Annotated in this window: 42 protein-coding genes and 3 pseudogenes (1 of these 45 cut by a window edge); 18 read left to right on the top strand and 27 right to left on the bottom strand. The window is 73.0% G+C overall.

The window, feature by feature from the left end; translation table 11 throughout:
- A pseudogene (locus A4V12_RS21215) lies at positions 1-246 on the bottom strand (SRPBCC family protein); the annotation flags it as partial.
- A 52-nt stretch (positions 247-298) separates the two neighbouring features.
- Positions 299-1132, bottom strand: a complete 834-nt coding sequence (locus A4V12_RS21210) for a DeoR/GlpR family DNA-binding transcription regulator (RefSeq protein ID WP_064070904.1) — start codon at positions 1130-1132, stop codon at positions 299-301.
- Positions 1133-1466: 334 nt separating this feature from the next.
- Between A4V12_RS21210 and A4V12_RS21205 the strand changes: the two genes are divergently transcribed.
- Positions 1467-3935: a hypothetical protein gene (locus tag A4V12_RS21205; protein ID WP_079137202.1), complete on the top strand. Its 2469-nt coding sequence runs from the start codon at positions 1467-1469 to the stop codon at positions 3933-3935.
- Here A4V12_RS21205 and A4V12_RS21200 read toward each other — a convergent pair.
- The 5 genes from A4V12_RS21200 to A4V12_RS21180 all read right to left on the bottom strand — a co-directional run bounded on the left by A4V12_RS21200 (position 3905) and on the right by A4V12_RS21180 (position 10419).
- The gene (locus tag A4V12_RS21200; RefSeq protein ID WP_064070903.1) at positions 3905-6361 is read right to left on the bottom strand and encodes a right-handed parallel beta-helix repeat-containing protein; all 2457 of its coding nucleotides are present in this window, start codon (positions 6359-6361) and stop codon (positions 3905-3907) included. The genes A4V12_RS21205 and A4V12_RS21200 overlap by 31 nt on opposite strands.
- A 250-nt stretch (positions 6362-6611) precedes the next feature.
- Positions 6612-7223, bottom strand: coding sequence for an Rv1733c family protein (locus A4V12_RS21195; RefSeq protein WP_064070902.1), 612 nt, complete (start codon positions 7221-7223; stop codon positions 6612-6614).
- A gap of 68 nt (positions 7224-7291) precedes the next feature.
- Positions 7292-8140 (bottom strand): MOSC domain-containing protein, encoded by an 849-nt coding sequence (locus A4V12_RS21190; RefSeq protein WP_064070901.1) that lies wholly within the window; start codon positions 8138-8140, stop codon positions 7292-7294.
- Between the two features lie 108 nt (positions 8141-8248).
- Positions 8249-8728, bottom strand: a complete 480-nt coding sequence (locus A4V12_RS21185) for a DUF6643 family protein (RefSeq protein WP_064070900.1) — start codon at positions 8726-8728, stop codon at positions 8249-8251.
- Positions 8729-9120: 392 nt separating this feature from the next.
- A complete protein-coding gene (locus A4V12_RS21180; protein ID WP_064070899.1) occupies positions 9121-10419 on the bottom strand; it encodes a glycosyltransferase in 1299 nt (432 codons plus the stop codon).
- Between the two features lie 57 nt (positions 10420-10476).
- Here A4V12_RS21180 and A4V12_RS21175 point away from each other — a divergent pair, with 57 nt between their 5' ends.
- The 6 genes and pseudogenes from A4V12_RS21175 to A4V12_RS21150 all read left to right on the top strand — a co-directional run bounded on the left by A4V12_RS21175 (position 10477) and on the right by A4V12_RS21150 (position 17415).
- Positions 10477-11262, top strand: a complete 786-nt coding sequence (locus A4V12_RS21175; protein WP_064070898.1) for a glutamate racemase — start codon at positions 10477-10479, stop codon at positions 11260-11262.
- A 216-nt stretch (positions 11263-11478) separates the two neighbouring features.
- A pseudogene (locus A4V12_RS21170) lies at positions 11479-12012 on the top strand (hypothetical protein); the annotation flags it as partial.
- 496 nt (positions 12013-12508) lie between these two features.
- Positions 12509-14116: an apolipoprotein N-acyltransferase gene (gene lnt, locus A4V12_RS21165; protein ID WP_064070897.1), complete on the top strand. Its 1608-nt coding sequence runs from the start codon at positions 12509-12511 to the stop codon at positions 14114-14116.
- Positions 14117-14126: 10 nt separating this feature from the next.
- On the top strand, positions 14127-14603 hold the full coding sequence (locus A4V12_RS21160; protein WP_064070896.1) for an NUDIX hydrolase: 477 nt from the start codon (positions 14127-14129) through the stop codon (positions 14601-14603).
- A gap of 60 nt (positions 14604-14663) precedes the next feature.
- Positions 14664-15449 (top strand): 3-hydroxybutyrate dehydrogenase, encoded by a 786-nt coding sequence (locus A4V12_RS21155; RefSeq protein WP_064070895.1) that lies wholly within the window; start codon positions 14664-14666, stop codon positions 15447-15449.
- A 61-nt stretch (positions 15450-15510) separates the two neighbouring features.
- Entirely contained in the window at positions 15511-17415 is a 1905-nt protein-coding gene (locus tag A4V12_RS21150; RefSeq protein ID WP_064070991.1) for a helix-turn-helix domain-containing protein, read from the top strand.
- A gap of 52 nt (positions 17416-17467) precedes the next feature.
- On the opposite strand, the gene A4V12_RS21145 is transcribed toward A4V12_RS21150, so the two are convergent.
- The 3 genes from A4V12_RS21145 to A4V12_RS38975 form a co-directional block, all read right to left on the bottom strand.
- Entirely contained in the window at positions 17468-18823 is a 1356-nt protein-coding gene (locus A4V12_RS21145) for an MFS transporter (protein ID WP_064070894.1), read from the bottom strand.
- 688 nt (positions 18824-19511) lie between these two features.
- Entirely contained in the window at positions 19512-19946 is a 435-nt protein-coding gene (locus A4V12_RS38980) for a hypothetical protein (RefSeq protein WP_064070893.1), read from the bottom strand.
- Positions 19947-19948: 2 nt separating this feature from the next.
- Positions 19949-20194, bottom strand: coding sequence for a hypothetical protein (locus A4V12_RS38975; RefSeq protein WP_234372267.1), 246 nt, complete (start codon positions 20192-20194; stop codon positions 19949-19951).
- A 191-nt stretch (positions 20195-20385) separates the two neighbouring features.
- Here A4V12_RS38975 and A4V12_RS21130 point away from each other — a divergent pair, with 191 nt between their 5' ends.
- From A4V12_RS21130 to A4V12_RS21100, 7 genes are all read left to right on the top strand, one after another.
- Complete coding sequence (locus A4V12_RS21130) at positions 20386-21144, top strand: alpha/beta fold hydrolase (protein ID WP_199831336.1); 759 nt, start codon at positions 20386-20388, stop codon at positions 21142-21144.
- Positions 21145-21757: 613 nt separating this feature from the next.
- On the top strand, positions 21758-22114 hold the full coding sequence (locus A4V12_RS21125) for a hypothetical protein (RefSeq protein WP_064070990.1): 357 nt from the start codon (positions 21758-21760) through the stop codon (positions 22112-22114).
- A 442-nt stretch (positions 22115-22556) separates the two neighbouring features.
- Positions 22557-23327, top strand: a complete 771-nt coding sequence (locus A4V12_RS21120) for a hypothetical protein (RefSeq protein WP_234372266.1) — start codon at positions 22557-22559, stop codon at positions 23325-23327.
- 412 nt (positions 23328-23739) lie between these two features.
- On the top strand, positions 23740-24369 hold the full coding sequence (locus A4V12_RS21115) for a hypothetical protein (protein ID WP_159028906.1): 630 nt from the start codon (positions 23740-23742) through the stop codon (positions 24367-24369).
- Positions 24370-24494: 125 nt separating this feature from the next.
- Positions 24495-26414 carry an NAD-binding protein gene (locus A4V12_RS21110; RefSeq protein ID WP_064070889.1) on the top strand — a complete coding sequence of 640 codons (1920 nt, stop codon included), beginning with the start codon at positions 24495-24497 and terminating at the stop codon, positions 26412-26414.
- Positions 26415-26562: 148 nt separating this feature from the next.
- Positions 26563-27072, top strand: coding sequence for a hypothetical protein (locus A4V12_RS21105; RefSeq protein WP_064070888.1), 510 nt, complete (start codon positions 26563-26565; stop codon positions 27070-27072).
- Positions 27073-27149: 77 nt separating this feature from the next.
- Positions 27150-28580 carry a flotillin family protein gene (locus A4V12_RS21100; protein ID WP_064070887.1) on the top strand — a complete coding sequence of 477 codons (1431 nt, stop codon included), beginning with the start codon at positions 27150-27152 and terminating at the stop codon, positions 28578-28580.
- Positions 28581-28949: 369 nt separating this feature from the next.
- On the opposite strand, the gene A4V12_RS21095 is transcribed toward A4V12_RS21100, so the two are convergent.
- Complete coding sequence (locus tag A4V12_RS21095) at positions 28950-29417, bottom strand: MerR family transcriptional regulator (protein WP_079137223.1); 468 nt, start codon at positions 29415-29417, stop codon at positions 28950-28952.
- Between the two features lie 440 nt (positions 29418-29857).
- Between A4V12_RS21095 and A4V12_RS21090 the strand changes: the two genes are divergently transcribed.
- Positions 29858-31348 carry a SulP family inorganic anion transporter gene (locus A4V12_RS21090; protein ID WP_064070886.1) on the top strand — a complete coding sequence of 497 codons (1491 nt, stop codon included), beginning with the start codon at positions 29858-29860 and terminating at the stop codon, positions 31346-31348.
- A gap of 68 nt (positions 31349-31416) precedes the next feature.
- A pseudogene (locus A4V12_RS35395) lies at positions 31417-31574 on the top strand (IS5/IS1182 family transposase); the annotation flags it as partial.
- Positions 31575-31609: 35 nt separating this feature from the next.
- On the opposite strand, the gene A4V12_RS36975 reads toward A4V12_RS35395, so the two are convergent.
- A complete protein-coding gene (locus tag A4V12_RS36975) occupies positions 31610-31792 on the bottom strand; it encodes a hypothetical protein (protein WP_064070885.1) in 183 nt (60 codons plus the stop codon).
- 209 nt (positions 31793-32001) lie between these two features.
- On the opposite strand from A4V12_RS36975, the gene A4V12_RS21080 reads away from it, so the two are divergent.
- Both A4V12_RS21080 and A4V12_RS21075 read left to right on the top strand, forming a co-directional pair.
- Positions 32002-32253: a DUF6400 family protein gene (locus tag A4V12_RS21080; RefSeq protein ID WP_064070884.1), complete on the top strand. Its 252-nt coding sequence runs from the start codon at positions 32002-32004 to the stop codon at positions 32251-32253.
- Complete coding sequence (locus tag A4V12_RS21075; RefSeq protein WP_064070883.1) at positions 32237-32467, top strand: hypothetical protein; 231 nt, start codon at positions 32237-32239, stop codon at positions 32465-32467. The genes A4V12_RS21080 and A4V12_RS21075 overlap by 17 nt, the downstream gene beginning before the upstream one ends.
- Positions 32468-32551: 84 nt before the next feature.
- Here the strand turns inward: A4V12_RS21075 and hypE are convergent, their stop codons facing one another.
- The 15 genes from hypE to A4V12_RS21005 form a co-directional block, all read right to left on the bottom strand.
- A complete protein-coding gene (gene hypE, locus A4V12_RS21070) occupies positions 32552-33541 on the bottom strand; it encodes a hydrogenase expression/formation protein HypE (RefSeq protein WP_199831343.1) in 990 nt (329 codons plus the stop codon).
- A 70-nt stretch (positions 33542-33611) separates the two neighbouring features.
- Positions 33612-34772 (bottom strand): hydrogenase formation protein HypD, encoded by a 1161-nt coding sequence (gene hypD / locus A4V12_RS21065; protein WP_064070881.1) that lies wholly within the window; start codon positions 34770-34772, stop codon positions 33612-33614.
- Positions 34769-35095 (bottom strand): HypC/HybG/HupF family hydrogenase formation chaperone, encoded by a 327-nt coding sequence (locus A4V12_RS21060; RefSeq protein WP_064070880.1) that lies wholly within the window; start codon positions 35093-35095, stop codon positions 34769-34771. The genes hypD and A4V12_RS21060 overlap by 4 nt, the downstream gene beginning before the upstream one ends.
- A gap of 10 nt (positions 35096-35105) precedes the next feature.
- Positions 35106-37550, bottom strand: a complete 2445-nt coding sequence (gene hypF, locus A4V12_RS21055) for a carbamoyltransferase HypF (RefSeq protein WP_064070879.1) — start codon at positions 37548-37550, stop codon at positions 35106-35108.
- Entirely contained in the window at positions 37547-38242 is a 696-nt protein-coding gene (gene hypB, locus A4V12_RS21050) for a hydrogenase nickel incorporation protein HypB (RefSeq protein WP_064070878.1), read from the bottom strand. The genes hypF and hypB overlap by 4 nt, the downstream gene beginning before the upstream one ends.
- A 2-nt stretch (positions 38243-38244) precedes the next feature.
- Positions 38245-38646: a hydrogenase maturation nickel metallochaperone HypA gene (locus A4V12_RS21045; protein ID WP_064070877.1), complete on the bottom strand. Its 402-nt coding sequence runs from the start codon at positions 38644-38646 to the stop codon at positions 38245-38247.
- 141 nt (positions 38647-38787) lie between these two features.
- Entirely contained in the window at positions 38788-38907 is a 120-nt protein-coding gene (locus A4V12_RS39995; protein WP_423547134.1) for a DUF6893 family small protein, read from the bottom strand.
- Between the two features lie 44 nt (positions 38908-38951).
- The gene (locus tag A4V12_RS21040) at positions 38952-39479 is read right to left on the bottom strand and encodes a hydrogenase maturation protease (RefSeq protein ID WP_199831335.1); all 528 of its coding nucleotides are present in this window, start codon (positions 39477-39479) and stop codon (positions 38952-38954) included.
- Complete coding sequence (locus A4V12_RS21035; RefSeq protein ID WP_064070875.1) at positions 39479-40912, bottom strand: hypothetical protein; 1434 nt, start codon at positions 40910-40912, stop codon at positions 39479-39481. Before A4V12_RS21035 ends, A4V12_RS21040 begins: the two co-directional genes overlap by 1 nt.
- Positions 40909-41547 carry a DUF6084 family protein gene (locus A4V12_RS21030; RefSeq protein ID WP_064070874.1) on the bottom strand — a complete coding sequence of 213 codons (639 nt, stop codon included), beginning with the start codon at positions 41545-41547 and terminating at the stop codon, positions 40909-40911. Before A4V12_RS21030 ends, A4V12_RS21035 begins: the two co-directional genes overlap by 4 nt.
- A complete protein-coding gene (locus tag A4V12_RS21025; protein ID WP_064070989.1) occupies positions 41544-42203 on the bottom strand; it encodes a DUF5947 family protein in 660 nt (219 codons plus the stop codon). Before A4V12_RS21025 ends, A4V12_RS21030 begins: the two co-directional genes overlap by 4 nt.
- A gap of 194 nt (positions 42204-42397) precedes the next feature.
- Positions 42398-43012 carry a hypothetical protein gene (locus A4V12_RS21020; RefSeq protein WP_064070873.1) on the bottom strand — a complete coding sequence of 205 codons (615 nt, stop codon included), beginning with the start codon at positions 43010-43012 and terminating at the stop codon, positions 42398-42400.
- Positions 43009-44790 carry a nickel-dependent hydrogenase large subunit gene (locus A4V12_RS21015; protein WP_064070872.1) on the bottom strand — a complete coding sequence of 594 codons (1782 nt, stop codon included), beginning with the start codon at positions 44788-44790 and terminating at the stop codon, positions 43009-43011. The genes A4V12_RS21020 and A4V12_RS21015 overlap by 4 nt, the downstream gene beginning before the upstream one ends.
- Positions 44791-44870: 80 nt before the next feature.
- The gene (locus tag A4V12_RS21010) at positions 44871-45959 is read right to left on the bottom strand and encodes a hydrogenase expression protein HypE (RefSeq protein WP_064070871.1); all 1089 of its coding nucleotides are present in this window, start codon (positions 45957-45959) and stop codon (positions 44871-44873) included.
- A gap of 56 nt (positions 45960-46015) precedes the next feature.
- Positions 46016-46262, bottom strand: the 3' portion of a protein-coding gene (locus A4V12_RS21005) for a hydrogenase maturation protein (RefSeq protein WP_064070870.1). Its footprint extends 1478 nt past the window's final position; the window shows 247 of its 1725 coding nt (coding positions 1479-1725); the start codon falls outside the window, past its right edge — the gene reads right to left on this strand; its stop codon occupies positions 46016-46018.

The raw sequence follows: 46262 nt of genomic DNA, 5'->3' as shown, positions 1-46262 counted from the left end.
CGCGCTCCCGGCCCCGCCGGCCGGCTCCGGCGGCTCGCACCGGACGACCTCCATCGGGTCGTCGAACCCGACCGGCCCGATCCCCGTGCGCATCGTGAACCGGCTCCCGGTCCGCACCGGACCCCCGGTCATCGCCGTGGCGCGGGTCAGCGGCACCAGCGCCGCGTGGGCCGGCCAGTCGGTGAGCCGCCGCCAGGCGTCGGCGGCGGACAGCGGGGCACCACGGACGATCCGGAACTGAGCCATGGCCCCGATCGTAGACGCGCCCGCCGCGCCCGGAGCCCTGCCACGGCGACCGTCAGGCCGCGTCCTCCTCGCCCGCCACGACCAGTCCCGGCAGGTGCTCCGCCATCTCGGCACGGACCTCGTCCGACACTCCGCGGTCCGTCACGAGGGCCTCGATCTCGTCCAGCCGGCCGAAGGAACTCAGACCCACCGTGCCCCACTTCGTGTGGTCCGCCACGACCACCACGCGGCGCGCCGAGCGGATGAAGCGCCGGTTGGTCTCCGCCTCCGCGAGGTTCGGCGTGGACAGGCCCGCCTCCACCGAGATCCCGTGCACGCCCAGGAACAGCACGTCGAAGTGGAGCGAGCGGATCGCCTGGTCCGCCACCGGTCCCACCAGCGAGTCCGACGGCGTCCGCACGCCGCCCGTCAGCACCACGGTCGCCGCACCCGGGCGGGCGGCGCCGCCCGGGCCCCCCGCTCGCTGCGCCGTGTGGAAGACGTCGGCGACCCGCACCGAGTTGGTCACCACCGTCAGGTCCGGCACGTCCAAGAGGTGCTGGGCCAGCGCGTACGTCGTCGTGCCGCCCGACAGGGCGATGGCGCTGCCCGGCGCCGTCATCGCCGCCGCCGCCCGTGCGATGTCCTCCTTGGCGCCCTGCTCCAGCGACGACTTGGCCTCGAACCCCGGTTCGTGCGTGCTCGCCTCGACCAACGGCACCGCTCCGCCGTGCACCTTCTCGATGACGCCCTGCCGGGCCAGCGCGTCCAGGTCGCGGCGGACCGTCATGTCGGAGACGTTCAGCCGGCGGGTGAGCTCGTTGACCCGTGCCCCGCCGCGCCGCCTCACCTCGTCGAGGATCAAGGCGCGTCGCTGCTCCGCGAGGAGGTTCTGGTTGTCGCTCACCGCTGAGCCGGTCCTTCCCGTCGTCAACACCCCTGGCCAAGGGTCATCATCCTGCCATGGGCCCCGCTGCGACAGACCGGGGGAGATTCGGTGAGAACCCTGCCGCGGGCCGCCCCGCTGGACGATCCTTGTCCCGTGGGTCCCCGCGCAGCGCTCGCGCAGCCCGTTCCCGCTCGCCCCCCACCACGTCCCTCCCCGTCCGCACCAGCGTCCCTCCCACCCCGCACCACGTCCCTTCCCGCGCGCACCACGTCCGCCCCGTCCGTCCGCACCCGCGTCCGTCCCCGCCCCGCCGCGTACGTCCCCGCATCCGAACCCACCCTGGGAGGGTCCCGTGCCCCCTGCCACCCCGGAGCCCACGCGCCCCGGCGCCGCGCTGGAACTGCTGGTCCACGGCGTCGGCGGCACCACCCCGGAACTGATGCTCGACGATCCGCGGACCGTGCGGGTCACCGGTGACGAGACGGCCGCGATCCACCGGCGCACCGCGGACCTGCACGCCGAGGAGGAACCGGAGCGGTTCGCGGACGGGCAGCCGGTCCCCGAGGCGTACTGCTGGTGCAACCTCACCTCCGGCAACGGGTCCCGCGCCTTATGGCTGCTGCTCCTGCCGTTCATGGTGGTCAACCTCGCCCACTGGATGCGCCCGCCCGCCGAGCGGCACTCCGCCGCCGTCCGGCTGTACGGGGTCCTGGTGCGGCTCGTCGCCCTCAGCCTGACCGTGCTGCTCACGGCCGCCGCCTGCGAGGTGGCCCTCGACCTGACCGCCTGGCAGTGCGCCGGGTCCGCCCGCTGCGCGGAGGAGCGCTCCTGGCTCGGCTTCCTGTCCGCCGCCGAGGGCGGCTGGTGGTCGCAGCCCGGGCGCCGGCTGGCGCTCGCCGCCCTCGTCCCCGGCGCCCTGGTGGGGCTCCTGTGGTACCTGTCCCACCGCACCTGGAGCGCGTACGAGGCCCAGCGTCCGCCCCGGGGCGGGGCGGACGGCGACGGCACGCCCGACCGGCGGCTGCGGCCCGCGCTCGGCAGGCCCGGCTTCTGGTACGGCCGCCGCCTCGTCGCCCGGCTGCGCGCAGCGCACACCGCCGCCGGGTTCCTCACCGTGGCCGCGGCGGTCGGCGGCGCGGCGGCACGGCACGACCGGCAGGCGGCCGGCCCGGCCCGTGAGGCGCTCGGCTGGGCCCTGGAGGGCGCCCTGCTGCTCGGCGCCGTGGTGGTGACCTGGGTGGTGTGCCGCCGGGGCCGCAGCGAGAAGCGGCTCGACCACCGCATCGACCGCGCCGCCGTCAGCTGGCTCCCCGGCGCCTCCCTCGCCCTCCTCGGACTCGCCGTCCTCTACGCCGGCTGGTCCCGGCCCGGCTGGCGCTCCACGGGCACCCTCCCCGGCGACACCACGTTCAGCGTGATCACCCTGGTGCAAGGGGTGCTCGTCCTGTCCCTCGCCGGGGTGTCGCTGCGGCTGTACCGGCGCGCGCCCCACACCCGTACCGTCCTGCACGGACTCGGCGGCCCCGCCGTCGCGATGCTCGCCTGCGCGCTGGGCGGCGTCATGAGCGGTGGCGTCGCGCAGCGCGTCGCCGACTGGCTCGACGGCCCGGCCACGCCCGGCACGGGCCAGGACCCCATCGGACCGCCCGTCCTGCTCAGCTGGCAGGCCTCCGTCATCCCGGTCCTGCTGATCCTGCTGCTGCTCCCGGCCGGCGTCCTCGCCGTCCGGACCGCGCTCACGGCCCGCCGCCTCGCGCCCGTCGTCGAGGCCGAGTACGAGGGCGAGCGGCCCGACACCGTCCGTAGCCGGCGCATCGCGGGCGCACGCGCGCGTGCCGGCCTCACCGACCGGGCGCCCGTCATCGTCGGCACCGTCTCCGGCGCCACCCTCCTGCTGGGCGCCGGAGCCCTCGCCGGGGCGTGGGCGAGCGGAACCGTGCCCGGCAGGGCCTTCGCCGGCGGGCACCCGTTCGTGGAGAGCGCGGCCGAGGCGGCGCAGGCGCTCGGATCCTGGCTCATCGGCTTCGGGTTCATACTGTTCGTCACCTGGGGCCGCCGGGCCTACAAGGACGCCTCGGCCCGCCGGACCATCGGCATCCTCTGGGACGTCGGTACGTTCTGGCCGCGCGCCGCCCACCCCTTCGCCCCGCCCTGCTACGCCGAGCGGGCCGTGCCCGACCTCGCGTGGCGCATGTCGTCCTGGACGGGCCGCACGGGCGGGCGCCTCGTCATCTCGGGGCACTCGCAGGGCAGTGTGCTGGCCGCCGCCGCCGTCTGGCAGCTCCCGGCCGGAACCCGCCGCCGGGTCGCCCTGCTCACCTACGGCTCGCCCCTGGAGCGGCTGTACGGGCGCTGGTTCCCCGCCTACTTCGGCCCCGGTCCGCTGGGCGCCCTGCACCGGGAGCTGCATTGCTGGCGCAACCTGTGGCGCCGGACCGATCCGATAGGCGGCCCCGTGAACCTGCCGGCGGAGGGGGACAAGCCGGAGGTCGACCACCGGGCCCTGCGCGACCCGGTGGTGTACGGACGCACCCACCAGCACCCGCTGCCCGAACCGATCCTGGGACACGGCGACTACCAGGCCGACCCGGTGTTCGCCAAGGAGCGGGCCGTCCTGCTCGACCGGCTTCCCCCCGCCCTGCCGCTGCCCGCCCCGGGCGCCACCGCGGCTCCGCTGCCCGGCCAGCGCGGCGACGGAACTCCGCGCGGCGGTGGCCCCGGGACGGACGACGGGACCGGGACGGACGACGGGACCGGGGACGGCGCGGAGGCTCGGGGTGGCGACGGGGCTCAGGGCAGCTCGGGCAGGTCCTCCGGGTAGAGCAGGGTGAGGTCGTCGGTGCTCATCTCGCTGAGCCCGGCGACCCGGCCCGCGTGCCGCTCCACCATCGACTCGAACGTCCGGCGGGCCGTCCGGCCGTTGCCGAAAGCGGGCCCCTTGGGCAGCTCCGTGAAGTACTTCAGCAGCGCATCCGCCGTCCCCGCGGCGAGCCGGTACTCGTGCTCCTCGGCCTGCTGCTCGACGATCCGCAGCAGCTCGCCGGGCACGTAGTCGTTGAAGGTGATCGTCCGTGAGAACCGGCTGGCCACACCCGGGTTGACGGTGAGGAACCGCTCCATCTCGGCCGTGTACCCGGCGACGATCACCACGACCGCGTCCCGGTGGTCCTCCATCAGCTTGACCAGGGTGTCGATCGCCTCACGCCCGAAGTCCCGCCCCGAGTCCTCCGGGGACAGCGCGTACGCCTCGTCGATGAACAGCACCCCGCCGCGCGCCCGGTCGAACGCCTCCTGGGTGCGGATCGCGGTGGAGCCGATGTGCTCGCCGACCAGGTCCACGCGCGACACCTCGACCAGGTGGCCGCGTTCCAGTACGCCCAGTGACGCGAGGATCTCGCCGTAGAGGCGTGCGACGGTCGTCTTGCCGGTGCCGGGGGAGCCGGTGAAGACCAGGTGGCGGCGGACGGACGCGGCCTTGAGGCCGGCTTCCCGGCGCCGCCTGCCGACCTCGATCATGTTGGTGAGGGTGCGGACCTCGCGCTTGACGCTGTCCAGGCCCACCAGGGCGTCGAGTTCGCCCAGGACGTCCTCGGAGCTGCGTGACGACGGCGGGGCGGCCGGCTGTGCCGGCGCGACGGCCTGGGCGGGCACCTGGACCGCGGTCCCGGCCGGGGGCCCCACCGGGGCGCCGGCCCGGGGGTGCGGGGCCACCGCGCCGAGCAGTCCGCCGACCGACCGGGCGGCGGCGGGCGCCGCGGCCGCCGCGCCGGGGGCCGGGACGCCGCTCTCGTCGCCGGTGCAGTCCTCGACGACGGGCCCCTCCTCGCCGAACTCGTACCCGCCCCGCGCGCACCGCTCGGTCCGGCACCGCCGCAGCGTCGTGCGGCAGCCGTCCATGACGTGGAAGCCGTACCCGCCGCTGCCCGTCACCCGGCAGCCGTGGAACGTGCCGCGGCCCTCCGCCGACACGTAGAAGCCCGCCTCGGCGGGCGAGGTGACCGTGCACCGCTCGATGGCCGGATCGGCGCCCTTGGTGACGATCACACCGGTCTGCACCGCGTCGATGGTGCACTCGTTGAGGGTGCCACCGCTGCCGTGGTCACGGAACCACGCGCCGGTGGACGCCTCCCGGATCCGGCAGTCGTCGAGCTGGGCGGTGGCGCCGTCGCTGACCGACACGGCCGTGTTCCGCACCTGCGACAGGTCGCTGTCCACCACGTCGACACGCGACCCGCGGTCGAGGACGAACAGGGCGTCGGGCACGTCGTGGACGCGGCACGCGTCGAGCACGGCCGTGGCGCCGTCGCTGACCCAGACCGCCGGGTAGTCGCCCGTACTGTCGTGGATCTCGCACTGGTTGGCGTCCACGCGCGTGCCCGGGTCCCACACCGACAGTCCGTTGCGGCCGAACCGCCGTACCGTCGACCGGGTCAGCGTGAGCACGGATCTGGACCGCAGGTCGACCGCGTTCTCCGGGACGTCGTGGATGTCGCAGTCGGAGAGGGTCAGCACCGCGTCCGTGTCGAGGGTGATCCCGTCCGCCGTGGTGCGGTGCACGGACGAGTCGGTGAGGTGCGCGGCGGCCCTGGCGGCGATCCGGACGCCGCTGCCCTTGATCTCGTACACCTCGCAGCCGATCGCCTCCAGGCCGCTGCCCTCGCCCGTGACGGACAGCCCCGCGCCCGAGGCGTGGTGCACCCGGCACCGCTCCAGGCGCGGGTGCGCGCCACCGCTCACCGAGATGCCCGACTGGCCGGCCGAGACGACCTCGCACTCCTCGAACACGCCGCCCGCGCCGTCCAGGACGCCGATCCCGACGCCCGCCGGGTTGTCGACCGTGCAGCGCCGCACCGTGGGCCGTGCCGCGCCGCGCACCTCGATCCCGGCCGCCGACCGGGTCACGATGCGCAGATCGAGCAGTTCCGGGGTGCCGTCCTCGACCAGCAGCGCGGGCGCCGAGGTGTCCTGGCCCTCCACGTGCAGGTCCTGGACGGTCGCCGAGGCGCGCACGGTGAGCGGCACCCCGTCGGCGGGGGCGATCCGCACCGAGCCGACCGCGCCCTCCGAGCCCCGCAGGGTGACGGCCCGTTGGAGGACGAGGTTCTCCCGGTACGTGCCCGGGGAGATGGTCAGGACGTCACCGTCGCCGGCGGCCTCGAGGGCGGCGGCGAGGGAGGCGTACTCGCCCGTGCGGCGCCGCCACCGCGACGTGCCGGTGTGCGTCACCTGGACCGTGCCCTGTGCCATGGTGCTGCTCTGCCCCCACCTCGTGCGCCGCGCGTCTTTCCGGACGATCGCACCACCGTAGCGCGCGCGGGGGGAGGGGGTTGACCGGTCGGCGACCGTGCCGCCGCCGCCCGCACCGCTCCGGTCCCTCCCCGGCCGGCCGCCGGCTCGGCTCCGCTCCCGCCCCGGCAGGTCCGCGGATCCGGGCCTCCTCCCTGCCGGCGGCTCGGCCCCGGTGCCGCGCCGGCCGCCGTGTCACCCGCCGGACCGGTCAGCTGCCGGCCCCGGCCCTGCCCCAGTCCTGTCCGGCGCGGGCCCACGCGCGGTCCAGGCGCGCGTACCGCAGCTGCACCATCCGCCATACGACGATCCGCCTGACGCCCTCGACGAATCCGGCCGCCAGCAGTGCGGTGCCGATGCCGGCGAGCACGGCGTGGTCGCGCGCGTTCGCCTCCGTCAGGGGCGGGTCGACGGGCCGTCCCCGGTCGTCGGTCCAGACGCGGAAGGTGTCGCCCGGGGCGGTGTCGTGCCGTGCCGTGGTCAGCACGCCGGTACGGGGCGTGCCGTCGGGCCCCGTCCACCGGGCGGGCACCGGCCTGCGCAGCCGGTGCTCGGCGGTCGCCTCCGCGTCGCGCGCCGCCCTCGGCGCGGCGTCGTCGCCGTGGTCGAGGACCCGGGCGGTGACCGGGTGGTGGTGCTGCTGCTGCCACCGCGCGGTCTGCTGGAGCGAGGTGTGGGTGAGGGTGCCGGCGACGAGTCCGGTGACCGGAGCGGCGACGCAGATCAGGAGCAGGGCGACGAGCGCCACCCATGCCTCGGCGAGATCGGTGGTCCGGCGCAGGGGATTGTGCCGCCAGCGCCGGAGTCCGACGACCGCACGCACAGGCCCGCACCCCCTTTCGTGTCCGTCGGCGCGTGTGCCGTGCACCCGGGTTCCCGGAGAGGCAGGGCCTATGCGGGCGCCGGCGGACGGTCCTCGCCGAGTATCTCGACGGGGTCGCCGACCCGCAGGGTGCCGGTGCGTTCGGGGATCAGGTTCTGACCGAAGATCATTTTCTGGCCGATGAGGCGGTGCCGGGCCAGGGTGCGCAGGGGCTCCTTGCCTCGGCGCGCGGTCCGCTGGTCGTTGGTCGTCACGACGCAGCGGGCGCACGGCTTGACGACACGGAAGGTGACCTCGCCGATGGCGAGGCGGGTCCAGCGGTCCTCGTCCCAGGGGGCGGTGCCGCCGACGACGACGGTGGGCCGGAAGCGGTCCATGGGCAGGGGGCCCTCGTCGGGGTGGTCGCCGCGTGCGATGAGGGAGTTGAGGGCGTCCAGCGACGCCAGGGTCGTGACGAGCACCGGGTAGCCGTCGGCGAAGTTGACGGTCTCTCCGGGCCGCGCGTACTTCGGATCGACGGGCCTGCGGCGGGCCGGGTCGTCGAGGTGCACCAGCCGTACGCCGTCGCCGAGGTAGGCCGTGAACCAGTCGTCGGCGGCCGCTCCGGCCGGGACCGCCTCGACCTTCTTGGCGAAGATCTCCGCCGTGACGGTGGCCGACGGCTCCGGTACGGCGACGGTGAGCGGCTCCATGCCCGGCGCGGACAACCGCACCCCGCCGTCCCGCGCGGGTTCGGCGTGGGCCAACGCCAGCCGGGCGTGCTGGCGTTGGGTGACGACCGTGCCGGTGACGTCGATGAGCATCCAGCGGCGGTCCCCGGCGAGCCCCCAGGGCTCGACCGCCGCTTCGACGGGTGACGGTCCGCCGAGCGACTTGACCGGACGGACATGAAGCGAGTGCAGGGCAGGAGTCGGCATGGCCTCATCCTGCCAGCACGTATGACATCCCTCGGGCGCCGGACCGGAACCGGTCCGGGCCCGGCTCCCGGGCCCTTGCGGGCCGGGTCGGTACCCGGCTCGGCCGGGTCAGTACCCCCCGCCCTGATACGGGCGGTTGTACGGGTCGTCGTACGGGGACGGCGCGGGCGTCGGGACGGGCCGCGGCGCCGCCGGGCGCATCGCCTCGTACCCGGCCGGGACCGGCCGCGCCTGCTGCTGGGGCTGCGGCCCCGGGTAGCCGTAGCCGCCGCGGGGAGCGGTCGGCTGCTGCGGGATGTACGGCGCCGGCATGTGCTGCAGCGGGGCGGGCTGCGGCGCTGCCTGCTGGGGATAGCCGTACGAACCGCCGCCGTAGGACGGCATGGGCTGGGAGGGTGCCGCCGGGAGGGCGGGAAGAGCCGCGGGGAGCGCCGGCATGTAGGAGTGGCCGGTGTCGTAGGCGGCGGGCACTCGGATCGGTGCGATCTGAGGCGTGCCCCGTTCCGCGACGAGGGAGTCGTAGATCGGGGTGTCCGGGAACGACGGCGCGTTGTAGTAAGCGCCGCCGTAGGAACGGGGGGAGGTCATGGCACATAAGTTAAGCCCACGATGTGCTGGTTGGGGAGGCCGATAAGCAGGTTGTTTTACGCGGCGTGAGTGGCGGTGGATCGCCAATACGAGCGAACCCGGGAAAATCGGTCACCGTCCGTGTAAAGACCAGGCTGATGGGGGGTTACCGGCAGGTCGGTCGAGCGTGTCGAGAGGCGCCGAGAGGCGTCGCCAAGGTGGCCCATACATAAATCCGCGCATGATCGCGGCGACGGGTCTCCTCATGTCCATGCTTAAAATGGATCATTGTTCCGCCGTGCGCGCGGGGTCTTCACATCTCATCAACATCGAATTGAGCCGGCGTTACTCCGTGTGCCGGGAAAAACGCGCTGCGCCGCCGCCGCTTTTCCGGCGCCCCGGCCGACGGTCCGTCACCTCTCGGGCGCCACACGGGGACGCGGGTAGGTGCGGCCCTTCCAGGCGGCCCCGCGGCCCTGGTGGTGCCGCACGGCCGAATCCACCGTCATGCACAGGTACAAGGACGCCGTGAACGGCAGCACGAACGCCTGCCACAGCGACTGCCGGTAGTAGCGCAGCATCGGGACGTACGTCCCCGCCATCACCGCCCACGCCGCCGCCCCCAGCGCGCCCGCCGCCACGTCCCCCGCGAACAGCCCGGCGTACAGCGCGGCGGGCGGCGCCAGGTACACCACCCCCAGCGCCGCCACCGTCCCCACCAGAAGCAGCGGGTTGTGCCACAACTGGGCGTACGCGCTGCGCGACACCATCCGCCACAGGTCCGCCAGCCGCGGATACGGGCGGATGCTGTCCACCCGGTCGGCCAGCCCCAGCCAGATCCGCCCGCCCGCCCGCTGGACCGCCCGGGCCAGCGACACGTCGTCGATGACGGCCTGGCGGATCGCCTCCGGGACGCGCGCCCGGCCGGCCGCCTCCGTCCGCAGCAGCACGCACCCGCCCGCGGCGGCGGCCGTCCGGGCCCCCGCCCTGTTCACCCGGCGGAACGGGTAGAGCTGCGCGAAGAAGTAGACGAACGCGGGGACGACGACCTGCTCCCAGCCCGTCACCACCCGCAGGCGCGCCATCTGCGACACCAGGTCGAGGCCGTTGGCGGTGGCCGCGGCCACCAGCTCCCGCAGGCTGTCCGGCTCGTGGGCGATGTCCGCGTCGGTCAGCAGCAGGTAGTCCGGGCCTCCGGCCCCCGCCCCGCCCTTCGACCCTTCCCCGCCTTCCCTGGCTTCTCCGTCCCTCTCCCCGTCTCCCTTCCTCCGCTTCTCCGCCTCGCTTCCGCCGTCCCCCCACGGACCCGCCCCGGCGCCACGCGTGCGTGCCAGCCCGATCCCGTGCCGCAGCGCCCACAGCTTCCCCGTCCACCCGGGCTCGGGCGCGCCGGGCGACACCACCGTCAGCGGCGGCCCCCCGTACCGCACCGCCAGGGCGCGCGCCACGTCCCCCGTACCGTCCTCGCTGCCGTCGTCGACCAGGATGATCTCCATCGGCCCCGGATAGTCCTGCGCGAGGAGCGACGGCAGGCTCAGCGGCAGCACCTCCGCCTCGTCCCGGGCCGGCACCACCACGGCGACCGACGGCCAGCGGGCCGGGGCCGACCGGCGCGGCAGGCGCTGATCCGTGCGCCAGAAGAAGCCCTGCCCCAGCAGCAGCCACAGCCACGAGAGGAGCGAAGCCAGGGCGATCCACGCAATGGTGCTCATTCGCCGCAGTCTGCCCCACAACGGCGGGAGCGCAAGGGTCTCGGCTAGGGTGACCGGGTGAAGATCGCGCTCATGGACTCCGGAATCGGCCTGTTGGCGGCGGCCGCCGCGGTGCGTCGGCTGCGGCCGGACGCGGCTCTCGTCCTCTCCTCGGACCCCGACGGCATGCCCTGGGGCCCCCGGACGACCGACGACCTCACCACGCGCGCCCTGGCCGTCGCCCGGGTGGCCGCCGCGCACCGTCCGGACGCGCTGATCGTCGCGTGCAACACCGCCTCCGTCCACACGCTCCCGGCCCTCCGCGCCGAGCTGGAACCGGCCGTCCCGGTCATCGGGACCGTCCCCGCGATCAAGCCGGCCGCGGCCGGCGGCGGGCCCGTCGCCATCTGGGCCACCCCCGCCACCACCGGCAGCCCCTACCAGCGCGGGCTGATCCGTGACTTCGCGGGCTCGGTCGACGTCACAGAGGTGCCCTGCCCCGGCCTCGCCGACGCCGTCCAGCACGCCGACGAGGACGCCGTCGACAGGGCCGTCGCCGCGGCCGCCGCGCTCACCCCCGCCGACGTGCGGGCCGTCGTGCTCGGCTGCACCCACTACGAACTGGTCGCCGAGCGCATCCTGGCGGCCGTACAGCGGCCCGGCCGTCCGCCCGTGCGGCTGTACGGCTCCGCCGACGCCGTCGCCGCCCAGGCGCTGCGCCGCACCGGCGTCCCCGCCGACCCGGCCGCGCCGCCCAGCACCGACCTGACGGTGATCCTCAGCGGTCGCGAGGCGGCGCTTCCCACCGCCGCCCTGACCTACGCCGAGGGACGCCTCCTCGCCGCGGCGGCGGCCACCCGCTGAACCCCGCGGGCGCCCCAGGCGCGCCCCGGGCGGCTGCCGCCCGTGTACGGAGCGGCCCGGCGCGGGCGCCTGAGCGCGGCGCCGAGACGGAGCACTGACGGGCGGCCTCCGCGTACCGGCCCCCGCGTACCGGCTTCCGCGTACCGGCTTCCGCGTTCCGGCTTTCGCGTTCCGGCCGACGGGCCGTGGTCGCGGAACGTGAGTACGCTGCTACTCATGGATCACCCCCGGGACGAGCCGCTGCCCCCGGACCCGGTGCCGGACGTCTGGACCGGGCGGGCCACCAACCGCGTCCAGTGGGCGCTCGCCGCCACCGGGGCGGCGTGTGTGGCCCTCGGGATCGAACTGGCCGTCGACCTGTCGTGGACCTCGGGAACCGCCGCCCTGCTGATGGCGGTGATCGGCTGCGTCGCGGCGGGGCTGCTGGTGCTCTTCGGGACGCTGGCCTTCGTCCACGTCGAGATCACCGTGGACCGGCACGCCCTGGAGGTCCGCTGCGGCCACATGGGCGTGCCGCGCCGCCGGATCCCGCTCGACACCGTGGTGGGCGCGGAATTCGCCCCCTGGGTCACCCCGCGCCAATGGGGCGGCTGGGGCTACCGCTGGCTGCCGGAGAAGGGTACGGCGGTCGTCGTGCGCCGGGGCGAGGGCGTGGTCCTCACCCTGGGCGACGGGCGCAGCTTCACGGTCACCGTGGACGACGCGGAGACCGCCGTCCGGGTCATCCGCCACCGCATGCGGCTGCGCGCCCGCCGGGACGCCGGCGCCCCCGGAGGGTGGCCCGCCCCCGACGGTGTGGCCCCCGGCCCGCCCGGACCCGAGGACCCCGGCGCGAACGACGCCCCGGTCCCGGGCCCCCCACCGGGCACCGGCCCCCGCGCCTGACCCGGGCGGGCCCCTGTGGCGGGCCCCCTGCACCGAGCGCCCTCGTCGGCGCCCACAGCCCCCGTCGGCTCCCGACCTCTCCCGCCCCCGACACCCCCGCTCTCGGCACACCCGGCCCCCGACACCCCCGCCCCCGGCACCCCCCGGCCCTCGACAGCCCCCGCTCCCGGCGATCCGCCTCCGCCCCTCCGCCCCTCCGCCCCTCCGACGATTCCGTTTTCGACCGCCCTCGTCTCCGCCCGCCGCCCTCACCGGGCCCGGGGACCCGCGCCGGGCAGCCGGGCGTGCCGGCACCCGCGGGCTCCGGGTGCCGGCCGCCCGCGCTGGGGTACGCACAGGTGGTCGCCGTAGACTCCGCCACGTGAGCACCACCATGACCACCGCCGACGTCCCCAGCCCCGCCCCCGCCCCCGCCTCCGCACGGCGGCGGGCCCGGCTGCCGGGGTGGGTGGCACGGCCGGGGGCCGCGGTGCTCTCCGGGGCCCTGCTGTTCCTGAGCTTCCCGCCCCGCCCCCTGTGGTGGCTCGCCGTGCCGGCCCTCGCCCTCCTCGGATGGGCCCTGCGGGGCCGGCGCCTCCGGGCGGGTTTCGGGCTCGGCTACCTGGCGGGGCTCGGGTTCCTGCTGCCGCTGCTGGTGTGGACCGGCGAGGAGGTCGGGGCGGGGCCGTGGCTGGCGCTCGTCGCCGCCGAGTCACTGTTCGTCGCGGGAGCCTGCCTGCTCGTCGCGGCCGTGTCGCGGCTGCCCGCGTGGCCGGTGTTCGCCGCCGCCGCGTGGATCGTGGGCGAGGCGGTGCGCGCGCGGGTGCCCTTCGGCGGGTTCCCCTGGGGCAAGATCGCCTTCGGGCAGGCGGACGGTGTGTTCCTGCCCCTCGCGGCCGTGGGCGGCACGCCCCTGCTCGGGTTCGCGGTCGCCCTGTGCGGCTTCGGGCTGTACGAGGCGGTACGCGTCCTCCGCGCCCACCGGGCGACGGGCGTCCTGCCGCGCGGCCCCCTCGCCGCCGCGGCCCTCTCCGTCCTCGTGCCCGTGGCCGCCGCGTCGGCCGCCCAGCCCCTGGTCTCCGACGCCGCGGAGGACGGCACCGCGACCGTCGCCGCCATCCAGGGCAACGTGCCCCGGCTGGGCCTGGACTTCAACGACCAGCGCCGTGCCGTGCTCGACAACCACGCGCGCCGTACCGAGCAGCTCGCCACGGACGTCGCGGCCGGCAGGACGCCGAAGCCGGACTTCGTGCTGTGGCCGGAGAACTCCTCCGACCTCGACCCCTACCGCAACGACGACGCCCGGCTCGTCATCGACGACGCGGTCAGGGCCATCGGCGTACCGACCGTCATCGGGGCCGTGATCACCCCCGAGACCGGCAACCTGCGCAACACCCTGATGCAGTGGGACCCGGAGGCCGGCCCCGTCGCCACCTACGACAAGCGGCACGTGCAGCCGTTCGGCGAGTACATCCCGATGCGGTCCGTCGTGCGGATCTTCAACAAGAACGTGGACCGGGTCAGCCGCGACTTCGGCCCCGGCTCCAAGGTCGGCGTGTTCGACCTCGCCGGCACGAAGGTGGGTCTCGCCACCTGCTACGAGGCCGCCTTCGACTGGGCGGTGCGCGACACCGTGACGCACGGCGCCCGGCTCATCTCCGTACCCAGCAACAACGCCACCTTCGGGCGCAGCGAGATGACCTATCAGCAGCTCGCCATGTCGCGGGTCCGGGCCGTCGAGCACAGCCGCGCCGTGGTCGTGCCGGTGACCAGCGGGGTCAGCGCCATCATCCGCCCGGACGGCACCGTCGTGCGGGAGTCGCGGATGTTCACCCCGGACGCCCTGGTGGCCGAGGTGCCGCTGCGGTCCTCCCTGACGCCCGCGACCCGCATGGGCACCCTGCCCGAGGCCGTGCTGGCCGCCCTCGCGGCCGCGGGCCTGGGCTGGACGGTGACCGCTGCCGTACGCCGCCGGAGGTCCACCCCGTAGGGTCGGGAGCATGGCGACTCCTGATTTCATCCGGGCCGTCCGCGCCACCGCCGGCCACCAGCTGCTGTTCCTGCCGGGGGTCACCGCCGTCGTCCTCGACGACGCGGAGCGGGTGCTGCTGGCCAGACGCGTCGACAACGGCAGGTGGTCGCTGATCGGCGGGATCCCGGAACCGGGAGAGCAGCCGGCCGTGACCGCCGTGCGGGAGGTGTACGAGGAGACCGCCGTGGAGTGCGTCGTCGAGCGCGTGGTCCTCGTGGAGACGCTGCCGGCGATCACCTACCCCAACGGTGACCGGTGCCAGTTCATGGACACCTGCTTCCGCTGCCGGGCCGTGGGCGGGGACGCGCGGGTCAACGACGACGAGTCGCTGGAAGTGGGTTGGTTCCCGCTCGACGCGCTGCCGCCGCTGCGGGCGGGGGAGCTGTTCAGGATCAAGCAGGCCCTCACCGACGGCCCCACATGGTTCTCCACCACGGCTGACTAGACCGAAGTGTGGGTGCGGACCACATCGGTGGTGCCGCACGAGCTTCATAGGGTGCCAGGCATGACCGCACCCCACACCGTCACCCCTCTCGACCTCGGCGGCCGCACCGCGCTCGTCACCGGCGCGGCCGGTGGCATCGGCCGCGCCTGCGCGCTGCGCCTCGCGGCCGCCGGAGCGAAGGTCAGGGCCGTCGACCGGGACGCCCCGGGCCTGGAGGCCCTGGTCGCGGCCGCGCCCGCCGCGGCCGGCGCGGTCGAACCCCACGTCCTGGACCTGACGGACCTCGACGCCGCGGAGGACCTGGCGGCGGGCACCGACGTCCTCGTCAACAACGCCGGGCTCCAACTCGTCCGGCCCATCGAGGACTTCCCCCCGGACGTCTTCCACACCGTTCTCACCGTGATGCTCGAAGCCCCCTTCCGGCTGATCAGGGGCGCGTTGCCGCACATGTACGCGCAGGGGTGGGGCCGTGTCGTCAACATCTCCTCCGTCCACGGCCTGCGCGCCTCCCCCTACAAGTCCGCCTATGTGGCCGCCAAACACGGCCTGGAGGGCCTCTCCAAGACCGCCGCCCTGGAAGGCGCCCCGCACGGCGTCACCTCCAACTGCGTCAACCCCGGCTACGTACGGACGCCGCTGGTGGAGGCACAGATCGCGGACCAGGCACAGGCCCACGGCATCGCTCCCGAGCGGGTCGTCACCGACGTCCTGCTGAAGGACTCGGCACTCAAGCGGCTCGTCGAGCCCGAGGAGGTCGCCGAGGCCGTCGCCTACCTCTGCGCGCCATCGGCCTCGTTCGTCACCGGCACCTCACTCGTCCTCGACGGCGGCTGGACCGCGCACTGAGCGTGCGGCGGTTTTCCACAGGGCTGGTGCGACCACCCGTACGGCAGGTATCCCTGTGACCATGTCCGAAGAACCGCTCCACGAGCCGGATCCCAGCGCCGACCCGGCCGCCTACCTGGGGCTTCTCGCGCGCGGGGCGCCCGCCGAGGCGTACGACCGGCCCGTGCTGCTCGCCCGCGCGAGCGGCGCCGGACCCGCCGCGCTCGCCGCGCTCGAACGGGCCAAGCAGCTCGCCCTGCGCGTCCGGGCCGAGCTGGAGGGGCGCCGGCGCCGCGAAGCCGAGCTGTCCGCGCTCTTCGAGACCGCCCACGACCTGGCCGGACTGCGCGACCTCGACGCGGTGCTGCGCGCCATCGTGCAGCGCGCACGCTCCCTGCTGGGCACCGAGGTCGCCTACCTGAGCCTCAACGACCCGGCCGCCGGCGACACCTACATGCGGGTGACCGAGGGCTCCGTCTCGGCCCGCTTCCAGCAGCTCCGGCTGGGGATGGGGGAGGGACTGGGCGGCCTGGTCGCCCAGACCGCCCGGCCCTATGTCACCGAGAGCTACTTCGACGACGAGCGGTTCCGGCACACCCGGGCGATCGACTCCGGGGTACGGGACGAGGGCCTGGTGGCCATCCTCGGCGTACCGCTCACCCTCGGCAGCCAGGTCATCGGCGTCCTCTACGCCGCCGACCGGCGCGCCCGCGTCTTCGAGCGCGAGCAGGTCGCGCTCCTCGGCTCGCTCGCCGCGCACGCCGCCGTCGCCATCGACACCGCCAACCTGCTGGCCGAGACCCGGTCGGCCCTCGCCGAGCTGGAGCGGGCCAACGGCATCATCCGCGCCCACAGCGGCGTCATCGAACGCGCCTCGGAGGTGCACGACCGGCTGACGGAGCTGGTGCTGCGCGGCGGCGGCGTCCACGACGTGGCCGCGGCCGTGTCCGAAGTCCTGGACGGGGCGGTGGAGTTCACCGAGGGACCGCTCCCCGCCGAGAGCGCCGACGGCCACGCGACACGGCGCGGCGACGCCTGGGTCGCGACCGTGTCGGCCGGCGGCGAGGCCCTGGGCGCCCTGGTGCTGCGCGGCCAGCCCGACCTCGACCCGGTCGACCAGCGGACCCTGGAGCGGGCCGCGATGGTCACCTCCCTGTTGCTCCTGGCGCGCCGCTCCGCCGGAGAGGCCGAACAGCGCGTACGGGGCGAGCTGCTGGACGACCTGCTCGACGCGCCCGAGCGCGACCGGCGGCTGCTCAAGGAGCGCGCCGCCCGCCTGCGCACCGACTTCGACGCCCCGCACGTGGTCCTGGCGGCCCGGCTCGACCGGCCGGAGGCGCCCGCCACCGACCGGGACGGCGCCGACCGGCAGCGCCTGTGGTCGGCCGCCTCCCACCTGGCGGCCACCCGCCACGGCCTCGCCTCCGCGCGCGACGGCGGCACCGTGCTGCTGCTGCCGCTCGGCCCGGGCGACACCGCGGCCGAACTGGCCCGGCAGACCGCCAAGCACCTCGGCGGCACCCTGCGCGAACCGGTCACCGTCGGCGCCTCCTCGCCGGTGGGCGCACCCGCGACACACCCCGGCGACATAGCCCCCGCGTACGCCGAGGCCCGCCGCTGCCTCGACGCGCTGCGCCTGCTCGGCCGCTCCGGCGAGGGCGCGGCCGCCCAGGACCTCGGCTTCCTGGGCCTGCTGCTCGCCGACACCCGGGACATCGCGGGCTTCGTGACCCGCACCATCGGCGACGTCGTGGCCTACGACCGCAGCCGCGGCACGGACCTGGTGCGCACGCTCGACGCGTACTTCGCCAGCGGGATGAGCCCGGTCCGCACGAAGGACGAACTGCACGTCCACGTCAACACGGTGGCCCAGCGTCTGGAACGCATCGGCCGGCTGCTCGGCCCGGACTGGCAGTCCCCGCCCCGAGCCCTGGAGATCCAGCTCGCGCTGCGGCTGCACTCCATGTCCGCGGCGGTGGCACGCTGAAGGGCCGGCCGCCCCGAGGGGCGTGCCGGCCCTCCGGCCGGGTCCACGGGGCTCAGCGCCCCGCCGTGACCCGCTCCTCCTCCACCTCGTCGGACAGGTCCCGGTTCCGGGTCTCCTTGGCGCAGGCGATGGCGACCACGGTGATCAGGGCCGCGGCGATGACGTACAGGGCGATCGGCGTCGAGGTGCCGTGGTCGGCCAGCAGCGCCGTCGCGATCAGCGGTGCCGGGGCCCCGGCCGCCACCGACGAGAACTGCGCGCCGATCGAGGCGCCGGAGTACCGCATCCTGGTAGAGAACATCTCGGAGAAGAACGCCGCCTGCGGCGCGTACATCGCCCCGTGCAGGACCAGGCCCACGGTCACCGCCAGCAGCAGACCGCCGAAGCTCCTGGTGTCGACGAGCGCGAAGAACGGGAACATCCAGGCGCCCACCCCGACCGCGCCGATCAGGTACACCGGCCGGCGCCCGATGCGGTCGGACAGGGCGCCCCACGCCGGGATCACCGCGAAGTGGACGGCGGAGGCGACGAGTACGGCGTTGAGCGCGGTCTGCTTGCTGAGCCCGGTCGACGTCGTCGCGTACACCAGGATGAACGCGGTGATGACGTAGTAGCTGATGTTCTCGGCCATGCGCGCGCCCATCGCGATCAGCACGTCGCGCCAGTGGTGCCGCACCACGGCGACCAGCGGCATCTTCTCCACCTGCGCCGTCTCGGTCCTGCGCGCCTCCGCGCGGGCCAGCGCGGCCTTGAAGACGGGCGACTCGTCGACGGAGAGCCGGATCCACAGGCCGACGATCACCAGCACACCCGACAGCAGGAACGGTATGCGCCAGCCCCACGAGGTGAACGCCGCGTCCGACAGCAGCGCGGTGAGCGCGGACAGCACCCCGGTCGCCAGCAACTGCCCGGCGGGCGCCCCGGTCTGGGGCCACGACGCCCAGAAGCCGCGCCTGCCCGCGTCACCGTGCTCCGACACCAGCAGCACCGCGCCGCCCCACTCGCCCCCCAGCGCGAACCCCTGCACCAGCCGCAGCACCGTCAGCAGCACCGGAGCGGCCGTCCCGATGGTGGCGTGCGTGGGCAGCAGCCCGATGGCGAAGGTCGCGCCGCCCATCAGCAGCAGGCTCAGCACCAGCAGCTTCTTCCGCCCCAGCCGGTCCCCGTAGTGCCCGAACACCAGGGCCCCGAGCGGCCGCGCGGCGAAGCCGACGGCGTAGGTCAGGAACGACAGCAGGGTGCCCACGAGCGGGTCGGAACCGGGGAAGAACAGCTTGTTGAAGACGAGCGCGGCGGCCGACCCGTACAGGAAGAAGTCGTACCACTCGATGGTGGTCCCGATGAGGCTGGCGGCGACGATGCGCTTGAGGCTGGACGGGGCTGGTGGAGCGGTCGCGGGGGAGGACATCGGCACCACTTCCTGGCGGCTGACGGGGACGTGTTCGTGTCGCCATACCGTAGGAATGCGCACGTCAGCGGCGTATGTGGCGGGACACCATAGTTCTTGGTGCGGGAGTGCGCGCATCCACCATGGAGGCGCTGCCGGGGTCTCGATGACGGTCACAACGAGGGCCGTGAAGAGCGCTGTCCGAGTTGTGTTGTTCGGGCGCGATATGGAGGGGCCGTGCTGGCTCCCGTGCTGGTTTGGTGCTGGCTAAAAGCCCACGTCATCACCCGTTCTCACCGCTCCCGTGCTGACTTGGTGCTGACTACGGAGCGTAGAACCATCGCATGTATGACGGATCGGGCACGGTCGGGAATGCGCGGGCGCCCGAGTGCGATGCCGGTTCGGGTCGAGTCGGTATGTGCCGAGGCTCGGGCAGTTCGCATGGCTGATGCTTGGCAACGGGCGCGGCGCGCTGTCCAGCTGAATGCTGACCTGTTGCTGACTTTGCTGACGGTCCATCAGAAACGCTGGCGGTGTGGCGCAGCGGTGGCGGCACGCCGGTCTCGGCACCGTAGCCTGCGTGACCATGGCCTGCCCGGCGTAGCGTGGTGGTACGTCTGTTCCGGCTGGTCGGCCAGCCTACTCGACGTTAGGCGTTGCCCCAGCTCTGGTCGAGCAGGATGGAGACCGGCGAGCCGAGGGCTCTGCTTCAGCGCGGTGACGTCATCTTCTGGACTGGCCGCGCTTTCTCGCATCGGTTAATTTGCGTGAGCGGCTGATGGCTCAGGGGTCCGCAGATCGAGCTGTGCGAGGGGCAGGCGGGCTCGGGTGGATCGACGGTGGCTGAGGAGGTCTCGAGCGGCCCGCACACGAGGGGGCGATCAGCGAAGTCATTGCGCTGGGACGACCAGCGCGGCAGATGGGGACCGAAGCGGCGCTCGGCGGCTGGCGACAGGTCGGTCAGCACGAACTCCCAGTCGCGGCGCAGCAGAGCAATCACCGGCGTTGCCCCCGGCTGTGCGGTGAACGGCACGTTCCAAGGGGGAGCGGGGTGCTCGATGATCGTCACACCGACCCAGTCGACGGCCGGGCTGTCGATGCGGACGCTGCGCCCCCTCCCGTTCGTCATCTGCACACTGTCCATCTTCAGCCGTCGTACAGTGCCGTAAACTGCTCGCTTGCCGCAGCGAGTTGCTTGAGAACCCAGGATGACTCCTTCTCGTGTGTGCCGGGCTCGCCTTCCCGAGCCTTGACCTGCACAACCACGCCACGACTCCCGACGACCAGCAGCCCGTCACTGATCTCCCTGACCCCGCGGCCCTTGCGTTCCACGCTGGGAACCATCACGAAGTCCGGCAGACCCCACGTCGCGGCAGCGTCCTGCACAGCCACTTCCGCGGCTAGACCTCGACGCTCATGACCGCGCAGAGGAGTCGCGTTCAGGGCGCTGCTGTACCCGCCTTCTCGCAGGGCTTACGAGTCACTGGGTCTGATGGAAGGCGCTCATCCCGACCAAGCGATGAGTCACCCGCATTCGGACACGGCGTAGTGCCGTGCCTCACGGGCGCGGCTATGCTCGACTCGTGGGCAAGGCCATGGTGGTGCGCGAGGGTACTGGGCCGGAGATCCTGCTTGTGCATGGCGGTGCCGGGCCGCGGACGACGTGGGGTGCACTGTCTTCGCTGGCCGAGCGGTGGACGCTCGCGTATGTCCACCGGCGTGGTTATCCGCCGAGTCCACCACCGCGAGAGGGCCAGGACTTCGAGGTGGACGCCCTGGACCTCGCGCCACTGCTTGTCGGCCGTCCGCATGTTGTCGCCCACTCGTACGGCGTCCTCGGGACGTTGATCGCGGTCGCTGCCGCGCCTGGCAGCGTGCGCTCGCTCATCCTGATCGAGCCGCCGCTCAGCCACCTTGTCCCTCACGATCCCGAGGTGGCGCGGCTCGAGCGCATCGGCGATGCGGTCCTCACTCACGGAATGGACACGGACCCGAGCGAGTTGCGCGAGTTTCTCCGTATCGCGGGTGCGCCCGTCGGCGACGGTCCGCTCCCCGAGGACGTGGCCGCCGGCGTTCGGCGGGCGCACGGTGGCCGGCTGCCCAGCCTGTCACGTCCACGGCTCGATGCGATCCGTGACGCCGGCGTCCCCGTGCTCGTCGCGTCGGGAGGTCATGCGGCCGCGCTGGAGCGAATCTGCGACGCTCTCGCGGCTGCGCTCAGCGGCAAGCGGAGCGTACATCCGGGTGCCGGTCACTTCGTCGCCGCGGCCCCCGGCTTCGCCGAACAGCTCGAGGCTTTCTTGCGCAAGAGCGTCAGGTGGCAAGCCTCCTGCGACAGGTGAGTGCGGCGGCGCCTGACAGCCGTCGTGTCCGGCGCCGGCTGGTCCTGCTACTCCACCAGCCGTGAAGCCCGGCGCCGCCCTGCAATCCCAGGGACAGAAGATCAGAGCTGGGACGGCCGCACTCAGGAGAGGGCCGGAGTCCCCGGGCATCGTCCCCGACAGCCGGACCACCGGGTGGAGCATGGTTGCGACGTACAGGATCAGTAGCGATAGGCCCTGGCCCCCTGTACTGGGGAGCCCAGCCGCAGAGCGCGGCGATGCCGAACGGCAACGCGGTCGAGGTGAACAGTGCTGTCCAGCACCAGAAGAGAATGATCGTGGTCACAGCGGCTTCCGTCGTTCATTCCGGACGCCAAGGGACGGCACCCGCCGATGTCGATGCCGGTCTCCGGCAATGATCCGGCAGATTACCGGCCTGTCCGACACCCTGGACGGTCCGCGGCGGATGACGGAGGGTGCATTTGGGCGGAGCGTCGGGCCGGGCACCGGGAGAGAACTCCCTCTCGAAGAGTTGCTGAGGTTGGGCAATCAGGTGGGTGTCGCGTGTGCTGTGACGTGCCTGTGTGCCGCCCCAACGCGAGGGGCTCGAGGAGTCGACGGAAAGGTGGAGAGGATGAGCGCGGCACGGGCGGTTTCGTGGGGCGAGACGGCATGGGTGCTGATGGGCTGCTGGGCACTGTGCGGCCTGGGCCACGGTGTCGTGGCGCTGCTGGACGACCCGACGCTTCCGGCTTCCGCTCCCGTCGTGCTTCTGCTGGGGCACTGGTTCTTCGCGCGGCACAGGCATTGGGCAGCAGGTGCCCTGGCGGCCGTGGCGGGGTCCGTGGCACTGCTCGTCCTCCTGGAGAGCCTCCGGCCGCGGATGGACCGGATCACCGCCGACGCGCTGTCCACGGGTGCGGGCGTACTCCTTGCGCTGCTGGTCTTCACGGCAGTGGCACGGGCACGGACGCGACCCGGGCGAGGATGACTTCCCGTCCTCTCCGCCGCCTGCCCCCCCAAGCGCGAACTCGCGCCTCTCTCGCTCGTCCACCACAGCCGGCCGGCCAGAGGGCCGGGGCCCGCCAGGCGTACGCGCATTCCGCCCCGAGGCCCCCGCCGCGCTCCGCTGCGGCCCACGGGTGCACCACGACCGCTGTGCCTACAGCCACCATCGCGCCATGAAAGGGAGGGACACATGACCGGACGCCGGGCCAAGGCGGCAGGGGAAGCTCTTCCTGGCACTCACGGCCGGGGGACTGATCTGGGGGTACGGCCTCCGGGGCGACGACTCGGACGAGGTAGCCACCCACACGTGCCGTGGCGCTCTGGCGGTCGAGGAGGCCGAGGAGTTCTTCGGCGGCGCCGAGCTGGAGTTCGGTGGTCACACCGCGGAGTGGGTGGGCCACGAGGCCGAATACTGTGCGGCATGGATGCGTGGCGAGGGGGCCGTGCAGCTCAAGCTGAACATCCGTCCGGCCGCGGCCCACCGCACCAGCGGCGCGGCGGAGAGTACCTCGGCGACACCGATCGGCTTCGGCTGGAACGGCTCCTTCGCCGTCACGGACCGGCCCGAAGCGGGAGTGCTCGTCGACTGCGCCTCCCTGCCCGGCAACGGCCTCCTCGTCCTGACCGAAGCGCGCCAGGACATCGACGAGCTCTCCGACGGCCAGGTGCTGCAAGTGGCCCGGTTCGCCACCGAGTCGGCCCGGCGCGCGGCCGAGCGCTTCGGGTGCGAGGGATCTCTGGGGCAGCGACCCACGACCGTCGACCGCAGCAGGTGGCGGACGCGTCCTGCGGCCCACGCGGAAGGAACATGTCGTGGCGTCCTCGCCCCGCGGGACGCCGCCCGGCTGGGGGTGGTGGAAGTGTCGGAGATGCCGGTCGGAGGCGCGCTCACCGAGGAGTGCTCCGTGAAGCTGCCGACCAAGGGTCACCACGTTCGACTGACCGCCTACTACGGGCCGTCCGCGCGGCAGGAGACGTACCTCGACGACCGCTACCCCGGCAGCGTGAAGGGCGCCTTCATGCGGTCGCACCCCTGCAAGGGTGCCCTGGGGACGGCGTACTTCAAGTTCGAGGAGTTCCCCCGGCCGGGCACCGAAAAGGGGGTTCGAAGCAGTGTCGGCCGTGAGGACACGCAGCGGCTACTGACCGCCTTCGCCACGGCTTCAGCGGCTCGGCACGGGTGTCCCGTGGCCTGACCGCTCCACCCCTGCCGGGGTCTGGCGCTGCCGGGCAGGAGACGGCGGACAGGACTGCCGTGCACAGGCAATGACCTGCGACGGAATCGGTGTCACCATCGCGGCATCGCGTAGGCGCCGGGCAGCGGCTTCCGCAGCCCCTTGGTTCCGCGCGCCCTTAAGGAGAGTGAATGTCCCATTGGCTGTGGATGGCCTTCTGGTCGGCCATCACGTCCGGTCGGCAGGGAAGTGCGTCGTGACGGGGCGCCGGGGACTTGTGGCACGTCGGTGGTTGGCCACGACCGGCGGGGTTCTTCTTGCTGCCGGGAGTGTGATGTACGTGCTTCCGGGGCCGGGCTCGCCCCTGCTGGGTGCCGGAGCGGTACTTCTGCTCGTCGCCCGGTTCTGCGCCCCTGTGCGGCCGGAAAGGGTGATGGCTGTGGACCGGCGCGGCGCACGGCGTCGACAGCGGCGGGAGCGACGGCTGCGCATCGAGGAACTGGCGGCCGGGATGGAAGCACCGTCCGGGCCGCTCGTCTGGCGCGCGGGATGGACCGGCGGGGTGGCAGCCGCGGGGTGGTGTGCTGTGCTCGTGGCGTTCGCCGATCGTCCGGCCAATGGGTTCCTGGCCGACCCGCGGCCCGGCCCGTTGTTCTTCGCGGTGTGGACCTCGGTGCTCGCCGCGTGGGTGTGCTGCCGCTTGGGCATGTGGCGCATCACCGCCGACCTGGACGGAGTGCACATCCGCAGGTTCTGGGCGGTGAGATGCGTGCCGTGGTCCGTGATAGATCGCGTCGAGCTTCGCCGCGACGGATTCCTCGAGTTCTTCGGCCCCGGTGCGGCGCCCATGGCCGGCCTCTTCCTGCCGTTGTGGGCAAGCCGTCCGCTTCGCCGCTCCAGCGTCGGCACGCAGGCGGCGGACACACTGACGGTGCTGTCCGGGCGCCCCGACCTGCGCCCCAAGGGCCAAGCCGGCCGGGCTGTGACGGGCGGGGCATTCGTCTGGTGGGCGCTGCCGCTGGCCGCCGCGCTCTTCACCGCGGCAGAACTTCTCCGTCGGTGACGCGCATTGTGCGTGGATGGCGTCGCCTTCTGGCCGAACTTCGCTGTCCCATGGAGGCGGTCGGGCACTCTGCTCAGGTGCCTTCACTTCCCACTCAGCGTTCCTCCGCGAACGTCGCCGGACACATGATCGTCTGTGGCGACGACGCCTTGGCCCATCGGCTGGCCACAGAACTCCGCGACGTCTACAGAGAGCACGTCACACTGGTGTGCCCCGATGGTGCTTCCGCAGCTGGTCCAGGTCTGGCCGCACCGGTTCAGGGGCGGGCGTCGGTCTTCCTCGGGCGCATGTCGGCCGCCATGACCGGGACACCCGCCGGGCTGGCCGCGGCGGCGGACCCGGCCGTTGTCGAAGCCGACGAGCCCGCAGAGACGGCGCTGGTCTCGGCGGGCGTGACCCGGGCGGCCGCGCTGGCGCTCGTGTACGACGACGATGAGACGAACATCCGGGGAGCGCTCGCCGCCCGGCGCCTCAACCCCGGCCTTCGGCTCGTGGTCCGGCTGTACAACCGCAAGCTGGGCCAACACCTGGAGCAGCTCCTCGACCAGGCAGCCCTGGTCGCTCGGCCGGGCATGGACCCCGCCGTCCTCGACGCATCCACGACCGTCTTGTCGGACGCCGACACCGCGGCGCCCGCGCTTGCCGCCAGCGCGGTGGCCGGCACCAGCAAGGTCGTCCATGCCGACGGGCTGCTGCTGCGCGCCAGGGAGCGTACCCCGCCCGGCCTCGGTGAGGTCGCCGATCCAAGCCTGTGCACTCTCGCCCTGCTCTCCGCCACCACGACCGACCCGGCGGGCGAAGAGGGCTCGGACAGCAGCGGTGCCGGCGGGCCGCAGCTGCTGCCCGACCCGTGCATGGTGGCCTCCGCCACCGGGCGGGGCACCGTAGTGCTCGAAGCCGTCACCCACACGGGCCCCCCTGTCCCGGCGAGACGGCTGGCCCGCCGGGGCATCCGCTTCTCCGAGCTGTTCTCCCGCCGCCTGCGCTGTGCCGTCGCGGGCCTCGGCCTCGCGGTGGTCGCTCTGGCGGTGGCCTCCTGGCTGACGACCGGGGACCACCCACTCCATGCCGCCTACGTCACGCTGCTGGACCTGTTCTCCATCAACGACCCGGCGGTCGACGAACCCCTCTCCCGCCAGGTGCTCCAACTCCTGGCGGGCCTCGTGGGGCTCGCCCTGCTGCCCCTTCTCGTTGCCGGTGCACTGGAGGCGCTGGGCGCCTTCCGCAGCGCCTCCGCCCTGCGCCGACCGCCCCGCGGCCTGTCCGGACACCTCGTCCTGCTGGGCCTCGGTAAGGTCGGCACCCGCGTCCTGGCCCAGCTCCGTGGCCTCGACATCCCGGTCGTCTGCGTCGAGGAGGACCCCGAGGCGCGGGGGGTGGCGCTGGCTCGCCGGCTCCGTGTGCCGATCGTCATCGGCGACGTCACACAGGAGGGGGTGCTGGAGGCAGCCAAGATCCACCGGGCGCACGCCCTGCTCGCCCTGACCAGCTCCGACACCACGAACCTGGAGGCCGCGCTCTACGCCCGCACGGTCAAGGCGGACCTGCGCGTGTCCCTGCGGCTGTACGACGACGACTTCGCCACCGCCGTCTACCGCACGTTGCGCGCCGCCCACCCGGACGCGGTCACGCGGAGCCGCAGCGTGTCCCACCTCGCGGCACCCGCCTTCGCCGGAGCGATGATGGGCCGCCAGGTTCTCGGTGCCATACCGGTCGAGCGCAGGGTGCTCGTCTTCGCCGCGCTCGTGGTCGCCGGTCACCGGCAACTGGAGGGCCGTACGATCGAGGAAGCGTTCCGGCCCGGTGCCTGGCGCGTCCTCGCCCTCGACACCACCGCACCTGCCGACCGGCGCCCCGACCTGGCGAGCCCCCATCCGGCGGAGGGCGGACACCACGCCACCGGCCTCGTCTGGAACGTCCACCCCGGGTACGTCCTCAAGCCCGACGACCGCGTCGTACTGGCCGCGACCCGCCAGGGCCTGGCCGAACTGCTGGGCCGGCACCATGAGCCGGAAACCCGTGCGGTGCGTGACGGTGATCGCTGAACCGACGGCGAGGCGACGAGCGGCCACGGCGCACAAGGTCGGCATTGATGAGGCGTCAAAGCTGCCGGTGCCTGGCAGTGCACGCAGGCGTGGGCGGATGGGATCATCTGGTCACCTCGGGGACCACCCGCGGTAGGGAGGTGCGGACATGGGCTTGTTTCTCGGTCTCGGCATAGCGGGGATCGTGCTGCTCGCTGCCGCGCTCGTCCTGGACGGAGTGCTGGAAGGTTTCTTCGACGGGGCCTTGGGCGGGCTCTTCGATGGGTGGCTGTCGCTGCCGGTCATGGCGGGATTCGTCTCGATGCTGGGCTTCACGGGCGCGATCGTTCTCGGCAGCACCGGTCTGGGTGCGGGCCCGGCCACCGCGGCCGGGGCGCTGGCCGGCATCGGTGCCGGGTGGCTGGCCTGGCGACTGAGCGGGAGCCTCATGAGGGACCGGAACGCAGCCGCCCCGCGTGGCAGCGACCTCATCGGCATCGCCGGTTCCGTCGTCACGGCCATCCCGGCGGACGGCTACGGAGAGGTGCTGCTCCAGGTGGCCGGCCAGCCGGTGAAGTTCGCCGCCAGGTCGGACGATCCCGTGCAGCGCGGTGCCGAGGTGTGGGTCGAGGAGACGTTGTCGCCCACTTCGGTTCGCGTACGTCTCGTCGAGCGCTGACCTGCCCGTTCGTCCTCCATTTTGACCACCACCCCCATCGATCTGCCCTCCTCGGGAAGGCAGGAGGGATATACGCCATGAGTCCAGTCGTCGTCGCAGTGGTGGGAGTCGTCGTACTCCTCGTACTGCTCGCCCTCGTCGTGATCACGCGGTACAAGGTCGCCGGTCCGAGCGAGGCTTTCATCATCACGGGCCGCCGGGGGAAGAGGTCCACCGACCCCGAGACGGGACGCGTCTTCACCGACAACAGCGGCCAGAAGGTCGTGGTCGGCGGCGGGGTCTTCGTCGTGCCCTTCGTCCAGCAGAAGTTCACCCTCGACCTGTCCTCCCGTCACATACCCGTCGCCGTCCGTGGCGCGGTCACTCTGCGCGGTGTGAAGGCCAACCTCGAAGGCGTCGCCATCGTCAAGGTCGGTGGTGGCGAGGACTCGATCCGGGCGGCCGCCCAGCGGTTCCTGATGCAGCAGGACGGCATCGTCGGCTTCACGCAGGAGGTGCTGTCCGGTGCCCTGCGGTCCATCGTCGGGCGGATGTCCGTCGAGGACATCATCCGCGACCGGGCGGCGTTCGCCGGGCAGGTGGCCGAGGAGGCCGAGGCCAGCCTCTCCGGCCAGGGCCTGGTCCTGGACGCCTTCCAGATCCAGGACATCACGACCGAGGGCTCCTACCTGGAGGACCTCGGCCGGCCCGAGGCGGCGAGGGCCAAGCAGGAGGCCGACATTGCTGAGGCGGTGGCCCGACGGGCGTCGGAGCAGGCCCGGCTGAAGGCCGAGGAGGAGATCGCGATCGCCCAGCGGACGTTCGCGCTCAAGCAGGCCGAGATCAAGGCCGAGACCGACGAGGCCGCGGCGAAGGCCGCTGCTGCCGGCCCGCTCGCCGAAGCGGACCGCCAGCAGGAGATCCTCAGCCAGCAGGAGAAGGTCGCCGAGCGGCAGGCCGCGCTCACCGACCGCGAGCTCGACACCAGGGTCCGCAAGCCGGCCGACGCGGCCCGCTACCAGGCCGAGCAGGAGGCCGAGGCGCGTCGTGTCGCGCAGGTCAAGGAGGCCGAGGCGGAAGCGCAGCGTGCCCGGCTGACCGGTGAGGGCGAGAAGGCCCACCGGGCGGCGCTCGCCGACGCCGTACGCATCGAGGGCGAGGCACAGGCCGCCGCCATCGCCGCGAAGGGATCGGCCGAGGCCGAGGCCATGCGCAAGAAGGCCGACGCCTTCGCCCAGTATGGTGACGCGGCGGTACTCCAGATGCTGGTCGAGGTCCTGCCGCAGGTCGTCGGCAAGGCGGCCGAACCACTGGCTGCGATCGACAAGATGACGGTCATTTCCACCGACGGCGCGAGCAAGCTGACGCGCACGGTCACCGACAACGTCGCCCAGGGAATGGAACTGCTCACCTCCGCCACGGGCATGGACGTGGCCGAACTCCTCAAGGGCATCACCACGCGCACCGGCTCTGCGCCCGCAGCCGAGCAGCACGCGACGCCCAACGGGAAGATCGACATATCCGACTGACCCGACAGGGGCGGATGGCGGAGGGGAGCATGTGCCCGGTCCCGCCGTCCGCCCCTGGCTTGCCCCCGCCGACGAAGAGCCAGGATTGGAGGGCGGACCCGAAAGGGGCGTCGCCGGGAGCTGACGACGCCGGCGGGGCGTTACCAGGGTGGTCACGGCCGGGCCCGCTCCCACCGCTGACCCGTCCGAGCATCGTGCTGTTGCCTGGCACCGCAATGTCCGGCGAATGGCACACGGTCGTCCTGGATCTGACGGGCCGGCCGGGGCTGAGCGGGGAGTGGCGGCCGTGCCACGGACGCACGACCTGGTACGGGCGCCGGCCGACCGGGCCCCGGAGCCTGCCGTGCCGCGTCCCGCCGTGATCGTCGGTCACTCCCTCGGTCGGGGCATCGCCCTGGCCTGTTCGTCGTCGAGGATCCCCGGCCGCATCATGGTGTCGCCCGCCTGCGCGCGGGCCACCGGGGTGTTCCGCTCCAGGCGGGCGTCCAGGGTGGCGGTGAAGTCTTCGGCGCGGGCCAGTTGGACCCGCAGCTTCTCCACTTGCTCGGCGGCGGCCAGCTGGTAGGTCCGTACGCGTTCCAGGAGGGCGTCGCGCTCCTCGACGCCCGTGTCGGCGTCGAGGAGGTCGGTGGCTTCCAGCAGGTCGCGCATCTGGTCCAGGGTGAAGCCGAGCGGCTTCATGCGGCGGATGACCATGAGCCGGGCGACGTCGGCTTCGGTGTAGAGACGGAAGCCGCCCCGCGAGCGGGCGGACGGGACGACCAGCCCGGTCTCCTCGTAGTGCCGGATGGTGCGCAGGGACAGCTCCGTGCGCGCGGCGACCTCGCCGATCTGCATGTGCTTGCTGTCCACGCCCGTGATCCTCCGGCTCTGCTCGTCGTCGGCGTTCCCGGCCCCGGGTGGGCACCACCGATACCTACTCTAACGTTAGGGTAGAGTTGCTGGTGGTGAGGATGGCGTGGCGCTGCCCCACCGTTGCCGTGTCGGGGCCGATGGCGCCCCGGCGAATATGCGATTCCTGCAGGAGAAAAGCGTGCGCGAGCCCAGGACGCCCGGCGCCGCCGCCTGCCCGCCGTGAGGCTTCGCAGCCGGACGTGAGGGCCCCGCTCTTGTGCAGGTCCCGACCCGTCCGTCCTCGACTTCCGGCTCCGCATTCCACGGTGCCGCCCGCGGGGTGCCGGCCCGGCCCCTGCACGACCTTCCCGCACGCCTCGGCCTGCCGTAGGAGTGTGCCCGAGTTCGACAGGCTCTCCCCCTTGTTCTCTGCTGCCACTGCTGTGTCCCCGGCTGCGCGTCTGCGCGGCCTGAAGCCCGACTGGATCTCCGACCCGAAGGTGTGGCGCACCGAGGTCCTCGCGGGCCTGGTCGTCGCGCTCGCGCTGATCCCCGAGGCGATCTCGTTCTCGATCATCGCGGGCGTCGACCCGGCGATCGGCCTGTTCGCCTCCTTCACCATGGCCGTCGTCATCTCGATCGTCGGCGGCCGGCGGGCGATGATCTCCGCCGCTACCGGCGCCGTCGCGCTGGTCATCGCTCCGCTGAACCGTGAGCACGGTCTGGGCCACCTGGTCGCCGCCGTCATCCTGGCCGGCGTCTTCCAGGTCGTCCTGGGTGCGGTCGGGGTGGCAAGGCTCATGCGGTTCATCCCGCGTTCGGTGATGGTCGGCTTCGTCAACGCCCTCGCCATTCTGATCTTCATGGCCCAGGTGCCGGAGATGCGCGACGTGCCCTGGGCCGTGTACCCGCTGATCGTCGGCGGCCTGGCGCTGATGGTGTTCTTCCCGAGGATCACCACCGTGATCCCGGCGCCGCTGGTCTCCATCGTGATCCTGACCGTGATCACCGTCGGCGCGGCCATCGCGGTGCCGACCGTCGGCGGCAAGGGCGCCCTGCCGTCGTCCCTGCCGGTCCCCGGGCTGCCGGACGTGCCGTTCACCCTGGACACGCTGACGACGATTGCCCCGTACGCGTTCGCGATGGCGCTGGTCGGTCTGATGGAGTCGCTGATGACCGCCAAGCTCGTCGACGAGATCACCGACACCCATTCCAACAAGACCCGCGAGTCCATCGGCCAGGGCATCGCCAACGTCGTCACCGGCTTCTTCGGCGGCATGGGTGGTTGCGCCATGATCGGACAGACGATGATCAACGTGAAGGTCTCCGGTGCCCGCACCCGCCTCTCCACCTTCCTCGCCGGCGCCTTCCTGATGATGCTGTGCATCGTCTTCGGACCGGTCGTCTCCGACATCCCCATGGCCGCCCTCGTCGCCGTCATGATCATGGTGTCGTTCGCAACCTTCGACTGGCACTCCGTCGCCCCGAAGACCCTCAAGCGGATGCCCGCCGGGGAGATCGCCATCATGGTGATCACCGTCGCCTGCGTGGTCGCCACTCACAACCTCGCGGTCGGTGTCGTCGTGGGCTCGGTCACGGCCATGGTCGTCTTCGCCAAGCGTGTGGCCCACCTTGCCGAGGTCACCGCCGTGGCCGGCTCGGATGGCCGGACGGTGGTCTACCGCGTGACCGGCGAGCTGTTCTTCGCCTCCTCCAACGACCTCGTCGGCCGGTTCGACTACGCCACCGACCCCGACAAGGTCGTCATCGACCTGTCCGCCGCGCACATTTGGGACGCCTCCTCGGTGGCCGCCCTCGACGCCGTCGAGACGAAGTACGCCCAGCGCGGCAAGACCGTCGAGATCACCGGGCTGAACGACCGGAGCGCCGAGCTCCACGGCAGGCTTACCGGCGAACTCGCCGGCAGCCACTGACACGGCACGCGACCGCGAGGACTCCGGCATCCGGCGGGGTCCTCGCGCCGTCATGCGGCGCGGTCCGGCATGCGGTTCGCGTTCGCACCGGACGGCTTTTGTGGGCCTCACCAGCGCTGATCGGGTCCACCCACGACCTGACCGCCGCCCGCACGCACGGCATCATCGACGCGCTCGCCGAGGCAGCGTGAAGTGCTGGGCGGACAAGGCGCAACAGGGCGCCGGCCGGTCACGTGGAGTCCTTCTCCTTGATCTATATGATCACCTCGTCGCCCGCATCGGTCGGCGCCGCGGCCCCGAAGGGTGGACCTTGCCCAGCGAACCCTCGCCCCACGGCGTCCAGTCCGCCTCGATGACCTTGCCGGTCACGGTCCGCATGGCGCGGCGCCCGACTTCTTGGCGGTCGACGGGGACGTGCTCGTGCCGCGAAACGCTGAAACGCACAGGTCAGAGACGTATGTGGGGCGCCTCAGTTCCGGGCGTGGGTCTGCGCCGTGGTGCCCGCCCGCGGAACGGCCGACGGACGGCATCCCGGCCGCCCGCCGCCCGGCTCCGCCCCGGATGAGGTCCGTCACAATGCCTTCCGGCACGGAGACCCCCGCTGGTACAGGTGGCTGGGACCAGTGACATCCCCGTAGGAAAGTGCTCCGCGCATGAACGACAGCCCCGGCCACGACTCCGTGGCCTTCTCGCTCGACCTCACCCTGGAGGAGTCCCGCCGGCGCGCCGCGGTGGTGGCCGCCCTCGGTGACGACTGGGACCCCCCGGCCGTGCTCCGCGCGGAGGACGAGGCGCACCGCCTGCTGTACTCGGGTCTGGACGCCGAGCAGGAGCGGACGTACGCCATGCTGGTCGAGGCCGGCGTGCTGCCCGGACGGGACGCGGGCGATGCGGCTTCCCATTGACCCGCAGGCGGACCGGGCCCGCCGCGCCTGGGTCCCGTGTCCGGGGTGCGACGACGCCCGGGACTGCGTCACCTGCGCGGAACGGCGCAACTGCTCCGACCACTGGCGCTACCTCATAGCCAACGAGGGCCCGCGGGTCCACCTCCAGTGCCCCGGCTGCACCCACACCTGGACCCTGGACACCCGCCCCGGCAGGCGGGGCCCGACCGCCTGAGCCCACGGGCGCGCGCATCCGGCGGGAGCCGGGCCCGCCGGTCCGGGAGGCACCGGTGGCGGCGGGCCCGACGGCGGGCACCGGTCAGCAGATCCGGGGGAGCTGCTCCCCGAGCGGCATGTCCACCACCCGCGTCCCGCCCAGGCCGGTGCGGGCCACCACCATGCCCGGGTGCTCGGCCACCGCCTCACCGATGACCGCCGCCTCGGCGCCCAAGGGGTGCGCCCGCATCGCGGCGAGGACCGCGTCGGCGTGCTCCCGCGGCACGAACGCCACCAGCTTGCCCTCGTTGGCCACGTACATCGGATCCAGGCCCAGGATCGCGCAGGCGCCGGCCACCGGCGCGGGGACCGGGACGGCACGCTCCTGGACGACGACCCCGGTGCCCGAGGCCGCCGCGATCTCGTTGAGCGACGCGGCCAGGCCCCCTCGGGTGGGGTCGCGCAGCACATGGAGATCCGGGGTGACGGCGAGCATCGACTCGACCAGGCCGCCGAGCGCCGCGCAGTCGCTCTCGATCTCCGCTTCGAAGCCGAGGTTCTCGCGCTCGCTCAGGATGGCCACCCCGTGGAGCCCGATCGCCCCGCTGACGATGACCACGTCGCCCGGCACGACCCGCTCCGGACGCAGGTCGACACCGGGCGGGACCAGCCCGATGCCCGAGGTGTTGATGTAGACGCCGTCGCCGTGACCGGCCTCCACGACCTTGGTGTCGCCCGTCACCACCCGCACACCGGCGGTGCGGGCGGCGGCGCCCAGCGCCTCGGCCACCCGGCCCACCGTGGCGATCTCGACGCCCTCCTCCAGGATGACGCCGCACGACAGGTAGGCGGCCCGGGCCCCGCTCATCGCGAGATCGTTGACCGTGCCGTTGACGGCGAGGTCCCCGATGCTGCCACCGGGGAAGAACAAGGGCCGTACCACGAACGAGTCGGTGGAGAACGCGAGCCGCGCCCCGCCGAGCTCGACGGTGGCCGAGTCGGTCAGCCCACCGGGCGCCGGGCCCGCCAGGGCGGGCAGGAAGACCTGCTCCACCAGCTCGGCGGACATCGCGCCGCCTCCACCGTGGCCCATCACCACCCGCGGCCGGTCCCGCAGCGGGGCGGGACAGGTCCAGGACAGGACGTCCGGCCCTGTGTACGTGTCAGACAACGGGGCTGCCCTCCAGGGTGCGGGGGGTGGTCGCCGGGGCCGTGACCGGCACCGCGCGGGCCGGCAGGTCGAGCCGCCGGTACAGGTAGTAGGCGGCGCACGCGCCCTCGCTGGAGACCATGGTGGCCCCGAGCGGGGTTCGCGGCGTGCACGTGGTGCCGAACGCCTCGCACTCGTGCGGCTTCAGCAGTCCTTGCAGCACCTCTCCGCTGCGGCACTCGGCCGGCTCACGGGTGGTGATGTCACCCACCTGGAAGCGGTGCTCGGCGTCGTGGTCCCGGTAGCGCGGGGACAGCCGCCAGCCACTGGCGGGGATGACGCCGATTCCGCGCCAGGCCCGGTCGGTCACCTCGAACACGTCGTCCAGCATGGCGCGCGCGACGGGGTTGCCCTCCGGCCGGACGGCCCGCTCGTAGGCGTTCTCCACCGTGTGCTCGCCCCGCTCCAGCTGGCGCACGGTGCGCCGTACGCCTTCGAGGATGTCGAGCGGCTCGAAACCGGTGACCACGATGGGCACCCCGAACCGCTCGGCGAGACCGGGGTACTCCTCCGTCCCCATCACGCTGCACACGTGACCGGCCGCGAGGAAGCCCTGGACACGGCAGTCGGGCGACTGCATGATCGCCTCGATCGCGGGCGGGACCCGGACGTGCGACACCAGCAGGCTGAAGTTGCCGATGCCGCGCTTGCGCGCCTGGTGGACGGCCATCGCGTTGGGCGGCGCGGTGGTCTCGAAGCCGATGCCGAAGAAGACGACCTCACGATCCGGGTTCTCCTCCGCGATCCGCAGGGCGTCCAGCGGCGAGTACACCACCCGGACGTCGCCGCCCTCCCCGCGTACCTGGAACAGGTCACGGCCGGTGCCCGGCACTCGCAGCATGTCGCCGAAGGAGCAGAAGATCACCTCGGGGCGGGAGGCGATCTCCAACGCCTTGTCGATCACCTCCAGCGGGGTCACGCACACCGGACAGCCCGGGCCGTGGATCAACTCCACCTCCTGGGGGAGGAGTTGGTCGATGCCGTGGCGGATGATGGTGTGCGTCTGGCCGCCGCACACCTCCATCAGCGCCCAGGGCCTGGTCACGGTGGCCCTGATCTCGTCGAGCAGCCGCGCCGCAAGCTCCGGGTTCTGGAACTCGTCGATGTACTTCACCGCAGCACCTCCCCGGCCGCGGCGGCGCCGTCCGGCCCGAGTCCGTCCCCGCCCGCCTCCGCGGCGGCCTGCTCCCACGGGTCGCCGAACTCCTCCTGGAGCATGCCGAGGTTCTCGAACAGCTCCAGCGTCCGGCGGGCCGACTCCTCGTCCAGCCGTTGCAGGGCGAAACCGACGTGGACGATCGCGTACTCGCCGACCTGAAGGTCCGGCAGGTACTCCAGGCACACCTCCTTGACCACACCGCCGAAGTCGACGCTGGCCATGCGTGTGCCGTTCCGTTCCTCGACCCCCAGTACCTTCCCTGGTACCGCCAGGCACATATGTGTCTCCTCACTCTCGCGCCACGGAATCCATGGCCGTGGCCCTGTCCGTGGCCCTGTCCGTGGCCGTCGGTTCCGCGCGGGCCGTGGCACGGGCGGCCACCACGAGCTGACCGAGGGCCAGCCCCCCGTCGTTCGGCGGGACACTCCGGTGGCGCAGCACGGTGAAACCGTCCGCGCGCAGACCGCGTGCGCAGGCGGACGACAGCAGCACGTTGGAGAAGACCCCACCGGTCAGCGCGGCTGTCTCCAGTCCGGTCGCCTCACGGGCCAGTACACAGACCGTCCGTACCATCCGGGCGACAGCCAGGTGGAACCGCGCAGCGACGACCGGGGCGGGCACACCCCGACGTACGTCCTCGACGACCGCCGCCAGCAACGGCGCCGGATCGGCGGTCACCGGAGACGCACCGGCCGGGCCCCGCCCGGTCAGACGGAAGACGTAACGCGGGTCCTCGTCCTCGCTCCCCGCGGCGACCGCGGCGGCCTCCAGCTCGATCGCGGCCCGGGCCTCGTACTCGGCGAGGTGACAGACGCCCGCCAGGGAAGACACCGCGTCGAAGAGCCGCCCCATGCTGGACGTGGGCACACAGTTCAGCCCCCGCTCCAACTGCTGTCCCAGCACCACCCGGACCTCCGGAGGGCAGGCGTCGGCGCACGGCAGGTTCGCGTCCGGCGCGATGCCCGCCGCCCACAGGTGCGCCAGCGCCATGCGGTAGGGCCGCCGGACGGCCGCGTCACCCCCGGGCAGCGGTACGTAGGCCAGGTGCGCGAACCGGTGGTAGCCCTCGTAGCCCGCGAGCAGGAACTCCCCGCCCCACACCGCCCCGTCGTCCCCGTGGCCCGTGCCGTCGAACGCCACCCCGATCACCCGGTCGCCCTCGGCCAGGCCGTGTTCGGCCATGACGGCGGCGACGTGCGCGTGATGGTGCTGGACCCGGGCCACGGGGCGCCCCGCGGCGTGCCGCCGTGCCCAGGCGCCCGAGCGGTACGCGGGGTGCGTGTCGGTGACGAGCAGCTCGGGGCGTACGCCCGTGACGGACTCCAACTGCCGTTCCGCGCGGCTGAACGCGCGTTGGGTGGCGAGGTCGTCCATGTCCCCGACATGGGCGGACAGCCACGCCTTGTCGCCCTCGGCGAGGCAGAAGACGTTCTTCACGTCGCCGCCGACCGCGAGGGAGGGAACCACCGGTACGGGCAGGGCGAGCGGCAGCGGGGCGTAGCCCCGGGAACGGCGCAGCACCAGCGGCTCGCCGTCGCAGACGCGCACCACCGAGTCGTCGCACGGCACATGGATGGGCCGGTCGTGCGTGAGCCAGGCGTCGGCCAGACCGGCCAGCCGTTCCAGGGCCGCGTCGTCGTCGGTGACGATGGGTTCGCCGGAGAGGTTGCCGCTGGTCATCACCAGCAGCCGGGGTCCGCCCGGGCCGAGCAGCAGATGGTGCACCGGTGTGTACGGCAGCATCACCCCGAGGTCGGGACTGCCGGGCGCGACCGCGTCGGCCGGCACCACGGCCCCCGGCGCGTCCGTGGCGCCGGTGCGCCGCCGCAGCAGCACGACGGGGCGGACACGGCCGGTGAGCAGCTCCCGCTCGACGGGGCCGATGTGCACGAGGTGCGCCACGTCGGCCACGTCCCGGGCCATCAGCGCGAAGGGTTTGCCCCCGCGTGCCTTGCGGCGGCGCAGCTCACCGACCGCCCGGCCGTCGGTGGCGTCACACGCCAGGTGGTACCCGCCGATGCCCTTGACGGCGACGATCGCCCCCGCGGCGAGCAGCGCCCGCGCCCCGTCGACGGGGTCCTCGCCCTCCGGCCGCGGGTGCGGGGCGGCCGTGACGAGCCGCAGGCGCGGGCCGCACGCGGGGCACGCCACGGGCTGTGCGTGGAAGCGCCGGTCGGCGGGATCGTGGTACTCGCGGTCGCAGGCGGGGCACAGCGGGAACCCCGCCATCGTGGTGTGCTCGCGGTCGTACGGCAGGCCGGTGACGATGGTGAACCGCGGCCCGCAGTGCGTGCAGGTGATGAAGGGGTGGCGGTGGCGGCGGTCCGCGGGATCGGTGAGTTCGGCCAGGCAGTCGTCGCAGGTGGCGGTGTCGGGTGCGACCAGCGTGCGCACGGGACCGGACGTACGGGAGGGGACGATGCCGAAACCGCTGCCGCCGGTGGGCGGCACGTCGGTGGTGTCCACGGACTCCACGACGGCCAGCGGCGGGGCCTCGGGCGCGATGCGCGCGCAGAACCGGTCGACGAGCGCCGCCTCGCCCTCGACCTCCACGACCACACCCTCGCCGGTGTTGGTGACATGGCCGGCGAGCCGCAGCTCCGACGCCAGGCCGTACAGGTACGGCCGGAAGCCCACCCCCTGCACCACCCCGCGCACGACGGCCCGTACGCGCCGCACCGGCGGCGCGGCCACCACCTGTCGTGGCGCGGCCACCTCGGGCGTCGCGTTCACGCCCGGGCCTGTGCCATCACCGGCGCGTGCACCTCTGCCCCCTCGGCCGCCGCCAGGGCCCGCTCGACCAGCAGACCCGCGCCCTGCCCGCTCCGTACGGAGCTGAGGACGACCTCCACGCCGGGGTTGACCTGCTGCACATGGGCCCGGAAGGCGGCCTCGTCGAACTCGGCCGGCCCGGCGAGGTCGGCCTTGGTGACGATCACCAGGTGCGCGAGGCCGAACGCGGTGGGGTACTTCAGCGGCTTGTCCTCGCCCTCGGTGACCGAGGCGAGGACGACGCGCAGCGTCTCGCCGAGGTCGTACGACGCCGGGCACACGAGGTTGCCCACGTTCTCCACGAACAGCAGACGGGTGTCCTCCGGAAGCCAGTTGTGCAGGTGCCCGGCGAGCATGTCCGCCTCCAGATGGCACAGCCCGTCGGTGAGCACCTGTTTGACCGGCACCCCGGAACGGCTCAGGCGTACCGCGTCGTTCTCCGTCGCGAGGTCCGCCGTCAGGGCGGCCGCCGGGACGGCGCGTTCCCGGGCGATCGTCAGCTCCCGCTCCAGCAGGGCCGTCTTGCCGCTGCCGGGGCTGGACAGGAGGTTCACCACGGTCGTGCCCCTGGCCGTCAGTTCACTGCGCAGGATGCCGGCCGCCATCGTGTTCTTGGCGAGCACCGCCTGCTGGAGGTCGACCACACGGCACATCGTCAGCTCTCCTCGAGGATGGTTGCGGGTTGCGCCGGGGAGCCGGGAGCGGCGGTGTCCGCGGCCCAGCGCACTTCGGTGATGCGCAGTTCGCGGCCCGCCACCAGTTCGGTGGCGGCCGCGCGGCAGTCCGGGCAGAGCATGTCCGGGGGCATCCCGGTGTCCCAGGTCCGCCCGCACGGCGCGCACCGCGCACTGCCGGGGACGGAGCGGGTGACGAGTTCGGAGCCCTCCAGGAGGGTCCCGGCACAGGCGAGCCCGAAGCAGAAGCGGAGCGAATCGGAGACCACTCCGGCCAGCTCGCCGATGTCGAGGTGCACATGCTGGACGCCCAGCGCGCCGCGGGCCCGTGCCGCCTGCTCGACCTGGTCCACCACGGACAGGGCGACGGACATCTCGTGCATCGGTCTCCGTCCGGGCCCGGGGATGTTCTCCGGCGCCATTACACGGCCGGGGCCCGGCGGCGCGCCGACCGGCGCGCCGGGGTCACACGGCTGCGTAGGCCGTTCGGTCCCCCTGGGACGGCACCGGCGAGGGCCGGCGGGTCACATCCGGCGGATGCGCAGGTAGCGCCGGACGTCGGGCAGGACGTTCGCGACGATGGCCGCGAGCGCGGCGGCGGCGGCGGTGGCGGCGGCCGCACCGCCGATGAGGCGCTTGTTCATGGTGCTCTCCGTGAAGGTCGGTGTGGGGGTGTCGTGCGGGTGGGTCAGTCTCGGACGACGGCTTCGTCGCGCAGCGGCTGCGTCACCAGTTCCGTCACCAGGCGCACGGCCTCCGGCACGGCGGCGGCCACGGGTGGGCTGAGCCCGATGCCCTCCTCGACGGTGGCGGGCTCGCAGCCCACGACCAGGGTGCGTCCCGGCGGTTTCGCGCCGGTACCCGCGCACAGGCCGTCCAGCAGCGCCAGGACGGCGTCGGGGGACATGCGGTGGCCGTCGAGGGGGACGCCCTCGGCCGGCTGCCGCGAGCCCGGCCCGGCGGCGTCGATCACGTACAGCGTGCCCGGCTCACCGCCCCGTGCCGTGGCGTCCAGGAGGACGAGCGTGTCGTACCCGTCGAGGAGCTGGTAGGCCAGGTGGACGCCGCGGATGCCGATGTCGGCGACTTCGACACCGGCCGGCAGGTCCTGACGGGCCAGCACGCGAGCCGCCTCGACGCCGAAGCCGTCGTCGCCGAGGAAGATGTTGCCCGCCCCGGCCACCAGTGTGCGCGGGCCGGACCGTGAGGGCGCCATCACGCCTCCTCCGGGACGTCGAGCTCGTCGGGCTGGAAGTAGAGGAAACGGCCCTGCTCACGGCGGATGTCGGCACCCGGGTCGTCATCGACGGTGACCGCGATGTGCACGCCGCCGTCCACGTCGTGCAGGACCGCTTCCACCAGGGCGAGCCGGCCGTCGAGGAACAGGTCCTGGGCATCGGTGTGGCGCAGCCGGGGGCGCAGCACGACGCGGCTGCCGGCCCGTACCGGCCGTCCGCCGACGTGGACGTGGTCGGTGGCCGGGTCCACGGACGCGTCCGCGCCCGGGTCCCACCAGGGGGTGTCCGGCCGCGTGACCCCGCCCTCCCGGAAGGGGTCGGACGGTACGGCGACGGACGCCGGGACGGCCGGGGCGGTCACCTCGCGCAGGCCCCGTACGGCGCCGTGCAGGCGCTCCAGGACCTCCGGTGGCATGGAGTCGGCCAGCTCGATGACGGCCGCCGCCCGCGCGTCCGTACCCCGGGCCTCGCGCTTCTCCTCGTCGGTGAGGGCGGCGGTGCGCAGCGCGAGGATCTCGTCGATCTCCGTCGCGTCGTACAGCGCGCCGGGGCTCTCGGGCGCGATCGCCGGGTGGTCCTCCAGGATGATCGGCGAGGAGAGCACCAGGTCGTCCCGGCCCGGCTCCCCGGCCAGCACCGGCCAGGTGTGCAGGTTGCGGCACGCGGCGGTGGCTCCCCGCGCCCACTCCGGCGGGTCCGTCATCGACAGGAACCGTCCCGAGTCCAGGCACAGCAGGGCGTGCGCGGCGACCAGGGACCGGGGCAGGGCGGCGTCGCGGTCCGCGTCGCCGCCCGGTGTCCAACCGCTGGTGTTCTCCACGACCAGGCTCAGCCGGTACGTGCGGTACGGGCCTTCCAGCTCGCTCGTCGACAACCGCAGCGCACCGGTGACCTCCTCGCGGCGGCGCACGAGCCGGCCCACCACCTGCCCGGTGGAGTCCGGGACCGGTTCGGTCTCCTCGGCCGCGGGGCGGGTGAACGGGACGACGATGCCCTCGCCCGCCAGGGACTCCACGGGAACGGTGAGCCGGACGGCCTGTTCATGGCCCTCGTCCCACGGGACGATCACCTGGTCGTCCAGGCGCAGTTCGCGCACCGTCTCCAAGGTGCCGTCCGGGCACAGCCGTTGCACGGTGCGCCGCTGCGTGTGCAGGAAGCGCACCTCGACGGCGAGCGTGGCCCCCCGTTTGGGTTCCATCAGCAGTTCGGTGTGCTGGAAGTCGTGCTCCTCGGCCCTCGCCGTCCAGGCCGGTGGCACGAGCACCCCGAACTGCCAGCGCAGACGGTTCTTGGCGGCCGACGCGCGGTACGGGTAGAGCACGTACCCCTCGAAGAGCACGGCGTCGGCCACCTGGCGCGCGACGGCGAGCCGGGTCTCGGTCTCGGGGGTGAACGTCGTCGTGGCCGTCATCGGGTCCTCTCCCCGGCCGCGTTCAGGAGCGCCTCGACGGTCGCCTCCCAGGAGGGCAGGGCGTGCCGCGACCGGTGGGCGAGCAGCGCGTCCATGGTGTCCCTGGGCAGCCGGATCCAGCCGGAGCCCGGGAAGTGCTGGTCGACCATCTCCTGCCAGGTCTTCACCGGCATGCGGAAGACGGCCTCCTTGTCCCAGGGGACGGGTTCCACGCGGAAGCCGCGCTCGCCGGTGAACGCGGTGCCGGAGAACAGCATCAGCAGCGGCACCTCCCCTTCCTCCAGGGCGTGGAAGTACCGGGTGGACGCGATGTCCATGTCGTAGGTGCACGGCACCACCAGGTCGGTCTCGACCTCACCGGTGAAGCCGGGAACCATCACCGGGACCTGGGCGAACTGCACCGGATTGAGGGTGCTGCCCCAACGGGACCGCTCCCCGAACAGGTCGGTCAGCCGCGCGGCCTCGGCGTCGCCGTAGCCGCGCCGGACGGGCTCGATGCGGATCTGGCAGCGCAGGGCAAGCGCGTGCACGCGGGCCTGGTCGGAGGCGGTGATGCGCAGCCGGAACACCAGGGTGGGGCCCGCCGCGTACGGGTCGGCGCGCACCCCGGTGCAGGTGAAGGCGAAGTCGGTCACGACCCGCTCCCTCGGACGTCACGGGCACGGTCGCGTACGTGGGCGAAGAAGGCGTCCAGGTCGGCGCGGGCCTCCGCGCCACCGTCGAAGCCCTGCCACCGCAGGCGCATCCGGCCCACCAGTTCGTAACAGATGTCGACGGGCACCAGGAAGCACTCGACCATGCCCTCGTGGCGCCGCAGCAGCAGTGCCTCCACGTCGGGTTCGAGCAGCCCCGCCAGTGGTGAGCCGGCCAGGACGGTCTGCCAGGACGCCGGGTCCAGTTCGCTCTCGGTCGCCCCGGCCGGGCTCGGATAGAGCGCGACGAGCCGGTCGAGCGCCGAGTTGCGGAAGAAGAACGCGACGCCGACGGGGATGCGCAGGTGTTCCCAGGCCTGTTCGTCGATGCCGTGACCGGGGTCGCTCAGGTAGCGGCCGGGGACCGCGCGGAAGCGGCCCCCCACCCCGCCGGAGCCGTCCAGCAACTGGGCGCAGGGGCCGCAGGCGCACGCCAGCGCCCGCTTCTCGGTGTCGACGAGGTGCCGGTGACGCTCACCGGCCAGAGGCACGGCGCACAGCTCGCACCGCTCCTCGCGGGGAGGGGGCGGGGCCACGAAGCGGCGCAACCCCCGCGGTCGGGGATCCCGTCCCGCGCGCGCCGGCCCGAGCGCGGGCATGCCGGGGTGGGCGGCGCCGACCGTGCGCATACCCGGGTGGGCCGCGGTGCTCGCGTCGGGTGAGCCGGCGGGAGCCGCGGTGTCATGCCCGGGCATGCCCGGGTGCGCTGCCGTGCTCGCGTCGGGCGCGCCCGGACGGGCCGCCGTGTCCGGCCGGCGCGAGCCCTCCCGGGCCGTCCCGGCTCCGGGCGCGCTCACGGCGCGGTGGCCGGTGACCGGCCGCCGTCGACGGCGCGCGGCGGGCCGGCGCCGATCTGGAGGAGGGCGGGCTCCCGGGGGGCCTCCTGGAGTTCCACCGCCGTCACCTCGGGCGCGAAGCAGGCGAGGGCGTCCCGCGCGGCCTGCTCGATGCCGTCCCGGGTGCCGGCGCAGCCGCAGCCCGCCGACCCGGTGAGCCGCAGGCGCAGCACGCCGGTCGTGGCGTCGAAGCCGACGGTCTCGACCGGGTGGGGCAGGCCGTCCAGGGCGCGGTCGACGCGGCGGGACACGTCGTCCGGGTGCAGCCCGTGCAGGACCAGCAGGCCCGCGACGAGTTCGTCGCCGAGCAGGGCGGCGAGGGTGTCACGCGCCGTGGCGTCGGGGTGGCGTCCGATCAGCTCGACCGCGCGGGCGAGCCCGGCCCCGTAGAACTCCATGAGGACCCGTACGAGTTCCTCGGCGGCCTCGCACGCCGCGCGGTCGCCGGAGTCCGCCAGCCGGTCGAGGACCTCCTCCACCAGCCGGCCGGCCGTCTCCGCGTTCGGCGCGCCGGACACCTCGGACGAGGGGCGCGCGTCGGGCGCGACGCCCGTGCTCGTGCCGCCGCTCATCCGGCCAGACCGCTCAGGCCGGTGGGGACGTGCATGGACTTCACGGTCCTGCCGTCACCGACGTACATGTGCACACCGCAGGGCAGACACGGGTCGAAGCTGCGCACGGCGCGCATGATGTCGATGCCCTTGAAGCTCTCCGGCGGGTTCTCCTCGAAGATGGGCGTGTTCTGCACGGCGTCCTCGTACGGTCCGGGCGTCCCGTAGGTGTCGCGGGTGGAGGCGTTCCAGGGCGTCGGCGGGTACGGGTGGTAGTTGGCGATCTTGCCGTCGCGGATCACCATGTGGTGCGACAGGACACCGCGTACCGCCTCGGTGAAACCGACACCGATGGCTTCGTCCGGCACCTCGAACTTCTCCCAGGTCTGGGTGCGTCCGGCGCGCACCTCCGCGAGGCCCATCTCCGCGGAGTGCAGCGCGACGGCGGCGGCGTACGCCTGGAAGTAGGTGCGGGCGCGGTTGCGCTCCAGGGCGTTGCTCCAGCGGGGGATCTTCCACTCGAAGGTGGTCTCCGGCTTGGTGAGCGTGCGCGGCAGGTTGATCACGACACTGTGACCGGTGGACTTCACGTACCCGACGTCGACGAGTCCGGACAGCGCGGTCGACCACAGGCGGGCGAGGGGGCCGCCACCCGTGTCCAGCGGCAGGTGGTCCTTGCCGTCGAACCAGCGCGGTGACATCACCCAGCTGTACTTGTCGTCGAAGTTCCGCTTCTGCGGGGCCGGGATGGTGTGCTGGTTCCACGGGTGCCGCGGATCGACCGGGTTGCCGAGCGGGTCGTGGGTGACGAACTGCTCCTGGCCCGCCCAGTCCTCGTAGTAGGAGCTGCCGAGCAGGATCCGGATGCCCAGGTTGATCTCGGTGAGGTCGTTGGTGACCAGCTTGCCGTCCACGATCACACCGGGGGTGACGAGCATCCGCCGGCCCCAGTCCGTCATGTTGGCGTAGCTGAAGTCGCAGTACTCGGGGTCGTTGAACGCCCCCCAGCAGCCGAGCAGCACGCGCCGGCGGCCGACCTCCTCGTAGCCGGGCAGTGCCTCGTAGAAGAAGTCGAACAGATCGTCGTGCAGCGGCACGACCCGCTTCATGAACTCCACGTACCGCATGAGCCGGGACATGTAGTCCGTGAACAGCTGCACGGAGCCGATGGTGCCGACGCCGCCCGGGTAGAGCGTGGAGGGGTGCACATGGCGGCCCTCCATCAGGCAGAACATCTCCCGCGTGTACCGGCTGACCTGGAGCGCCTCGCGGTAGAACTCGCCCTCGAGAGGATTGAGCGAGCGCATGATGTCGGCGATGGTGCGGTAGCCGTGCTCGCCGGCGTGCGGTGCCTCGGTGCGCTCGGCGAGTTCGAGCACCCCCGGATTGGTCTCGCGGACCATCTTCTCGCAGTAGTCGACCCCTACCAGATTCTCCTGGAAGATGTTGTGGTCGAACATGAACTCGGCGGACTCGCCGCAGTTGATGATCCACTCGGCGAGGTGCGGCGGCTTCACTCCGTACGCCATGTTCTGCGCGTACACCGAGCACGTGGCGTGGTTGTCGCCGCAGATGCCGCAGATGCGACTGGTGATGAAGTGGGCGTCGCGCGGGTCCTTGCCCCGCATGAAGACGCTGTAGCCGCGGAAGACCGACGAGGTGCTGTAGCACTCGGCGACCCGCTTCTGCTTGAAGTCGATCTTCGTGTGGATGCCGAGGCTGCCCACGATCCGTGTGATCGGGTCCCACGCCATCTCCACCAGGCCGGTTCCGTCACCGGACGTCGTCGAGGTCGCCATTGTGTCTGTGATGCCCTTCGGTCAGTGCTGTGAGCGGGGGAGGGGGCAGGGGGGCGCAGCGGATGCCGTGCCGGGCGCGGTCACCACGGGGGCCGGTAGCCGGTGGTGATCTCCCGGCCCGTGTGCCGCCACTTGGGTTCCTTGTCCACGGTCCGGGCCGTGATCGTCCGCAGGCGCCGGATCACCGCGCCGTAGGCTCCGCTGGCGGTGCTGGAGAACTTTCCGCCAGGAGGTTCGTCCATGAACGGCATGAACTTGTCGGGGAAGCCGGGCATGGTGCACGCGATGCAGATGCCGCCCACGTTCGGGCAGCCGCCGATGCCGTTCATCCAGCCGCGCTTGGGCACGTTGCACTTGACGACGGGGCCCCAGCAGCCGAGCTTCACCAGGCACTGGGGCGAGTCGTACTCCATCGCGAACTGGCCCTGCTCGTAGTAGCCGGCCCGGTCGCAGCCCTCGTGGACCGTGGCGCCGAACAGCCAGGTGGGACGGAGCTTGTCGTCGAGCGGGATCATCGGCGCCGACCCCGCCGCCTGGTAGAGCAGGTAGGTCAGGGTCTCGGCGAAGTTGTCCGGCTGGATGGGGCAGCCCGGTACGCACACGATGGGGATGCCCGCCTGCGACTTCCAGTCCCAGCCCAGGTAGTCGGGCACGCCCATGGCGCCGGTGGGATTCCCGGCCATGGCGTGGATGCCGCCGTACGTCGCGCAGGTGCCGATCGCCACCACGGCGAGGGCCTTGGGGGCCAGGCGGTCGATCCACTCGCTGGTGGTGATGGGCTGGCCGGTGTCCGGGTTGTCGCCGAAACCGCACCAGTACCCCTCCTGCTTGATCGCCTCGTTGGGAATGGACCCCTCGATCACCAGGACGAACGGGTCGATCTCGCCGCGCTCACCCTTGAAGAACCACTCGATGAACGTGTCCGCCCCGTCCACCGGCCCGCACTCGAAGTCGATCAGCGGCCAGTGCACGGCGATCTTGGGCAGGCCGGGCAGGGCCCCGAGAGCGATCTCCTCGATGCTGGGCTGCATGGCGGCCGTGAGGGCGACCGAGTCGCCGTCACAGCTGAGTCCGGCGTTGATCCAGAGGATGTGGATCGGTTTGTCCTCGGTTTCGGGGGAGCCGGGGGTGCCTGTCTGTTCGACCGTGGTCGGCGACGCTGTGTTCATCGAAGCCCTCCTTGGGGAGGCAAACGGCAATACCGCTCGAGTAGGCCTTTACCGGGCTAAGAGTCCGCCAGCGGGACGCTCCTCGCACCCGCGGCGGCTCGTCCGGCGGCGGCCGGTTCCTTGCGGACGAACGCCCTGCGCAGTGCGTGGTAGGGCGCGGCGGGGTTCTGGAAGATGTCCCGCATATGCGCCAGTTCCCGCGCACGGACGTCCGCCAATGGGGTGACGGACTCCCGGTGCTCGCTCTCCGCCTTCTTCCCGGCGAGGAGCGCCTGGGCGCGCGGCGAGGTGGCGAGGTGGGCG

It is taken from the genome of Streptomyces noursei (assembly GCF_001646665.1).
Taxonomy (GTDB): Bacteria; Actinomycetota; Actinomycetes; order Streptomycetales; family Streptomycetaceae; genus Streptomyces; species Streptomyces lavendulocolor.
This window is presented reverse-complemented; position numbering and strand designations above follow the sequence as displayed.

Coding starts and splice junctions, on each gene's coding strand:
- A4V12_RS21150 (WP_064070991.1), top strand. CDS start 15,511: ATGTCCGAAGAACCGCTCCACGAGCCGGATCCCAGCGCCGACCCGGCC.
- hypE (WP_199831343.1), bottom strand. CDS start 33,541: ATGGGCCACGGTGGAGGCGGCGCGATGTCCGCCGAGCTGGTGGAGCAG.
- A4V12_RS21060 (WP_064070880.1), bottom strand. CDS start 35,095: ATGTGCCTGGCGGTACCAGGGAAGGTACTGGGGGTCGAGGAACGGAAC.
- A4V12_RS39995 (WP_423547134.1), bottom strand. CDS start 38,907: ATGAACAAGCGCCTCATCGGCGGTGCGGCCGCCGCCACCGCCGCCGCC.
- A4V12_RS21160 (WP_064070896.1), top strand. CDS start 14,127: ATGGCGACTCCTGATTTCATCCGGGCCGTCCGCGCCACCGCCGGCCAC.
- A4V12_RS21080 (WP_064070884.1), top strand. CDS start 32,002: ATGAACGACAGCCCCGGCCACGACTCCGTGGCCTTCTCGCTCGACCTC.
- A4V12_RS21010 (WP_064070871.1), bottom strand. CDS start 45,959: ATGAACACAGCGTCGCCGACCACGGTCGAACAGACAGGCACCCCCGGC.
- A4V12_RS21045 (WP_064070877.1), bottom strand. CDS start 38,646: ATGCACGAGATGTCCGTCGCCCTGTCCGTGGTGGACCAGGTCGAGCAG.
- A4V12_RS21190 (WP_064070901.1), bottom strand. CDS start 8,140: ATGCCGACTCCTGCCCTGCACTCGCTTCATGTCCGTCCGGTCAAGTCG.
- A4V12_RS21145 (WP_064070894.1), bottom strand. CDS start 18,823: ATGTCCTCCCCCGCGACCGCTCCACCAGCCCCGTCCAGCCTCAAGCGC.
- A4V12_RS21105 (WP_064070888.1), top strand. CDS start 26,563: ATGGGCTTGTTTCTCGGTCTCGGCATAGCGGGGATCGTGCTGCTCGCT.
- A4V12_RS21020 (WP_064070873.1), bottom strand. CDS start 43,012: ATGAGCGGCGGCACGAGCACGGGCGTCGCGCCCGACGCGCGCCCCTCG.
- A4V12_RS21185 (WP_064070900.1), bottom strand. CDS start 8,728: ATGACCTCCCCCCGTTCCTACGGCGGCGCTTACTACAACGCGCCGTCG.
- A4V12_RS21200 (WP_064070903.1), bottom strand. CDS start 6,361: ATGGCACAGGGCACGGTCCAGGTGACGCACACCGGCACGTCGCGGTGG.
- hypB (WP_064070878.1), bottom strand. CDS start 38,242: ATGTGCCGTGTGGTCGACCTCCAGCAGGCGGTGCTCGCCAAGAACACG.
- A4V12_RS21155 (WP_064070895.1), top strand. CDS start 14,664: ATGACCGCACCCCACACCGTCACCCCTCTCGACCTCGGCGGCCGCACC.
- A4V12_RS21040 (WP_199831335.1), bottom strand. CDS start 39,479: ATGGCGCCCTCACGGTCCGGCCCGCGCACACTGGTGGCCGGGGCGGGC.
- A4V12_RS21125 (WP_064070990.1), top strand. CDS start 21,758: ATGAGCGCGGCACGGGCGGTTTCGTGGGGCGAGACGGCATGGGTGCTG.
- A4V12_RS21180 (WP_064070899.1), bottom strand. CDS start 10,419: ATGAGCACCATTGCGTGGATCGCCCTGGCTTCGCTCCTCTCGTGGCTG.
- A4V12_RS21115 (WP_159028906.1), top strand. CDS start 23,740: ATGGCTGTGGACCGGCGCGGCGCACGGCGTCGACAGCGGCGGGAGCGA.
- A4V12_RS21075 (WP_064070883.1), top strand. CDS start 32,237: ATGCGGCTTCCCATTGACCCGCAGGCGGACCGGGCCCGCCGCGCCTGG.
- A4V12_RS21110 (WP_064070889.1), top strand. CDS start 24,495: ATGATCGTCTGTGGCGACGACGCCTTGGCCCATCGGCTGGCCACAGAA.
- A4V12_RS21035 (WP_064070875.1), bottom strand. CDS start 40,912: ATGACGGCCACGACGACGTTCACCCCCGAGACCGAGACCCGGCTCGCC.
- A4V12_RS21120 (WP_234372266.1), top strand. CDS start 22,557: ATGCGTGGCGAGGGGGCCGTGCAGCTCAAGCTGAACATCCGTCCGGCC.
- A4V12_RS38980 (WP_064070893.1), bottom strand. CDS start 19,946: ATGGACAGTGTGCAGATGACGAACGGGAGGGGGCGCAGCGTCCGCATC.
- A4V12_RS21025 (WP_064070989.1), bottom strand. CDS start 42,203: ATGCCCGCGCTCGGGCCGGCGCGCGCGGGACGGGATCCCCGACCGCGG.
- A4V12_RS21100 (WP_064070887.1), top strand. CDS start 27,150: ATGAGTCCAGTCGTCGTCGCAGTGGTGGGAGTCGTCGTACTCCTCGTA.
- A4V12_RS21015 (WP_064070872.1), bottom strand. CDS start 44,790: ATGGCGACCTCGACGACGTCCGGTGACGGAACCGGCCTGGTGGAGATG.
- A4V12_RS21095 (WP_079137223.1), bottom strand. CDS start 29,417: ATGCAGATCGGCGAGGTCGCCGCGCGCACGGAGCTGTCCCTGCGCACC.